The organism is Candidatus Effluviviaceae Genus I sp. (assembly GCA_016867725.1).
GTDB lineage: Bacteria > Joyebacterota > Joyebacteria > Joyebacterales > Joyebacteraceae > VGIX01.
In genome coordinates this window covers 1-57,671 of the sequence record VGIX01000007.1, presented here as the reverse complement: position 1 = coordinate 57,671, position 57,671 = coordinate 1, and the positions used below count along the sequence as shown (strand labels likewise).

Sequence of the window (57,671 nt, the reverse complement as noted above, 5' to 3'; positions counted from 1 at the left end):
AGGCGCTTCGTCCGGATCTCGATCCGGCGGATCTTCCTGAGCACGTCCCTGGGGATCATCGCGGTCGGGCTCTCACGGGACCTCGACGCTGTCGAGGATCCTCTGCACGATGTCCTCGGAGGTCAGTTCCTCCGCCTCCGCCTCGTACGTGATGATCACGCGGTGCCTGAGGACGTCCATCGCGATGGCCTTGACGTCCTCCGGCGTCACGTACGGCCGGCCCCTCAGAAACGCGTGCGCGCGCGCCGCGATCGAGAGGTAGATGGACGCCCGCGGCGAGGCCCCGTACGCGATGAGGCCGGCGATGTCGAGGCCGTACGCTTCGGGCTCGCGGGTGGCGAACACGATGTCGAGGATGTACTTCTTGATCTTCTCGTCGACGTAGATCTCCGCGGCGAGCGACCTGGCCGCGAGGATCGCCTCCGGCGAGACGACGGGCCGCGCCTCCGGCTCCTTCCCGCCGGCCATCCGGTTCATGATCTCGAGCTCCTCCTCGCGCGACGGGTACGTCACGCGGAGCTTGAGCATGAACCGGTCGATCTGCGCCTCGGGGAGCGGATAGGTGCCCTCCTGCTCGATGGGGTTCTGCGTCGCGAGCACGAGGAACGGCCGCTCGAGCGGATAGGTCTGGTCGCCGATCGTCACCTGCCGCTCCTGCATCGCCTCGAGGAGCGCACTCTGCACCTTCGCCGGGGCGCGGTTGATCTCGTCGGCCAGCACGAGGTTGGCGAAGATCGGGCCCTTCTTCGCGGTGAACGCCCCGGTGCCCGGCGAGTACACCATCGTGCCGATGAGGTCCGCAGGCAGGAGGTCCGGCGTGAACTGAATGCGCTGGAACCGCGTGCTGATCGCTCTGGCGAGCGTGCGCACCGCGAGGGTCTTCGCAAGTCCGGGCACGCCCTCGATGAGCACGTGCCCGTCGGCAAGGAGCCCGATGAGGAGCCGCTCGACCATGGAGCGCTGGCCGACGATGACCCTGTCGATCTCGCTCACCAGCGTCCCGACGAACGCGCTCTCGCGCTCGATGCGCTCGCCGATCGCTTTGATGTCCGAGTACAAGGATGCCCTCCCTGTTCGCTGGCCGTCCGGTGTCGGGGCCTTCGACCCCAGCGCGCGGGGTCGGGTTGAAAGGCCCTAGAAGTCCGTCGAACCGGTGAACGTGAAGTCCCTGACGAGCATCGAGGGCGTCGTCACGGACCCGAGCCCGCCCCAGTTCCCGCCCTCGGTCTCTCGCTCGCGCGTCATGCCGTCCACGTTCGAGAAGGCGCGCAGCATGCTCTCGGTGAAGCGGAGGTTCTTCACGGCCTTCGTGACGCGCCCGTTCTCGACGAGATACGTGCCGTCGCGGGTCATGCCCGTGAAGAGCGCCTTGCGCGTGTCGAGGAGCCCGTTGACGTAGTGGAACCGCGTGACCAGGAGGCCGCGCGTGAGGCTCCCGACGAGATCGTCGAGGCTCTTGTCCCCGGCCGCGACGAAGAGGTTCGACGGCATCGGGCCCGAGCGGTACTGCGCCGGCGCGGCGTGGCCGGTGGACTCCGCGCGGTCCTGCACGGCGGTCAGCGTGTCGTACACCGGGCCCTTCGCCACGCCGCGCTCGATGATCGCCACGCGCCGCTTCTGAACGCCCTCCCAGTCGAACGGGATGGGAATGCCCGCGGCCTCGTATCCGTCGTCGTAGATCGTGACGGCGTCGCCCATGACCTTCTCGCCCAGGCGCCCCGCCATGAAGCTCTGCCCCTCCTGCACCTGCTTCGCGCCGAAGGACGTGAAGGTGAGCCACTCGAGCACCTCGGCGATCGCGCGGGGCTCGAGCACGACGTCGAAGTGCCCCGGGTCGAGGTCCGCCGGAGCGGCGGCCGCCCTGCACTTCTCCACGGCCGTGCGCGCGAGCTTCTCCGGATCGATGCCTTCGACGCCGGCGGCGAACGCCGACGCCGACCCGCTCACGCCGTCGTCCGCGATGGCGAAGACCGACAGGAACGCCTCGGTGCCGTCGTGGTGCTGCCGCGTGCCCGCCGTGTTGACGACGACGAGCGACCGGTCGGACGTGCGGTACGCGCCGGAGACCTTGAGACCGGCGGCGGAGGCGATCTTCGCGGCCTTGGCCACGCCCTGCGCCCGGAGCTCGGGCGACGCGTCCGCGGTCGCCTTCGAGACGGCCGCCACGGGCCGCGCGGCCGCCGCCTTCGGGAACCCGGGGAAGTCGTGCATCTCCGGGCTCTCCTTCGCGATCTCGGCCGCCCGGCGCACGAGCGCAGCGACCGACCCCTCGTCGGTCCTGTTCGTCGAGACCACGCCGATCCTCTTCCCCACCGCCACGCGCGCCGTGACCGTCAGGTCCTCCCCGTGAACGTTCTGGTGGATCACGGAGTTCGCGAACCTCGTGAGCGACGTCGAGTCCCGAAGAGCGGTGAGCTCCGTCTCCGTGCCCGGCGACGCGGCGAGCGCCTTCTCGAGCAGCGCAGCGAGCGCCTTGTTGTCGGTCATTTCTGCACCCCCACCTGGACGTTCTGGAATCTCGTCGGCGCCACGCCGTGCCCGACGTGCGCCGACTGGCCCGGCTCGCCCTTCCCGCAGCTCGGGATGCCCCAGATGTGCCACTCCTCAGGCCCCGCGATCGCGTCGCAGGAACCCCAGAACTCAGGCGTGATGCCCGTGTACACCGGGTTCTTGAGCATGCGCCCGAGCCTGCCGCTCCTGATCTCCCACGCGATCTCGCACCCGAACTGGAAGTTCAGCCGGCGTTGGTCGATGCTCCAGCTCTTGTTGAAGTCGATGAAGATCCCGTCCTTCGTGTCGGCGATGAGGTCGGCGAGCGTTCCGGCGCCGGGGAGCAGGTTCACGTTCGTCATGCGGACGAGCGGGATCCTGTCCCAGCCCTCGGCGCGCATCGCCCCGTTGCTGGCAAGCCCGATGAGGGGCGCGGTCTCGCGGCTCATGAGGTAGCCGGCGAAGACGCCCTCGCGCACGACGTCCGTCCGCTGCGCGCGCACGCCCTCGTCGTCGTAGCCGAAGCTCCCGAGCCCGCCTTCCGCCGTCGCGTCCTGGACGATGTTGACGAGCTTCGACCCGTAGCGGAACGAGCCGCGCTTCTCCGTCGTGAGGAAGCTCGTGCCCGCGTACGACGCCTCGGTCCCGAACACTCGGTCCAGCTCGATGGGGTGCCCGCACGACTCGTGCACCTGGAGCGCGAGCTGGCTCCCGCCGATGATGAGCGCCGTCTTCTTCGTCGGGCACTCGTCGGCCTTGAGCAGCTCGACGGCCTCGCGCGCGACGCGGTCGGCGTGGTCCGCCAGCCGGAGCGACCGCGTGAACTCGAAGCCCGCGGTGGAGTAGTCCCCACGGAAGCTCGCGGGGTACGAGCGCGTCTGACGCTCGTCGCCGTCCATCGCCGTGGCGGAGATGCCGCCGCCGGCCTCGGTGATCGTCTGCGCGATCTCGCTCCCGTCGGTGGCGACGAAGAGCTTCTCGGTCCGCCAGCTCTGCATCGAGGCCGTGGCGAATCTGATGCCTTCGACCTTCGACATGCGCTCGCAGCAGTCCGCGAGCATGCCGACCTTCTCAGGCAGCGGCACCGCGAACGGGTCCTCGAGCACCTTGTTCGCGTACGTGTCCTTCGCGGGCGGGCGCCCGTCCAGGACGACCTTCGACGCGCCGACGCTCCCGCTCGCCTTCGCGATCGCGAGCGCGCGTTCGGCGGTCTCTGTGACCTTCTCGGGCGTCATCGTCGAGCTCGAGGAGAACCCCCACGCCCCGTTCAGGAGAACGCGGATGCCGAACCCCTCCGACTCGCTCACGGAGGCCGTCTCGAGCTCCCCGTTCCGCATGACGAGGATCTCGTTTGAGCCCCGGACGTGGCGCGCGTCGGCGTACTCCGCGCCCCTCCGCTTCACGTGCTCCATCGCGCCCCTCAGAAGCTCCTTCATGGACACCTCCTACCACTTCCCATCTTCGACGAACCGCTGCGCCACGAACGCCGCCGTCGCCCCGTCCCCCACGGCGGTCGAGACCTGCCTGAGGATCTTGGCCCGGCAGTCCCCGGCGGCAAGAACGCCCCGCCGGCTCGTGCGCATCTCGCCGTCCGTCACGATGAAACCGCTCTGATCCCTCTCGACCAGCTGCCCCAGGAACGCCGTCTTCGGCTCGAGCCCGACGAAGAAGAACACCCCGGCCACCGGGAGCAGACGCTCCGTGCCGGTGTCGACGTCCCGAAGCGCGACCGACTCCACGGCGTCCCGCCCGTTGACGCTCTCCACCGCGTGCCTGCAGTGACAGGTGATCTTCGGGTGCGACCGCACGCGGTCGGCGAGCACGCGCGCGGCGCGGAACTCGTCGCGCCGGTGGACGAGGTGCACGCGCGCCGCGAACCGCGTGAGGAAGAGCGCCTCCTGCAGCGCGCTGTCGCCGCCTCCGACGACCGCGATCTCGAGGTCGCGATAGAGCGGGCCGTCGCACGTGGCGCAGTACGACACGCCGCGGCCGGCAAGCTCGTCCTCGCCGGGCACGCCGAGCTTCCGATAGCCCGTCCCCACCGCGAGGATGACTGCGCGCGCGCCGAACGCGGCGTCGCCGCACTGGACCTCGAACCCGTCGGGAAGCTGCACGACCGCTGTGGCCTCGGCAGGCACGACGGCGGCGCCGAACGTCCGCGCCTGCTCCTCCATGCGCGCGGTGAGCTCCGCCCCCTGCACGGCGCCGACGCCCGGGTAGTTCTCGATGCGGTCGGTGAGGGCCGCCCACCCGCCGGGCGCCAGGGCCTCGAGCACGCGCGTCGTCAGGCCGGCGCGGCCGGCGTAGATGGCCGCTGTCAGGCCGGCGGGACCGGCCCCGATGATGACGATGTCAGAGCGCTCCACGGCGAGCCTCCGGTAGGCCGCTGGCGAACGCGCCAGTATACCCGAGGCGCGGGCGCCTGCCAACAAGCGAACGGGGGCCCGCAAGGGGCCCCCGCACGCGTGGCAGGGCCGTCAGCGAGACTTCACCGGGACCCGAGCGCTACCGAACGATGGTCGGAGTGATCTTGATGATCAGGTCCGAGTTCTTGACCTCGGTCCTTCTGTGCTGGAACAGGTAGCCCAGGAACGGGATGTCCCCGAGGAAGGGCACCTTGTTGATGCCGACGCTCTCGTCTTCCGCGAGGAGCCCGGCGAGCATGAAGGTCTGACCGTCGAACACGCGCACCTGCGTCGTCGCGCGGCGCTCCTTCGTCCAGGGGATCTCCTGGTTCGGTCCCTTGAACCCGACGATCGTGCTCACGTTGGGCTCGACCATGACCGTGATGTGACCGTCGGGGGCGGCCCGCGGCGTCACGTTGACCTGCACGCCCACCTGCGCCTTCTCGACCCTCACCTCCACCGCGCCGCCGGTCGTCACACCCGTCACCGTGTACGGGATGACGTCGCCGATGTGGATCTCCGCCGGCCGGTTGTTGAGCGTCGCGAGCTTCGCGCGCGTCAGGACGCGCGCCTTCCCCTCGTTCTCGAGGAAGTCGAGCGCGACCTCCAGCGCCTGAGCCTGGTGGTGGACGTTGCCCCAGTCGAAGTTCTGACGGACGAAGTCCATCTCGGACGGGATGGCGTCGGTGGTCGAAGCCTCGTGGGAGCCCTCGGTGAAGATGACCGTCTGCTTCGTGAGCTTCGACCAGTCGATGCCCAACTGCATGAGGTCGCTCGTCGAGACCTCGATCACCTCGGTCTCGAGCATGATCTGCACCGGGGCGACGTCGAGCTCCTGGATGACGCCGCGGATCTGCCCGATGAGCGCCGGCGTCGCGACGACGACGAGCCGGTTGCCGCCCGGGTCGGCCGCGACCTTCTCGACCATCTTCTCGACGACGGGCACGAGCTCGAAGGCGTCCGCGAACTGCAGCGGGATCACGTACGTCGCAAGGCCCGTCTCCTGCTGGAGCGCGGTGCTCTCGGCGACGAGCACCGAGTTCCCGATCTTCTCGTAGCCGAGCCCCGCCGCCCTCACGATGAGGTTCAGCGCCTCCTCGACGGGCGTCTCCCGGAGGTTGATCGACACGAGCTTGTCCTCGACGTCCGCGGCGGCCACGATGTTGAGGCCGCTCTTCTGCGACAGGATGTCGAGCACGTCGGCCAGTCGCGTGTTCGCCGCGTGCATCGTCACCAGCCGCTGCCCGGGATCCACCGCCCGCATGTCCTGCGTCGGCGCGGCGACGAGCAGCGCCACGACCAGTGCAAACAGAAGGGCTCTCACGTTGCTTCCTCCTCGCTATCGGGTTGCGCGATAGGGATAGGTCCGGGTGCCGCCGGCACCCTCGACCGTGACTCCGCTGTCGTTGATCGCCGTGACGCGGACGCCGTCCACCGTGTCGCCGACGTGGACGATCGTCCGGTTCCCGCCCGCGCTCAGGATGGCGGTCGGGTTGTCGTCAAGGAACAGCGCCGTCACCGTGTACGCCGGCAGTGCCTGCTTCGCCTCGGCCCTGCTGGGCGCCGGAGTCCCAGCCGCGGCCTTGGGCGGCGGGCCGGTGTACGGCGACAGCGGGTCGCGCTTGATGTCGACCGCCGTCCGGCCGCCTTCGGCGCCGCCGATGCCGGCGAGAAGCTCCGCGGCCTGGTTCCCCGTGCTCTCGATCTCGCCGGGAGCGACGGCGCGTTCCCCGTCGGGCCCGCGAAGCGACGCGGACGCGCCCACGATGGCCTTCCCGCCGACGTAGGCGGAGACGGCGATCGCAGCGACGATGACCGCGATGAAGAGCCTCGTTCTGTCCTTCATGTCATTCCCCTCGTGCGGGCCGAACTAGCGCCCGATGACGGATACCTCAAGCGTGGCACGATGACGCGAGGCGCCGATGGCCTCCCGCGAGACGCACTCGAGCCCGACGACCGTCACGATGTCCGGTGTGGTCTCCAGAGCTCGCAGAAGCGACGCGAACCCCTGGTAGTTTCCCTCGAACTGCAGCTTGTAGCGACGCATCACGTAGTTTCCGAAGGGCTGCTCGCCGGCGGGCTCCACCTTCGTGAAGGCGAGGTTGAGCCGCTTCGCCTCGGCGCTCACGCCGGACAGGAACCGCTCGTCGCCCCTCGCGTTCTCGTCGAGCGGCTGGGGCAGGAACTGCCCGACCTTCGCGAGTTCGTGAGAGTGGCTCGCGAGGTAGCGCAGCTCCTGCTCGTACTGCTCGACGCGCTGGCGTGCCTCCGCGGCGGCGACGCGGCGCGGCCGTGCCACCTTCGCGTCCGCCACGATGAGCGTCAGCATCACGGCCAGCGCGACGACGATCTCGGGTCTAAAGCGAGCCTTCATGGGCTCCTCCCGTTCCGCCGGCCCCGACGTCGCCCGGCCCGACCCTCTGCACCTCGTCCGGGTGGGGCCCCGTAGGCTCGGCCGCCCCCGCGCCTTCGGAGAGCTGCAGGGCGCCCTCCGCCGGACAGAAGACGTCGAACTCCAGCACGTTGCCCGCCTCGTCCCGCAGCCACGTGGAGTCGATGAGCTTCGGATCGTGGAAGTGGCGCCCGAAGTACTCGTCGTCCCTGAGCGAGCCGAGGAACCTCATGAGCGCCGTGAGGCCGGCCTGCTCGCTTGCCGCCTTGAGTCTGCCCGTGAGCCGGAGCCCGGGCGTCCTCATCTGCGATCCCGGCGTGGCGCCCTCGGCGAGCTTGATCCGCGACAGCGTGATCTCGCTCGGCGTGGCCTCCGAGATGGACTGAAGCACGCGGCTCCACCGCACCTGCGCCGCGCGCATCCTGACGAGCTCGAGGTCCTCGCGCGTCATCGCGCCGCCCTGCTCGCTGAGGATCGCCGTGATCGCGTTCTCGGAGGCGCGCAGCCGCGTCTCGCCGACCGCGGCCGCCTGGTTGGACAGCCGCAGCGAGACAAGGAACAGCACGACCAGGGCCGCGTTCGTCGCGATCACGACGGCCAGGCCGGCGAACCGCCTCACCCTGCGCTCGGCTTCCGCCCTCCGCTCCCTGCCGGCCGGGTACATGTTGATCCTGAACAGCACGGCTACGACCTCCTCCTGGCAAGACCCGCGGCGAGGGCGAACCTCGCGCCCTGCGGCCGCAGCGGTGCGACGTCCTGACCCGCGGAGGCGAGCTTGGCCAGCGGGTCCAGGAGAGCGGTCTCGATGCCGGTCGCCTGCTGAAACGCCCCGGCGACGTCCTTGCAGAGCGAGCGGCCGCCGGAGAGGTAGATCCTGCCGATGGTCTCGCGCCCGGACTCGTTGTGATAGAACGTGAGCGAGCGGCGCGCCTCCTGGACCGCCGTCTCGAGCCACGGCTTGGCCGGTGCCTTGCCGCCCGAGCCGGCGATCAGCGGGACCGTCCTCGCGAAGAGGAGCCCCCCGCGCTTGTAGATACCGAGGTTGAGAGCGGTCTCCCCGAGGTCGCCGACGGCGACGGCCTGCTCGCCAAGGAGCCCCTCCTCGTCGGCCTCGTTGAGGATGGCGAGCGGCACGAGGTCCACGGTGTCCACTTCGAGCCCGACCGACGAGAGGAACGCGACGTGTTCGTCGACGAGCGTGCGCTCCACCGCCGTCAGCAGCACCCTCATCTGCGCTTCGTCGTCGCCGGCCTTCGACGCCCCGTCGAGCACCTGGAAGTCCAGGATGAACTCCGCGGCGCCGAACGGCACGTGCCGCCGGGCCTCCCACCTGATGGACTCCGCGAGCTCCTGCTTGGGCATCGAGGGAAAGCTCACGTGCTTGATGCTCACGCCGGGACCGCTCACGGCGGTCACGACGGGAACGCCCTCAGGGTGCTCCAAACCACACCCGGCGAGGGCCGCCTTCACGGCAGCGAGCTTCGCGGCCGCGGCGCCGTTGCCCGACGTGCCGGCCGGCTTGATCTCCTCGACCGCGGCCCCGAGCAGTCTGGTCCCTCCGCGCCCGTGAGACAGGCGGACGGCCTTCACGCTCGTCGAGCCGACGTCCAGCCCCACGACGGCATTGCCCAACCCACCGAACACGGCCCCCTCCTTCAGCTCAATACAGGGACTGGTTCCGACAGACGGCGGTCGAGGTGACGCGGATGCTCATGTCGTCACCGGTCACGCCGGTCGTTCCTCTGTTGTCGTAGAGGTCGAGCACGATGCCGACCTTCACGCCGTTTCCGGACGAGAACTGCAGCGCCGTCACCTTGTCCACGAGCACGACGCCAGCGGAGTTCCTGAGCTCGCCGTTCACGAGCGAGTACGAGACCATGAGGCTGTCCCCGGCAGCCGTCACGCGGTAGACGGACATGGAGCTTCCGCCTCCGCCGATCACGACGCGGCTGCCTCTCCTGATGTCGCCCAGGATGCGCTCGACCGCGTGGTCGGCGCCGCGCTGGAGGGCCAGCCGCGAGCCCGCCGTGCCCCACGCCTGCATGGAGGACAGGTACATCGCGATGACCGCGAGCGCCACGACCGACGAGGCGACGCCGGCGATCGTGAGCTCGACCAGCGTGAGGCCGGCCTCCCGCCGACCGCCGGGCGCGCGGAATGAGCGGCGCAGGTTCATCGGTTCACTCCCCCACCAGCGTGACGAGCCGGACCCGGTCGCGGGGCGCACCCTGCGGCCACGCCAGCCTGAGGTTCACGATCTTCGCCCGCACCGTCACGCCCATGGACGCCCAGGTGGTCTCGCGCACGGCCCACTGCATCGAGCCGGTGAGATCGTCCACCGTGGTCACCGTGCCCATGTCGTCCAGGACGACCGCGGGGTTCGTCGGGTGCGAGCCCACGCCCATGTGCACGCTCGTCCAGTCGGCGTCGGACCCCGTGGAGGCGTAGCCGGCGTACTTGAGCTCCTCGATCTTGCGCTCCGCCATCTTGAGAGCCACCCGTCGCTCGCCTTCCTGGTACACGCGCGAGCCTCCGCTCCAGAACATCTGGTAGACGAAGACGATGGCTATTGAGAACACGATCACGGCGACCATGACCTCAATCAGGCTCATGCCGGCTTCCCTCTGGATCCTCATCGAGTCCCTCTCGCTGCGCCCCGCAGCGCGGGGCGGCTGACGGGGCCGGGGCCCGAAGGCCCCGGCCCCCACAAGCCTACCAACCGGTCTCCGAGAACGAGCCCGATCCTGCGTTGCCGTTCGCGGCGTTCGCGCCCGCGTGCGTCCAGATGATCCGGCCCGTGGCGGGGCCCCAGCCACCTGTCACCGACGCGGTCACGACGAACCCGGTCGCCGCCTGGCCCGACAGCGCGTACGTGAAGTACCGCGCGTTCGCCATGTCGTCGGCCACCATGAAGTTCGTGGTCGTGCCGCCCACGTACGTGTTGTTGCGCTGGAAGTACGTGAGCGCGCCCGCCACGGTCGCGTCGATCACCGCGTACGCCTCGCTCTTCCTGCTCTCCTGGATGTAGTGCATGTACACAGGCACAGCGATGCCGGCGAGCACGAGGACGATGATCACGACGACCATGAGCTCGATCAGCGTGAAACCCTTGCGGTTTCTGAGAAGCCTCATTTGTTCACCTCCTTTCAGGCTCCGATGCATGCCTCAACCGACGGTCCTCACAGCCACTCGCATCCCGCCCGGTCCCCTGTGCCGGGCGCACATCACATCGACTGGCGGATCGCCCCGCCCAGGTGGAACACCGGCAGGAACATCGCCACCAGCATGAGCGCGATGAGCCCGCCGACCATCACGATGAGAAGCGGCTCGATGAGCGAGGCGAGGCCTTCGACCGACGCCTCGACCTGGTCGTCGTAGTGGTCCGACACCGTCGTGAGCATCTCGCCCAGACGGCCCGTCTCCTCGCCCGTCGTGATCATCTGAACGACGATCTCTGGGAAGATGCCCGCGGCGCGGAACCCGAGCGAGAGCCCGGCGCCGCGCGACACGTGCCGCGCGATGTCCTGCGACGCGCGCTCCACGACCTCGTTGCCCGCGGTCTCCCCCGCGAGCTCGAGCGCGTCGATGATGGGCAGGCCGCTCTCGACGAGCACGCCCAGCGTCCGCAGGTACTTCGCGATGACGACCTTCTGGATGATCGCCCCGAAGATGGGCATCCTCAGCTTGAACGAGTCGAGCGAGAGCCGGCCGGCCGGAGTCCGCCGCAGCGCCCGGTGCGCGATGAGGAGCGCAAGGAGCAGGACGGGCAGCAGCCAGAAGTGCCGGCCGAGCGCGTGGCTCACGGCGATCACCATCTTGGTCGGACCGGGGAGGTTGGCGCCCAGCGAGTCGTAGATGTTCGCCATGAGCGGCACGATGCGCAGCATGAGAACGATCGTCGCGAGGACGGCGAACCCGACCACGAACATCGGGTAGGTCATCGCCGCCTTGACCTTCCGCTTGATCGCCTCGGTCCGGTTCATGTACTTCACGAGGTGCCCGAGGATGACGCCGAGCGTTCCGCTGCGCTCGCCCGAGCGCACCATGCTCACGTACACCTTCGAGAACACGCTCCCGTGCTTCGCCATCGCGTTGGAGAGCGTCTCTCCGCTTTCGATGTCGGTGGCGACGCGCACCAGCGCGTCCGAGAAAGCGCGGTTCCGCTCCTCCCTCGCCAGGCCGTACAGGGCGCGGATGACCGGGAGCCCGGCGTTGAACATGGCCGCGAGCTGCTTGGTGAAGAGCGCGACGACGCCCGTCGAGACCGGCATCCCGAAGAGCACGCGGCTTCCGGAGAGCCGCTCCTTGATGCCTTCCTTCGCCTCGCGGATCGACAGCACGACGTATCCGTCGCGGTGGAGCACGTCGACGGCGGCCTCGGCCGACTCCGCGTAGACGACGTTCGCGGTCCTCGCGCCGTGCGTGCTCTTGGCTTCGTACTCGAATCGTGCCACGTGGTCACCTCACCCAGGGATGGCTCAGATGAGCTCGGTGCAAACGCTCAGGGCCTCTTCCACGGTCGTGATGCCCTGTTTCACCTTCGTGATCGCGTTCTGCCGGAGCGTGACGAACCCGAGCTCGACGGCGCGCCTTCGGACCGCGTCCGCGGACGCGCGCGCGATGACCATGTCGCCCAGCTCGGGCGACAGGTCGAGCAGCTCGAACACGGCCGTGCGGCCCCGAAAGCCGCGCCCGCGGCACTGCTTGCAGCCGGCGCCCTGCAGGAACGTCGTCCCCCGAAGGTCCGCCTCGCCGAGCGCGCGCACAACCGAGGGGTCGGGCTCGTACTTCGTCGCGCAGTCCGGGCAGATCTTCCTGACAAGGCGCTGCGCCATCACGAGATGAACGGCGCTCGCCACGAGGTACGGCTCGATGCCGATGTCCACGAGCCTCGTTGCCGTCGCCGGCGCGTCGTTGGCGTGCACCGTGCTGAGCACGAGGTGGCCGGTGAGCGCCGAGCGGACGGCGAGCTCGGCGGTCTCGAGATCCCGGATCTCGCCGATCATGATGACGTCCGGGTCCTGCCGGAGCAGTGACCGCAGGCCCGTCCCGAACGTGAGTCCGGCCTTCCGGTTGATGGTCACCTGGTTGATGCGCTCGAGGTGGTACTCGACCGGGTCCTCGAGCGTCGTGATGTTCTTGCCGACGCGGTCGAGCTCCTTCATCCCGGAGTAGAGCGTGCTCGTCTTGCCCGACCCGGTCGGGCCGCTCACGAGCACCATCCCGTAGGGCCTTCGGATGCCCCTCAAGTACGTCTCGAGCATCTCGGGCTCGAACCCGAGGTCCTCGAGCCGCACCGTCCCGCCCGACTTGTCGAGAAGGCGCATCGCGACCTTCTCGCCGTACACGGTGGGCAGCGTGGAGACGCGCACGTCCACGGCGCGGCCGTCGAACGAGAGCGTGAAGCGCCCGTCGAGGGGCACGCGCCGCTCGGAGACGTCCATGTCCGAGAGGATCTTGATGCGCACCACGATGGCCTCGTGGAAGTCCTTGGGCGGCGTGGCCGAGTCATACAGCATGCCGTCCACGCGGTAGCGGACCACGGTCCTGTCGGGCAGCGGCTCGATGTGAATGTCGGTCGCCCGCTCCGCGAGCGCCTGGCTCAGGACGAGGTTCACGAGACGGACGATCGGCGCGTCCTCGGCGCGGTTCCGGAGTTCCTCCTCGTTCATCTCCCCCGCGCTCGTCGCGGACTCGGTCTCGAGCTGGAGCTTCGCCCCGGCGATGACCTCCTCCATGTGCCGGCCGGCCGTGGCGCTCCGGTACGCCGTCGCGATGGCCTCTTCGATCTCGCTGCGGGAGCCCACCTCGGGCTTGATGGTCTTCCCGGTGGCCACGCGGATGTCGTCGATGGCGACGAGGTCGAGCGGGTTCGCCATCGCGACCGTGAGAACGCCCCCGTCGAGCTCGACGGCGAGCGCGACGTGATGACGCGCCATGTGCTCGGGGATCGTGAGGATGACCTCGGGCTCGACGGCGGTCACGCGGGCGAGATTGAACGTGGGGATGTCCAGCTGCTCGGAGAGCGCGCGGACGATCTCGGGCTCGGTCGCGAGCCCGAGACCCACGAGCGCCTCGCCCAGCCGCTCACCGGTCGTGCGCTGACGCTCGAGCGCCTTCGCGAGCCCCGCCTCGTCGACGATGCCCGACTCGACGAGGAGCGTGCCGAAGCGCCTGCCGGCGTAGGACAGCCTGTTCTCCGGCACGCGCCCGCCCTCCTGTGCGGTTCCCGACACCCGACCGGCCACGGTCCTTCCCTTCGCTAGCCCTGCTGACCCTGCACTCGCGTCCACGACGCGAGAATGTACCCGCCCGTCACCGGATAGCCGGGCGGCGACTGCCCCGCGAGTCTGGGATCAAAGTGGTAGCGCTTGTTGTATCCGGACACGACGCCGCCGTTGTGCCTGAAGGTGCCGATGGCGCCGAACGACTTCTGTGCGATCCCGCCGTAGACCATGAGGTCGCCGCGCGGACTCCCCCGGTTGTAGTTCTCGGCGGTGAACGAGCTGTCGAGCGCCATGATGTGCGCGTGGATCTCGCAGTTGTTCCGGTTGGCCGCGTTGTCCTGTACGATGACGTTCTTCGCCGAGCAGATCCCGAGGAGGTCATCGCACCCCTGATTCGGGCCGCTGCCCGGCGTCGAGTTCCGGTACCGCACGTCGTCAGTGATGGTGACGTTCCCCGCGCAGCCGAGCGTGAGCTGGCCGTCGAGCGTGCCCTTGAGGTCCACGGGGCTCCCGAACCACGCCACGCCGTTGGTGTTCGCGATGCTCACCGACGTCCAGGAGGTCCAGGAGTACCGGTTGCCGCTGGTCCTCCTGTACGCGCGGTAGCTCAGGTACCCGTGCTGGCCGTTCCTCGCGAGTTCCACCTCGTACTTCGCGTTCGGCCCGTTGAGGGTCCCGCAGTTGATCCCGCCGGCGGCCGCCTTGCTGCTCAGGTCGGCCATGAACGCCGCAGACGTGGGGAGCGGGACCTCCGGGACGCCCAGCTCATAGCCGCCCATGAACGTGGGCGTGCTGCCCTGGTAGACGATCATGTTGTCCCTCGACGAGGTCACCTTCATGCCGAACCAGGGGCTCCCGCTCACCTTCAGGTGGCCGTTGACGTGCACGCGCCCGTCGAGCGTGTCGCCGGTGGCGAACCACACGTCGTCGGAGTGGTGCGCGTAGAACAGGTACTGGGCGAAGGTCTCGTTCCTGATGATGCCGCGGACCGTCGCCGTCGCGCCGCCGACGCTGCCCGTGGACTCGACCGCGTACTCGTGCACCCACGGGTTGAACGCGGACCGGCGCGTGACGCCGACGGTGTAGGTTCCGCCGCCGACCGTGACGGGGTTGAGCGTGAAGTCCGTCGGGTACGTCGCGGGACTCTGCGACGCAAGCCCCTCAAGCACCGACCTCCCATGCACGAGCCCCGACTCGGCGAGGTAGAACGCCCGAGCCGTGTCTACGGCGTTCTGCACCAGGTCGCCCTCACCGACGCCGAGCGTGAAGAGCGCCACGCCGAGCAGCAGGACGGCCGACACGATGGCCATCACCGTGACCAGCGCGACGCCGGTCTGGCTCGAGAGGGCCCGTGCGGCGAGGCCGCCCTCCCGCTGCTTCTTCGTCGTCATGGTCACAACTCCGGCGGGACGACTTCCCGCCACGTCGTCTGGATGTACTTCCCCGTCGGGGGGAACCCCGGCGGCGACATGCTCATGAGGCGCATGTCGTAGTGGTAGTCCTTGCTGTAGCCGTGGATGATCCCGCCGCCGTGCTGGAACTGGCCGATGGCGCCGACCTTCTTCTGGGCGAACCCGCCCCAGATGGTCAGGTCACCTCTCGGCGACCCCTGATCGTAGTTCCGCGCCCCGAACGACTTGTCGAGCGCGATCATGTGCGCGTGGATCTCGCAGTCGGCGAGGTTCGGCGCGCTGTCCCACACCACGACGTTCTTGGCGGACACGAGTCCGAGGATGTCGTCGCAGCCCGGGTTCGGCCCGTGCCCAGGCGTGGAGTCGAGGTACAGGAGGTTGTCCATGATGTTGATGTCGCCGGTGGAACCGATCGTGATCTGCCCGTCGAGCGTCCCCTTGATGTCCACCGGCGCGCTGAGCCACGCGATGCCGTTCGTCGAACCGATGACGACGTTCGTCCACCCGCTCCACTGGTATGAGCCGCTGACGAGACGGTAGGCGCGGTAGCTCACGGTGCCCATGTTGCCGTTCCTGCCGAGCTCGACCTCGTACTTCGCGTTCGAGCCGGAGAGCGGGGCCCCGTAGATCCCGCCGGACTGCGAGTAGGACGACAGCGTCGCGATGAGATTGGCCGGCGCCGGCAGCGGGATGGGGTCAACGCCCAGCTCGTAGCCGCCCGCGAAGGTCGGCGTGCTGCCCTGGTACATCGTGAAGCTGCTCGCGGTCGAGGTCACCTTCATGCCGAACCACGGAGCGCCGCTGATGTACATGGTCCCGTTGACGTGCACCCTTCCGTGAAGGCTGTCGCGGCTCGTGAACCAGATCTGGCTGGGCTCGTCGGCGTAGTAGACGTACTGCGCGAAGGTCTCGTTCTGGAGCCGCGCCCGCACCTGGCGCACGGCGCCGTCCACCGCGGCGGTCGAGACGACGTCGTACGACGTGACCCACGGCCCCCCCGAGGCCACCTTCGTGATCGTGACGTCGTACTCGCCTCCGCCGAGCCACTGGTCGTTGAACGCCCCGCTCGCGGGAAACGACGGCGGGTCCTGCTGAGCGAGGGCCTCGAGCCACGACTTCGCCCGGTCGAGACCGGCCTCCGCCAGGTAGAAGGCTCGCACGGAGTCCACGCGATGCTCGACGATGCCGCTCTCACCACCTCCAAGAACGAAGAGCGCGACCCCGATGAGCAGCACCGCGGCGACGATGGCCAGCACGATGACCAGGACGCCGCCGCGCTCGGGCCTGGGCCCGGCGTTGCGGCGACGGCAATGGCCGAATCGGCCGGCGGCCGATGGAGTCTCGCGCGTACGCATGGACTGCGTGCACCCCCCCTGCCGCGTCCCCCCGCGGCCTGGTCCAGGAAGCCCACTGGCCTTCTGCAACTTCCATGCCATGGAGGGGCTGTCCTGCGGGGCGTGCAGGCGCGTGCGACGGCCGCGTCCGATCCCGCTCAAGAGGCCTTCTTGACCACGTGTGTGTTGGGTGTTCCGGGGTTCAGACCGGGCGAGTGCGGCAAGGCCGGCGGCCGCGCATCAGCAGGGGAAGCGTCGCGAGAAGCGCGGCCAGCGTGAGGGCGCCCCACCCGACGACGTCGCCGAGCAGGGCGTAGGGAGTCCGCGAAGAGACGAGGGGCAGGTCGCCCACGAGGACGCCCCGCTCGAAGATCCCGAGCCGCGAGACGGTGCGCCCGTAGGGATCCACGAGCAGAGAGACGCCGCTGTTGGCGCTGCGCGCGAGGCTCCTCCGGTTCTCGATCGCGCGCATGACGGCCATGGAGGCGTGCTGGAAGGGCATCGAGGTCCTTCCGTACCACACGTCGTTCGTGACGTTCACGAGGAGCGTCGCACCGCGCGCCACGAACCCGGTCACGAGCCGCGGGAAGATGGACTCGAAGCAGATGAGCGCGGCGGCGTCCACAGGCCCGGCGCTCAGAACGACGCGCTCCGTCCCGGGGCTGAAGTCGGCCTCGCCGAAGTCCACGGTGCGAAGCGCCGGGATGACGGTCTCGAACGGGATGAACTCGCCGAACGGCACGAGGTGGATCTTGTCGTAGCGACCCACGGGGTCGCCCAGGGGGCTCACGAGCACGACGGCGTTGTACGCGCGGAACCCGCGGTGCGCCTCCGGGTCGTCCCGCATGTCGGGAAACCCCGTGAGCACCCACGACCCCGTCTCGCGCGCCACGGACGCCACCTTCTCCATGTCCTTGGGCTCTCGGGAGAGGTAGCTCGGCGCGGCCGTCTCCGGCCACACGATGAGGTCGGGCCGCAACCCCGCGGCCTCGAGCGAGAGCTCGCGGAGCACGCGGAAGCTCTCGTCGCGGAACTCGGCGTCCCACTTCTTCTTCGCGTCGATGTTCGGCTGCACGACGGCGATGCGCGCCGTGGGCATGCCGCGCGCCGCCGCGCCGACCGGCGCGCGCGCCAGCACGAGCGAGCCGTGAGCGACGGGGAGCGCGACAAGGACAACGAGCCACGCGACGGCGCGAGCGCGACGCGTGACGCCTGCCGCCGCCTCGAGAACGAGCGCGCTCCCGAGCGCGAACCACAGCGACACGCCGAAGAGCCCGGTGATCGATGCGAACTGGATCGCCCGGGGCCACGCGACGCCCGCGTATCCGAGCGCCCCCCACGTGAAGCCGAGCACGCCGAGCGAGCGGAGCTGCTCGCACGCGACCCACAGAACCGGCAGGCTCACCCAGTCCGGCACGCGCGTCCTCCCGCGCACCCAGTACGCCGCCGCCGAGAAGAGCCCCCAGTACGAGGCCTGCAGGAGAACGAGCAGGACGAGCGGGCCCGACATGAGCACGGGGTTGTCCATGTCGAGCGAGGAGAGGTTGACGAGCCAGTAGAGAAGCGGAGCGAAGAACGCGATGCCCGCGATGAGCCCCGGGCGGAAGGCGCTCCAGAAGCCCGTGGGCCGCGTGCCGCGAAGCACCCAGAGGAGAGGCACGAGGCCGACGAACGCGGCGGGGAGCAGGTCAACGGGCGGGAACGCGAGCACGAGGCACCCGCCGCCGAGTGCCGCGAGCAGAAGCTCGCGCGGACCGGCGGGGCGGGACGCCTCGCTCGAACGGCCGCGGCGCGCCACGTCTCCCCCTACGCCCCGAACTTCAGGAGCCTCCCGGCGTGCGCCATCATGAGCGGCATGAGGTCCACGGCGCGCACGGTGCCGAGGCCGCCGGCGAGGCACTGCGACTCCCCGAACGCGCGCACGGCGTCGCGCCGCGCGGACTTCGCCCGAAGCACCACCGGAACCGGATGCCAGCTGTGCGATGCGAGTGCCGACGGGGTCGAGTGGTCGCCGGTGACGACGAGAACGTCCGGCCCAAGCGCGACGAGCGACGGCACGAGGGCGTCAAGCCGCTCGGTCGCGGCCACCTTGGCATCGAAGCTCCCGTCCTCGCCAGTGGAGTCCGTCTTCTTGAAGTGCACGAAGAAGAAGTCGAAGTCCGCGAACGCCCTGCCCACCGCCGCCGCCACCTCCCCCGGCGGCGCCGCGTCGAGCACCGTCATCCCCACGAGCCCGGCGACGCCGCGATACATCGGGTACTCGGCGACGGCGGCGGCGCGCATCCGGTAGCGCTCCCCGAACGTCGGGATCGGGTCGCGCGCTGCGATGCCGCGGAGCGTGACGGCGTTGGCCTTCGGCTCGGCCTTCAGCATCTCTCGCGCGCGCTCGACGAAGAGCGTCAGAAGCTCCGCGGTCCGCCTCTGGCCGGGGTCCGTCGCCGTCAGCGGAAGCGGCGGCACGCCCGTGCGCTGCGGGTCGGTGTCGTTGAGACCGCCCGCGAGCCCATCGCCCCTCAGCACGGCGACCGCGCGGTGCTCCTTCACGGGGCGCACGAAGAGCCGGACGCCGGGAAGCTCGATCGCATCGAGCCTCGAGCACAGCTCGACGCACTTCTCGTTCGAGATCCTCCCCGCCCGCCTGTCGGTGATGCGCCCGTGGGCGTCCACCGTCGCGAAGTTCAGGCGCGCGGCCACGTCGCCCGCCTTGAGCTCGAACCCGATGCCGAGCGCCTCGAGCACCCCGCGGCCGATCAGATAGCGCACCGGGTCGTACCCGAAGAGCGCCATGTGCGCCGGGCCGCTTCCCGGCGAGATGCCAGGCGCGATCGGCACGTGCAGCCCCGTCACGCCCTCGGCCGCCAGCGCGTCGAGATTCGGCGTCCGCGCCGTCTCGAGCTCGGTGAGCCCCGTCGTGGGGTGCGGCAGTCCGCCGAGCCCGTCGGCGACGACGAGCACGATCTTCCCGCCGGTCGGCGTGGCGACCGCCTCGATCAGCTTCCCGTGGTCCATCGTTCCTCCCGGCGCATCAGGCCTGCTCCGCCCCGCGCTCGTCCGTCTCGACGCCGCTGCCGCCTCCCGCCTCGTACTTCGCGAGGAACGCGGCGCGCCACGCTCCAAACCGGCCCTCGACGATCGCGGCGCGCATGTCGCGCATCATCCCGAGATAGAACGCGAGGCTGTGGAACGTCGCGAGCCGCGCCGCGAGCATCTCCTCTGCGGCGAAGAGGTGCCGCACGTACGCGCGGGTGAACTGCCGGCATACGGCGCAGCCGCAGTCGGGGTCCAGCGGCGTGTGGTCGCGGGCGCACGCCGCGTTCTTCACGACGAGCCTGCCGCTCGACGTGAACACGGACCCCTTGCGCGCGTTCCGCGTCGGCATCACGCAGTCGAACATGTCGACACCCTGCGCGACCGAGCCGACGATGTCCTCGGGGAAGCCCTGCCCCATGAAGTAGCGCGGCCTCTCCCGGGGCAGCTCGGCGATCACCACGTCCACCATCTCGCGCATCGCGCCCTTCGGCTCGCCGACCGCGAGGCCGCCGATCGCGTAGCCCGGGAGCCCCATGTCGGCGAGCGCCCGCGCCGCGTCGCGGCGGAGGTCGGCGTAGGTCGCGCCCTGCACGATGCCGAAGAGCGCCTGCTCCGCGTGGCCGCCCGGCCCCTCTGCGCCCTGCTCCGCGCGCTCCTCCTCTGGCCCGGCGCCCGGCGGCGGCTGGTCGGAGACTCGCGACGCCTCCCAGGCCGCTTTCGCCCGCTCGGCCCACGCGAGGGTCAATCGGTGCGACCGCTCCGCGTAACGGCGCTCCGCAGGATACGCCACGCACTCGTCGAGCGCCATGACGATGTCGGCGCCGAGGTCGCGCTGGAGGCCGACGTTCTCCTCGGGCGTCATGAAGTGCCGCGAGCCGTCGATGTGCGACTGGAACTCGAGCCCGTCGTCCGTGACGCGGTTGAGCCGAGCGATGCTGAAGATCTGAAAGCCCCCGCTGTCGGTGAGGACCGCGCGGTCCCAGCCCATGAACCGGTGGAGCCCGCCGGCCTCCCGCACGATCTCCAGCCCGGGGCGAAGGAACAGGTGGTACGCGTTCGAGAGGACGATCTCGGCGCCCAGCTCGCGCAGGTCCGCGGGCGCGAGCGCCTTGACCGTCGCCTGCGTGCCCACCGGCATGAACACGGGCGTCTTCACGACGCCGTGCGGCGTCACGAGCTCGCCCGCTCGCGCCCTGGTCTCCCGGTCCTCCGCGACGACGCGGAACTCGAACATGCACAACCCTCTCGGGACGCCTGTGGGCGTGGCCACCTGACCGCCCCGCCGTCAGAGGATCAGCATCGCGTCGCCGTAGCTGTAGAAGCGGTAGCGCTCGCGGACGGCCTCGCGGTACGCGGCGAGGACGGCCTCGCGCCCGGCGAACGCCGAGACTAGCATGAGGAGGGTCGACCTCGGGAGATGGAAGTTCGTGATGAGAGCGTCCGTGCAGCGAAAGCGGTGGGGCTCGCGGATGAAGAGGTCGGTCGCGCCCGCGCCCGCGGCCACGCGGCCGTCCGCCCCCGCCACGGTCTCGAGCACCCGCACGGCCGTGGTGCCCACCGCGACAACGCGCCCACCCGCCGCCCGCGCCTCGTTGATCGCGGCAGCGGCCTCGTCCGACACGGCGTAGCGCTCCTCCTCCATCGGGTGCTCGCCCGGGTCCTCGGCGACCACGGGCCGGAACGTCCCGAGCCCGACGTGGAGCACGATGCGCGCGACGCGGACGCCCGCGTCGCATGCCCTGGCGAGGAGCGCCTCAGTGAAGTGGAGCCCCGCCGTCGGCGCCGCCACGGCGCCGGGGACCGTCGCGTAGACGGTCTGGTATCGCTCGCGGTCGCTCTCGTCGGGCTCGCGCTCGATGTACGGAGGCAGGGGCACCGTCCCGATCCGCTCGAGCGTCGCGGCGAGGTCGGGGCCCACGTCGAACTCGACCTCGCGCTTGCCGCCGGGTGCCGCCCGCACCACGCGCGCGGCGAGTTTCCCCGCGCCGAACTCGAGCGTCGCCCCGGGCCTCACGCGCGCGCCGGGCCGCACGAGCGCTTCCCAGCGCCCGGGCCCGAGCTCCCGCAGGAGGAAGACCTCGACGCGCCCGCCCGTCCCTCGCTTCTTGCCGAGGAGCCGCGCGGGGATGACGCGGCTCTCGTTCACGACCAGAAGGTCGCCGCGACGGAGGTAGTCGAGCACGTCGGCGAACGCGCGGTGCTCCAGCGCGCCGCCGTCTCGGCGAAGCACCAGGAGCCGGGAGCCGTCTCGCCGCTCGGCGGGGCGCTGCGCGATGAGCTCCTTCGGAAGCTCGTAGTCGTAGTCGGATGTCCTCATGCGGCCTTGCGGTACCTCTCCCACTCGCTGAAGACGCATCCGCAGTACTGCTGGCGGTACATCTCGCGCGCCTTGGACTCGCGCACGCCGTCCATGACCCGGGGCCGGAAGTCCCGATACAGGAACTCGATCCCTCGGGCGCGCGACGCCTCCTCGCCCGCCCGTCGGATCGCCTCGTGGTCCTGCTGCGTGCTCACGAGCATGGTCGTCGTGAACGCGTCGAACCCGAGCGCTGCCGCAAGCTCGGCCGCGCGGTCAAGCCGCATCCTGTAGCAGATCGGGCAGCGCTCGCCCTCGTGGAAGACGACCGCGCGCAGGAACTCGATCAGGCCGTAGGGGTCCTCGTGGGCGATCCGCACGCCGGCGTCCGCCGCGGCCGCCCGCGCGGCGCCGAGCCTGCGCTCGAACTCCGTGAACGGGTGGATGTTCGGGTTGACGAACGCGGCCTCGACATCGTGCCCTTCCGCGAGAAGCTCGCGCATGGGCACGATCGCGCACGGCCCGCAGCAGATGTGGAGGAGAACTCGCATCGCGCCTGCGGTGGCGGAGGCTTCCATCCGCCCCGGCCACCATCCCAGCAGCCCGCTACAGCAGCGTGCCCTGCTCCCCGCCGCTCTTCGGGCTCCCGAAGTACTCGAACGCCGCCGGCGTGGCCTCGCGCCCGCGCGGCGTGCGCTTGAGCAGCCCCTCCTGGATGAGGAACGGCTCGTAGATCTCCTCGATCGTCTCCGACTCCTCGCCGACGGCCACGGCCAGGCTCTTGACGCCGACCGGGCCCCCGCTGAACCGGAAGATGACGACCTCCATGATGCGCCGATCCATCTCGTCGAGCCCGCGCTCGTCCACCTCGAGCTTGAGGAGCGACTCGTGCGCCACCGTCGCGGTCACGCGCCCGTCCCCCTCGACCTCCGCGAAGTCCCGCACGCGCCGCAGCAGCCGGTTCGCGATGCGCGGCGTCCCGCGCGCGCGCCGCGCGATTTCGAGCGCGCCCCCGTCGTCGACGGGCACGCCGAGGATGCGCGCGGAGCGCAGCACGATCTCGGCCAGCTCCGGGGGCGCGTAGTAGTTGAGACGCTGCGACACGCCGAAGCGCGACCGGAGCGGCGAGGTCAGAAGCCCCGCCCGCGTCGTCGCGCCCACGAGCGTGAAGTGCTCGAGGTTCAGCCTCACGCTCCGCGCCGCCGGCCCCTTGTCGAGCACGATGTCCACGGCGTACTGCTCCATGGCCGGGTAGAGGTACTCCTCCACCACGTGCTGGAGCCTGTGGATCTCGTCGATGAAGAGGACGTCGCCGCGCTTGAGGTTCGTGAGAATGCCCGTGAGATCGTACGCGCGCTCGATGACGGGCCCCGACGTCGCGACGAGCTCGGTGCCCATCTCCGTCGCGATGATGTGGGCGAGCGTGGTCTTCCCGAGTCCGGGCGGCCCGTAGAAGAGGCAGTGGTCGAGCGGCTCGCCGCGCTTCTTCGCCGCCTCGATGAAGACCCTCAGGTTGTCCTTGATGGTCTTCTGCCCGACGAACTCAACGAACGCCGACGGGCGGAGCTCCCTGTCGTACCGGAGGTCCTCCGGCGAGACGCGCGGCGTGGTCACGCGCGGGACGCCCGGGTCGCCCATGCTCCGTTCCCCCCAGCGCTATCCGGACTTCCGGAGGGCGCGCTTGATGACCTCCTCGATCGGGAGGTCGCAGCCTGCCTCGCGCCGCACCCGCAGGACCGCCTCGCGCGCCGACGCGCGCGTGAGCCCGAGTTGCACGAGCGCCGCAACGGCGTCGCCGGCCTCCTCGCGGCCGGCCCCCTCACCGCCCCCGATCGAGCTCACGTCCATCCCGGAGAACTTCTCCTTGAGCTCGACGATCATGCGCTGCGCCGTCTTCTTGCCGATGCCCGAGACGCTCGTGAGAAGCCCCAGGTTCTCGTCGATCACCGCGCGGTGGAAGACGTCGGGCGACAGCCCGGAGAGCGCCGCAAGCCCGAGCTTCGGGCCGATGCCCGTGACGCCGATCAGCGCGCGGAAGATCTCGCGCTCCGCGGACGTGAGAAACCCGTACAGCTCGAGCGCGTCGTCCCGGACGATGAGGTGCGTGAGAAGCCGCGTCCTGGTTCCCGTGTCGGGCAGGCCTCGGTACGTCGAGAGCGGCACGGCCGCGCGGTAGCCCACACCGCCCACGTCGAGGACGACGTCCGACGGCCGCTTCTCGATGAGCGTCCCCTCGAGCACGGAGATCATCCGGCAGACACCCTCGCCGTCTTGTGGATGTGGCACACCGCGACCGCCACCGCGTCCGACTCGTCCTCCGCGATCTCGGGCGCGCCGAGACCGAGGAGTCTCACGACCATCGCGGCCACCTGCTCCTTCGTCGCCGAGCCGATGCCCACGACGGACTTCTTCACCTCTCTCGGGGCGTACTCGAAGATCGGAACGCCCGCGGCGGCCGCGGCGAGCAGCGCGACGCCCCGCGCGTGGCCGAGCTTCAGCGCGGCGCCGACGTTCCTCGCCTGGAAGACGTTCTCGACGGCGACGTGGTCGGGGCGAAAGCGCTCGATGCGCGAGACGATCTCTGCGTGGATCCTCGTGAGGCGTTCCGGAAGGGGCGTCGCCGATGAGCTGCGGACGCTCCCCCACCACAGGGCCCGCATCCCGTCCTCGTCGAGGGCCACGACGCCGAGCCCGGTCACGATGGTCCCGGGGTCGATGCCGAGGACAACGAGCTTCGCCGGCACGGCGCTATCCTTCGTCCTTGATCGCGGCCAGGACCTCGTCGGGGATGTCGAAGTTGGCCGAGACGCTCTGGACGTCGTCGTGGTCCTCGAGCGCCTCCATGAGCTTGAGCACCTTGCGGGCGTCGTTCTCCTCGAGCCGCACCGCCGTGCTCGCGACGCGCGCGAGCTCGGCGTGCTGCACGGTCACGCCCGCCTTCTCGAGCGCCTCGCGAACGGCCGAGAAGCTCTTGGGGTCCGTCGTGATCTCGAAGGTCTCACCCTCGTCGGAGATGTCCTGCGCGCCGGCCTCGAGCGCGATCTCGAGCAGGCTGTCCCCGTCGTTGCCGGCGGACGGCACGGAGATGACGCCCTTCTGCGAGAAGATCCACGCGACGCTTCCGCCCTCGCCCAACCGGCCCGCGTGCCGCATGAGGATGTGCCTGATCTCGCCGACGGTGCGGTTCTTGTTGTCGGTGAGGACGTCCAGCATGAGCGCCACGCCGGCGGGTCCGTACGCCTCGTACACGATCTCCTCGTAGCGCGCGCCTTCCACCTGCCCGGAGCCCTTGGCGATCGCCTTGTCGATCTTGTCCTTGGGCATGCTGATGTCGCGCGCGGCCTGCACGGCCGCCCGGAGGCGGATGTTCGTGCTCAGGTCGGGCCCGCCGCTCCGCGCCGCGACCTCGATGAGGCGCGCCTGCTTGTTGAAGATGCGGCCGCGTTTGGCGTCGATCGCGGCCTTCTTGTGCTTGATGGTGTGCCACTTCGAGTGACCGGACATCCGGGACCCTCCTCTGACGGAACCGCCCGACGAGGCGCGGGCTACTCGTCTTCCTCCTGCACCTTCCCGGCCTCGGCGACGACCTTGGCCTGAACGTCCGGCGGCGCATCCTCGTAGTGGGAGAACTCCTGCTCGCAGAACCCCCTGCCTCCGGTCATCGAGCGGAGGTGCGTCGAGTACTTGTAGAGCTCCGAGAGCGGCACGTTGGCCTTCACGACCTGGTAGCGGCCCTCCTGCCCCGTCTCACGGATGCGGCCGCGGCGCGACGAGATGTCGCTCATCACATCGCCCATGAACTCGTCCGGCACGCGGACCGTGAGCAGGTAGATGGGCTCGAGAAGCACCGGCTTCGCGTTCGCGGCGGCATCTCGGAACCCGAGCGAGCCGGCCATCTTGAACGCCATTTCCGACGAGTCGACCGGGTGCATCTTGCCGTCGTACACGGCGACCCGGACGTCCACCACGGGATACCCGGCGATGACGCCCCTCGACATCCGCTCGAGGACGCCCTTCTCCACGGCCGGGATGAACTTCTGCGAGATCGAGCCGCCGACGATCTCGTCGACGAACTCGAAGCCCGCGCCGCGCTCGCGCGCCTCGACCCTGAGCCACGCCACGCCGAACTGCCCGCGGCCGCCCGTCTGCTTCTTGTACTTCCCCTCAGCCTCGGCCTTGCCCTTCAGCGTCTCGCGGTAGGCGATCTTCGGCTTCTCGGTCTCGACCTCGACCCCGAACTTGTCCTTGAGCTTCTCGATCATCACATCGAGGTGCAGATCCCCCAGCCCCGAGATGATCGTCTGCCGTATGACGGGATCGAAGACCATCGTGAACGTCGGGTCCTCCTCGTGCAGCTTGGAGAGCCCGCTGTTGATCTTCTCCTCGTCGGCCTTCGACTTGGCGCGGACCGCGACGGAGAGCACCGGCTTCGGGAACTCGACGCCGGGGAAGACGATCGGGGCGTTCTTCAGGCAGAGCGTGTCACCCGTCGAGGTGTTCTTGAGCTTCACGACGGCGGCGATGTCGCCGGCCGACAGCGACTCCATCTCCTTGCGCTCGCGGCCGGTCATCGCGTGGATGGGGCCCATGCGCTCGCCCTCGTCCTGCGTCGCGTTCAGGACATCGTTCCCCGCGCTCACCGTCCCGGAGTACACGCGGATGAACGAGAGCTCACCGACGTGCTGCTCGGCGACCGTCTTGAAGACAAACGCCGAGAACGGGCCGTTGGGATCGCAGGCTCGCTCCTCGGGCGAGTCCGACCCCGGCTTCGTGCCCCTGGCGGGACCGACGTTCGCCGGCGACGGCAAGATGCCCACGAGGAGGTTCATGAGGGGCTCGATGCCGACGCGGGACGGCGCGGCCATCGCGACGACGGGCACGACGCTCGCCTGTCGGACTCCGGCGCGCAGGCCGTCCATGATCTCCTCGGCGGAGAGAGGCTCCTCGTTGAAGAACTTCTCCATGAGTTCTTCCTTCGACTCCGCCGCCGCCTCGATGAGGCGGGCCCGCCACTCGGCGACCTCGTCGGCCATGCCCGCGGGCACATCCTGCTTCTTGGTGGCGCCCGACTTGTCGACCACGTACGCCTTCTGCTCGACGAGGTCCACGACGCCTTCGAGCTTGTCGGCGGATCCTATCGGCACGATGACCGGCGCAACGCGGGCCCTGAGCGTCTCGGCGCAGGCTTCGACGCACGCGCGGAAGTCGGCGTGCTCCTTGTCCATCTTGCTCACCGCGACGATCCGGGGAAGGGCGTGCTGCTCGAGATACTGCCAGACGAGCTCGGTCCCCACCTCCACGCCCGACGGCGCCGCGACGACGACCACCGCTCCGTCGGCCACGCGAAGGCCCGCGCGCATGTCGCCGGAGAAGTCCGCATACCCTGGGCAGTCGAGCACGTTGAGCTTCGTGCCGTGCCAGTCGCAGTGGCCCACGCCCAGGTTGATGCTGATCTGCCGGCGCTTCTCGTTCTCCGCGTAGTCCAGCGCCGACGACCCGTCCTGGACGCTTCCCATCCTCTGCAGAGCCCCTCCCGCGAAGAGGATCGCCTCGGAGATGGTGGTCTTGCCGGCGCCCCCGTGGGCCACGACGGCTATGTTCCTGATCTTGTTGGGAGACGGTGACTTCATGTTCGGTCCTTCCGGAGGGTGCCCCGAGGGCCTTCGTCGCTTCCGATTGCACTATGACAAACGTGAGAGGGTAGCAGTCCCTCCCCGGGCCAGTCAACCCGAAAGTCCGACATGCCCCTTGCCACCAGGGCGCGCGCATGGTATCGTCAGGCGTCACGCGCGGGCCGCCTCGGCGCCCGTCGCTCGTCGTTGCCATGTCTCCGGGAATCGCCAGGGGGTTTCGCATGCTTGCCGCCCTCCGCTCGAACACGAAGGCCATCCTGTGGATCGTCGTGGTGGCTTTCCTCGGTTTCACGTTCGCCGTCTGGGGCAAGGGAGTCCAGCGATCTCGCTCCGGCCCGTCCAAGGGCGTCATCGGGCGCGTGGGCGCCGCCTCCGTCCGCTATCAGGACTACGCGGACGCCCTCCGGTCCAACCTGAAGGCCTACGCCGACCAGGCCGGCGCGCAGGTGACCGACGAGATCCGGGCGGCCATCGAGGACCAGACCTGGCAGGCGCTGGTGCAGCAGGCGCTCATCGATCAGGAGATCGAGAGGCTCGGCATCAACGTCTCTGACCAGCACGTCTTCGAGATCCTGTGGAACAACCCGCCCGACGTCGTGCTGAGATCGCCGGCGTTCCAGAAGGAGAACGGCCAGTTCGACTTCGACCTCTACCACCGCGAGATCCAGCTGCATCCGGAGCGGTGGGAGGGCGTGGCCGAGTACTACCGGAGGGTCCTCAAGGAGCAGGTGCTCCAGCAGGAGATCCAGGCGGCCGCGTTCGTCAACGAGAACGAGGTGTGGAGCGAGTACATCACGCGCAACCAGAAGGTCGCCGTGTCGTACGTTGTGGTCGATCCGGCGTCCGTCCCGCTCGACGACGTCATGCCGTCCGACGACGAGGCCCGCGCGTACTTCGCGCAGCACAAGGCCGAGTACGAGCGTCCGCCGATGGCGTCGCTCGTGTTCGTGCGGTTCCCCAGGACTCCGACGAGGGACGACGAGCAGGACGTGATCGCGCGACTCGAGGACATCGCCGACGCGGTCCGCGACGGCGAGGCGTTCGGAGACCTGGCGAAGGTGTACTCCGAGGACCCGACCGCCCAAGCCGGCGGCGACCTCGGCACCATGCGAGGCGACGCGATGCCCCCGGGGTTCGCGGAGGCCACGCAGGCGCTCGCCGTCGGCCAGGTCAGCCAACCGTTCAGGACTGACGCCGGGTACTACATCGTGCAGGTCGAGGACAGGAGGCGGGCGGGCGGCGAGACCGAGGTCAGGCTGCGCGGGATCCTCATGCGCGTCCGAGCCAGCGAGCAGACGCTCGCGGCGATCGAGGACGCGGCGGTGCAGCTGCTCACTCGCGCGAAGAGCGCCGGACTCGCGCAGGCCGCGGACAGCCTCGGGCTGCGGGCCGACAGGACCCCCCGCTTCCCGGAGGGCAGGAACGTCCCGGGCATCGGGAGCGCCCCGACGGCCGTCGCGCTCGCCTTCCAGGAGCGCGCCGGGTTCCTCTTCGGGCCGATGACGACGAACGACGCCGTCTACGCGTTCGAGGTCGCAGAGAAGACGAAGAAGGGCGTTCCGACGTACGACGAGCTTGAGGCGGAGGCGAAGGCCACGGGCGGCGTGAACCCCGTCAAGCTCGCGCTGGCGGCGCGACGGCAGGGCGAACGGGCGCTCGCGATCGCGACCGAGATCGCCGGCGCCGTTCGCTCGGGCAGGACCCTGGAAGAGGCAGCGGCGCAGTACGGCACGACCGTTCGACAGACCGCGCCGTTCTCGCGGCGCGACTTCGTGCCCGGAGTCGGCCGCGGCAACGAGGCCATCGGGGCGAGCTTCAGCCTGCCCGTCGGGACCGTCACGGGGCCCGTGAAGACGGAGAGCCCGGAGCGGTACTTCGTCATCCAGGCCGACGAGCAGATCGCGGCCAGTCAGGACGGCTTCCAGGCGCAGCGCGTCGAGATCGGGAACCAGCTCCTTCAGCGGAGACGGCAGGAGCTTCTGTCGGCCTGGATGGACGGCCTGACGAGGCGGACGAAGATCGAGGACTACCGGGACATCTACTTCGCGTCCGGCGGTCGGGAGCAGCAGCCGCCGAGCGTGGGGTACGGATACTAGGAGCCGCCCGACGAGGTCCCGAGATAGCGGGCGTGGTCGGCCCCGACGATGAGGACGACGTCAACGAGCGGCGTGTCCGGGATCTGCTGGATCACGCCGCCGGTTCCGATCAGGCGGGCGACATGGCGTGCAACGCCGGTGTCGCCCGCTCTGTCTATGACGATGCTCTGCGCGTAGTCCGGCCGGTCGGCGTTCCGGTAATCCACGACGTCGAACCCGTGCGATCGAAGGAGCTTCGCCGCACGGAGGCCGAGACCCTCGACCCCGCAGCCGTTGAGCACGAGCACGGTGGTCGGGACGTCGCGCGACGCGCTGGACTCGAAGAGCCCGTAGTACGTGAGCGCGAAGAACGCGACGGCGCCGATGAGAACCACCGCGCCGATCGTGTAGGTGAACGAAGCCCCGCGCCCGCCGCCCCGGCGCCTGTCTCGCTTCCGGCTCATCCCCCGCCTCCGAGTTCCGCGTCAGCGGCCCGGAACTTCGCCAGGGTGTCCCCGAGCGACTCCGGGATCACGCGCGTCCCGCCCACGACCGGCATGAAGTTGGTGTCCCCTTCCCATCGCGGCACGAGGTGCACGTGCACGTGCCCCGGAACGCCGGCGCCCGCGCAGTGGCCGAGGTTCACGCCGACGTTCATCCCCTGGGGCGCGAGGGCCCGCGCGACGATCCGCTCCGCCCTCGCCACGGCCTCGATGAGGTCGCCGCGCTCGTCGCGCGAGAGCTCTGAGAGCGTCGCGGCGTGCCGGAGCGGCGCGACCATGAGGTGCCCGTTGTTGTACGGGTACGCGTTGAGGAGCGCGAACGACAGGCCGGTCCTGAAGACGATGAGGCTCCGGTCGTCATCGCCGGCGCGCGGCTTGTCGCAGAAGATGCAGCCGCCGGGCTTGTCGGACATGAGGTACTCCATTCTCCACGGAGCCCACAGCGTGTCCACGAAGGCCCCCGGCCCGCTAGGGCAGCACGATGTTGTCGATGAGGCGCGTCCCGCCGAAGTGCGCCGCCACCGCGATCATGGTCCCCGGACGCAGCTCCGCGACGTCCTCGAGGGTCGCGGCGTCCACGGCCGAGACGTACTGCACGGCGGCCCGCGATCCCGACTCGATGAGGCTCCGGACGGCCCCGACCACCGCGCGCGCGTCGCGCTCGCCGCCCTCGTACAGCGCGGCCGCCTCACGGAGCGCGCGGTACAGCGCCGGCGCCTCCCTCCGCTCCTCGGCCGACAGGTACGCGTTCCGCGAGCTCATCGCCAGCCCGTCCGCCTCGCGCACCGTCGGGGCCCGGATGATCTCGACGCCCATGTTGAGGTCGGCGACCATGCGCTCGACGATGGCGAGCTGCTGCCCGTCCTTCTGCCCGAAGACGGCGAGCGACGGCCGCACGACGTTCAGGAGCTTCGCCACGACCGTGGTCACGCCGTCGAAGTGCCCCGGCCTCGCGGCGCCGCAGAGCCGCTCGCCCATCCGCTCGACGTGGACGACGGTCGCGTGGCCGCGAGGGTATACGTCCGCGGGCTCAGGCGCGAAGAGGATGTCGCATCCCGCCGCCTCGGCGAGCGCAGCGTCGCACTCGAGGTCGCGCGGGTACCGGTCGAAGTCCTCGGTCGGTCCGAACTGCGTCGGGTTGACGAACACGCTCACGACGGTGACGTCGGCGAGCGCGGACGCGATGCGGATGAGAGAGAGGTGCCCCTCGTGGAGGGCGCCCATCGTGGGCACGAACCCCACGACGCGGTCCTCCGCGCGCAGCGCCCGCGACCTGGCGGCCATCGCGGAGGAGGTCCTCAGCGTCTCCATGATCGTCCCTACGAGTAGCTCTCGTCGAGGCTGGGGTAGTCGCCGCCCTTCACGTCGCCGACGAACCGGCGCGCGGCCTCCGCGACGACCGACTTCGCGTCGCCGTAGCGCCGCACGAACTTCGGCGTCGGGCCGGCGACGTACCCGACGATGTCGTTCACGACGAGCACCTGCCCGTCGCAGTGCGGGCCGGCCCCGATGCCGATGGTCGGCACCGCGACGGCCGCGGTGATGTCCGCGGCGAGCCGCCACGGCATCGCCTCGAGGACGATCGAGAAACAGCCGGCCTCCTCGAGGGCCGCCGCGTCGTCAAGCAGCCTCGCGTGCGCGTCGTCGCCCTTGCCCTGCACGCGGTATCCGCCGAGCTCGTGGATGGACTGCGGCGTGAGCCCGATGTGCCCCATCACGGGGATGCCCGCGTCGAGCACCGCCCTCACGGTCGGCGCGATCTTCCGCCCGCCCTCGAGCTTCACCGCCTCCGCCCCGCCCTCCTTCACCATCCGCCCCGCGCTCCGCACCGCGTCGGCGACGGACGCCTGGTACGACATGAACGGCATGTCCCCGACGACGAGCGCGCGCGGCTTCGCCCGCGCGACGGCCGCCGTGAGGACGAGCATCGCGTCGAGCGTCACCGGGAGCGTGTTCTCGTAGCCGAGCACGACCATGGCCGCCGAGTCGCCGACGAGCAGGACGTCCACGCCCGCCTCGTCGAGGATCCGCGCCGTCATGGCGTCGTAGGCGGTGAGGGCCGCGATCTTCTCCCCCGCCGCCTTCATCGCCCTGATGGAGGGCGCCGTCCGCTTGCCGCGCGCGTCGCTCACGTCCGCGTCCCGATCGGCACGTAGTACGCCGTGCCCTTGTCGTGCTCCTCGATCTCGCGCGCCAGCTCCTCGAAGTCGGCGGTGTTCTCCACGAAGTCGATGTCGTTCGTGTTCACCACGATGAGCGGCGTGTCCTTGTAGTGGAAGAAGAAGTGGTTGTACGCCTCCGAGAGCGCGAGAATGTAGTCGCGCGACATGTCCCGCTCGAACCGCCGCCCGCGGCGCCGAATGCGGTCCATGAGGACATCCACCGAGGCTTGGAGGTACACGACGATGTCCGGCTTCGGGACGTCGCGCTCGAGGAGGTCGGCCAGCCGCGTGTAGAGGGCCATCTCGTTGTCGTCCAGGGTGATGTTGGCGAAGATCCGGTCCTTCGCGAAGAGGTAGTCCGAGACGACGCGCTCCATGAAGAGGTCGTACTGCTTGAGGTCCGCCTGCTGCCGGTGCCGCGAGAGAAGGAAGAAGAGCTGCGTCTGGAAGGCGTACGCCCGCATGTCGGCGTAGAACTGCGGAAGGAAGGGGTTCTCCTCGACGACCTCGAGCTTGAGGTGCGCCCCCCACTTCTTCGCCAGGAGCGTCGCGAGCGTCGTCTTGCCGACGCCGATCACGCCCTCGACGGCGACGTAGTTCCTCCCCGCCACGGTCCCCCCTCTCTCACGTCCTCGGATCGGGAGCAGGCGGTCCCCCGACACGCCGCACGACCTGCCCGGCCCCGCCGACGCGTTCTGCGAGCTCGGCGACGGTGACCGTGTCGCCCGGGACGACGAGGTCCGGCGCGATCTCGGCGAGCGGAACGAGCACGAACGCGCGCTCACCGAGTCGCGCGTGCGGGATGATGAGCCCGGCCTCGGACTGGATGCGGTCCCCGTACACGAGGATGTCGAGATCGAGCGTCCGGGGCCCCCATCGCTCGAGGCGCTCCCTGCCGCAGTGCCTCTCGATCCTCATGAGCTCGCGCAGCAGGTCGTGGGGTCTAAGGCCCGTGTCGATGCCGGCCGCGGCGTTCAGGAACCACGGCTGGTCCGTCTTCCCGACCGGCTCGCTCTCGTACACCGACGACACGCGAACGAGCGTGGTGTCGGCGAGCCTCGCCAGGCAACCGAGCCCGCGCCGCAGGTGCGCCAGACGGTCCCCGACGTTCGACCCCAACCCGATCCAGACCCTCTCCATCTGCGCCTTACACCCTGTGCACCACCTCGACCCGAACGTGGTCGATCGCCCCCGCGATCGGCACGCTCGGTTTCCTGATGCGCACGAGGACCTCGGTCGCGCCGAACTTCTCAGCGATGTCGCGGGCCAGCCTCGCGGCGAGCGTCTCGAGGAGGTGGTGCCGCTCGCGCACGACCTCCGACTCGACGAGCCTGAACACGTGCTCGTAGTTGATGGTCCGCTTCATGTCGTCGTTGGCCACGGCGTCTGACAGGTCGGCAGTGATCTCGACGTCCACCTCGAAGCGCTGTCCCAGCTCGCGCTCGTTGTTCGTCGCGCCGTGGTAGCCGTAGAGACGGATGTTCTCGAGCGCGATCTTGTAGGTCGTCATGAGCGCCTCTCTCCAGGGCCCAGGCCGCTGTCATCCCCGCGGGCCGCGGGGGCCCCGGCCGTGTCCATCCCCGCGGGGCTCAGACAAGCGCCGAAGACGGCGCAAACTCGCCCGCGGGGATGACAGCGGCCGGGTCCCCGAGGCGCCCACACACTACAGGATTCCGGCGATCCTATCAACGGCCTCGGCGATGCGCTCCTCCGAGGCCATGAGCGCGAAGCGGACGTAGCCCTCGCCCGACGGCCCGAACCCGGCGCCGGGCGTCACGACGACGCGCGCGTCGTTGAGCAGCCGCATCGCGAAGCCCTGCGAACCCTCGCCCCTCGGCACCCGCGCCCACACGTAGAAGGTCGCGTGCGGGCGCGGCACGCGCCAGCCGAGCTTCCAGAGCCCGTCGACGAGAACATCGCGGCGCCGACGATACACCTCGACCTGCTCCCGGACCCGCGTCTCGGGAAGCGCGAGCGCCGCCTCGCACGCCCGCTGAACGGCCGTGAACACGCCCGAGTCCAGGTTCGACTTCACGGCGGCGAGCGCGTCGAGCGCGGGCGCGCTCCCGACGGCGAAGCCCGCGCGCCAGCCGGTCATGTTGAAGGTCTTCGAGAACGAGTGGAACTCGATCGCGACGTCCTTCGCCAGGTCGCACTGGAGCACCGACACTCTCGGCCCTTCGAACAGCACCTCGGCATAGGACGCGTCGTTCACGACCAGGAAGGCGTGCTCGTGCGCGAGATTCACCGCGAGCTGGAAGAGCTCGGGGTCGGCCGACGCGCCGGTCGGGTTGTTCGGGTAGTTCAGGAAGAGAACCTGTGCCGACTCGAGGGTCTTCCTCGGCAGCCGCTCGAGATCGGGCCGGAAGCCCAGCTCCGGCTCGAGCGGCATGTGCACGACGTCGCCGCCCGCGAGCCACGACGCCGCCTGGTAGACAGGGTAGCCGGGGTCGGGCACGAGCGCCGTCCGCCCTTCGTCGAGCACGGCGAACGGCAGATGTCCGATGCCCTCCTTGGTGCCGATGAGCGTGACGACCTCGCGCTCAGGGTCGAGCGCAACGCCGTACCGCTTCTCGTACCACGCCGCGAACGCGCGCCGAAGCGACGGCTCGCCGCGGCCGAGCGGATAGCGGTGCGTCGTGGGGTCCGCGCACGCCGACTGCATTTCCGACACGATCTCCGGGAACGTCGGAAGGTCGGGGTCGCCGATGCCGAGGTCAACGAGGTCCGCGCCGCTCTCGGTGAGCGCGCGCTTCGCCCGGTCCACCTCGACGAAGAGGTAGGGCGGGATCCGGCCGAGTCGTTGTGCGGGCGAGAACGCTCTCATGCCCCCCCCGGGAACGCTGCAGAGCGGCACGAAGCTAGCCCGCCCCCCGCGCGCCCGTCAACACGAAAGGCCCGGCGGCGCGGGCCGACAAGGGCCACCGTCACCGCCGGGCCGTGCTCCTGACATCCGCTCTCGACTCCGGCAGCCGGCCGTCCCGGCGCCGGAGCGCGGCTACCTCGCCGACGAGAGCGCCGGGTCCTCACCGTCCACCGACACCGGACGCTCCGGCCGCCGACTCGGCTCCGTTGCTCTCCGCTGCTCCATCCGCGGGTCGTACCCCACGCCAGCGCTCGCCGGCGCGCCGTACAGCTCGGGATGGCTGTACTTGCCCTGCTCGCCCGCCGGTTTGACCTCCTCGACCTGGATCCTGTGCGCCTCGGCGTACGGGTCCTGCCTGATGCCCGTCACCTGCCACGAGACCCTCATCCCCGGCGAGCCGCCCGCGATGCGGAAGCGGTTCCGCGCGATCTCGTCCGCCACGTACACGGGTGCGAACCCCCCGATGCAGGTCAGCTGGTACCGGAAGTCGCGGTTCAGGGCGCCGAACCACTCGGGCAGCTCGACCCACGCCTCGCCCGCCGCGTCGAGCGTCGTCACGCCGTCGTACACGTTCTTCATGTCGGGGCTCTCGACGAACGAGTGAGAGAGGTACTTGTTCGCCGGGTCCAGCGGATGGTCGATCCTGAACGAACCCGCGGACTTGGTGAGCGTCCCGTTCACGTGCGTGTTGCCGGCGAAGTAGCCCGCGTAGTTCGTGCCGGCGCCGGACGCGGTGCCGTAGACGCCGTAGTTCGTGCCGGAGCCGTCTCCTCCCATCGCCTCGCCGAGGACACCGTAGTACACAAGGGCGCTCGTGCCCGGATGCTCGGCCCAGCCGAGCACGCCGATCCCGGAACCCACGAACTTGCCCCCGATGCCCCAGAAGTCGGAGGTGTTCGACTCGCCGTACACCGCGATGTTGTTGCCGCTCCGGGTGACACCGTCGTACACCGCGTGCACCACGTGGCAGTCTGCATTCGCCGCGATGTCGGCGGCGTCGGAGTAGATCTCGATCCCGTAGGCGCCTTTGGTGTCGCCGAGGAGCACGGCCCCGGCGCCGGGGGTGTTTGCCTCGATCACCGGGCTGTCGTTGTTGGCGCTTGCGATGTCCACGTCCATCACGGGCGCCCCGGACGCCGTGACCGCAGTGCGGTTCTGGAAGCCGCGGAACACGGTGTCTTCGGAGTTGTTCCTGACGTACAGGGCAATTGCACCCGAGGTGCCGCTCTCCCTGCTGATCCACACCCCGTCCCAGGAGTTGGCGCCGGTGTGGGTCATGGAGATCGCATGTGACGTGCCGCCATAGCTCCCGGAGAACGGCAGAAGGTCGCTCGTCGCCGACTGCAGCGCCGACGGCACGCTCGCGAGCTTGAGCCGCGGCGAGAGCGCCTCACCGCCCACATGAAGCTGCAGGTAGTACGGCGGGCTCGCGAACGACGGAAGCGGCGAGACGATCGAGCCCAGCTCGATGTTGAACCAGCCCTCCGTGAGCGTCACGCCCGAGTGCGTCTCGGGTCCCCACAGAAGCGTCCCGCTGGATGCCGCGTTGTAGATTCGCGCCACGACCGTGTACGAGCCGCTGATCGGAAGCCCGGTCGTGGTGTTGGCCAGGAACCCCTGGAACCAGACCGTGCTCGCCGTGCTCCTGTCGCCGTCCGGCGCCGGCGTCTGCGCGAACTCCGCGTCCTCAAGCACGACGGACCGCGCGAGCGCGATCCCCGAGAACACGACCGCCGCGGCCAGCGCAAGCCAGAGCCCGCGACGCACGAAACCCATCCCGCTCATGAGGTGCCTCCTCTTCTGATGAACGCCCGCGATCACCGCCGTCCCCACGCTACCTGAGAACGACCACCCGCTGCAGGTCGCCGACTCCGCCGCACTCGAGCCGGCAGAAATAGACACCCGACGCGACCTTCCCGCCGCGGTCGTTCGTGCCGTCCCACGCCACGGAGTACCTCCCGGGGCGCGGGCAGTCCGGCCACATCTCGCGCACCACGCGACCGGCGACGTCGTAGATGCGCAGACTGACCTCCGCGCCGACCGACGCGACGTCGAACTGGATCAGCGCCTGGTCCGTGAAGGGGTTCGGGGCAAGCGCGTGGAGCCTTGTCTGCAGCGTCCCGCCCGTGGTCACGCTCACCGGGTCCATGGTGAGGCGTTCCTCGGACCCGTCCCACCGGACGGCCCACAGCTCGTACCAGAACTCGCTCCCTGGCCATACGGAGCGGTCGTCGTAGGACGAGGGCGAGGCGAGCGGGAGGACCTCGTCGTTGACCCGCGCGTAGGGGCCGCCGAACTCGGGCGCGCGGTAGACGTTGAAGCCCGCGATGTCGTCGAGCGACGAGACGCTCCAGCGGAGCGTCACGCAGTCCGGCGCCGCCGACACCGCGAAGAACGCCACCTCGACGGGCGTGTACGCGCTGCACCCCCACAGCGAGAACGAGGTGCTCGTCGCGCGGCCGGCGAACGGGCCGCCGAGCCGCGAGCGCATCGTGAACGTCGTCGAGCTGCTCACGGGAGCGCCCGTCGCTGGAGCGGCCGCGGGCGTCGTCCACGTCCGAAGCTCGAGGGCCGCGTCCGCCCACGCCGCGGAGAGCGCCAGAGCGACCAGCACACACCCCACGGTAAGAACTCTCACAGGGCCTCCTCTCTCCGGATCGCACGGGACTCCGGAACCCCCGCCGTCGAGACCGCCACGTCCGGTGGCACCAGTACATCCAAGCCCGCAATCTGCGCAGCGCACAGTACGCCTGCCCGCCCGGGTTGTCAAGACCCAGCCTGCGCCGAAAAGGCCGCTGGCGGCGCCGGGGCTTCCTGCTACAATGCGGCGCACCCATCACGGAGGACACCATGCGCGCGCGCCTTCTCGCCGCCGTCACGGCACTCGAGCGGTCTCCCCTGCACCCGGCGTACTGGGCGCTCGCGTTCGTGGCGCTCGTGACGCTCCGGAACCTCCTCGAGGGCGCGCTCGGGCCGACGGGGTCCGTCGGGTTCGTCTACCACGCTTCGCCCTCGGCCCTCATGGTGCTCGACCACTTCCTGTTCTTCTACGCGAGCGTGTTCCTCGCGGTCGCGCTCGTGCTCGCCGCGCTCGCGCGCGAGCGCGTCGGGTCCGTCATGAAGGTCATGACCCCGGCGTGGGCGCTCGTGCTCCTGCCCCCGTTTCTCGACCATCTGCTCACGGGCGGTCACGGCGCGACCATCACCTACCTCACGGACCTCTCGTCGGTGTTCGTCCGGTTCTTCGACCCGCGCGCGAGCTTCGAGCGCGTCTCGCAGGGTCAGCGCGTCGAGATCGTCGCGGCCTGCGCGCTGGCCTTCGTCTATGTCCGCCTGAAGACGCGGAGCTGGCCGCGGAGCATCTTGGCCTTCGCGGGCGTGTACGTCGTGCTCGCGGCCCACGGCATCCTCCCGATGGCGTACGCGCGCCTGTTCGGCCGCGCGCTCGCCGCCTCGGGCGCGTCGCCGGAGATCGTGTACCGCGCCGCGTTCAAGGCCGGCGGCATCGTGGCCGACGAGAGCCGGAAGCTCGCGCTCCTGTTCCTCATGTCCTCGACGCTCCTCGGCTGCCTCGCGTACGCGCTCCACGCGCCGCGCAAGGCGGCCGCGTTCGTCAGGAACGTGCGCCCGCTCAGGTCCGTCCACTACGTCGGGATGGCCGCGTTCGGGATCGCGTGCGGGTGGGCGCTCGTCTCGCCGACGGGCGTCGGGTTCGGCGTAGGTGGCGATGTGCTCGGGGTCGCGGGGACCCTGCTTGCGGTGTTCCTCGCGTTCCAGGCGTCGGTCGCGCTCAACGACCTCGTTGACGAGGAGAGCGACCGCATCGTCGGCGCGGACCGCCCGCTCGTCACCGGCGCGCTCGGCCGGGGGGACGTTGCGAGGTTCGCCGCGGCCGCCGCGGCCGCGGCGCTCCTCTTCGCGCTCAACGTGAAGTACTCGACGTTCCTGCTCGTCGCGCTCGCGCTCGCGCTCTCGTTCATCTACTCCGCGCCGCCGCTCCACCTCAAGCGGTTCCCGGTGCTCGCGACCCTCGCGCTCGGGTGCATCTCGCTCCTCGCCTGCCTCGCGGGGTTCAGCGCGTTCGCCGAGGAGCGGGCGACCGCGGTGTTCCCGCTCAGGCTGGGATGGACCATCGTGCTCGCGTTCGGGCTCGGGTTCTCGGCGAAGGACCTGAAGGACGTCGAGGGCGACCGCGCGACGGGGGTGTGGACGCTCCCGGTGCTCCTGGGGCCGCGCGGCGGGCGCGCCGCCGTCGCCGCGCTCGTGCTCGCGGGCTACCTCGTCGTGCCGGTCCTGCTGCCCTTTCGCGCGCTGGCCGCCCCCGCCGTCGTGCTGGGCGCGGCGAGCGGCGCGGCGGCGCTCCTCTGGCGCCGCCGGCGGCTCGACGAGTTGCTGCTCGCCGCGTGCCTGGCCTTCACGGCGCTCGTCGGCGCAGTGACGCTCCGGGGCTTCGACCGGCTCGTCGAGCCGCGCGCGCCCGCGGCGCAGGCCGCGGCCCTCGCGCTCCTCGGCCGGAACGCCGAGGCCAGGCACGACTGGGAGACCGCCGCGGCCTACTACGCGCCGGCCGCCGCGATGCTCCCCGGGAACGTCGATCTCCAGCGCCGGGCCGGCGCGGCGCTCTCGGAGAGCGGCCGGAGCGAGGAGGCGCTCCACTATCTGGGGCGGGCGGTGACGCTCGACCCGTCCTCCTCGGTGACGCGCCAGTACCTCGCCATGAGCGCGTCAGACGCCGGCGACGCCGACCGCGCCGAGCTCGGGCTCCGCGAGGCGGTCCGCCGGAACGTCCAGCCGCGCGTCTTCCTCGCGCTCCTCGGCGAGCACGCGCTCGGGCGGGGTGACCCGACGACGGCCGTCACGGCCTTCGTGAGCGCGCTCCGCCTCGGGCAGCCCGACGTTCCCGCCCGCATCCGCCTTGCCGACGCCCTCGACCGGCTCGGCAGGAAGGCCGACGCGCGCGACCAGTACCGGACGACCGTCGCGCGCAAACCCGACTCGGCCCAGGCCCGCGACGCGCTCGCTCGCTTCCACCACCTCGCGGGCGACCTCGACGACGCGGTCCGCGAGTTCCGCGAGGCCGTCCGGCTCGACCCGGGCGAACCGGTCTTCTGGAACAACCTCGGGACCGCCCACCGCTCACGGCGCGAGTTCCCCGCCGCGCTCGAGGCGCTCGAAACCGCCACACGTCTCGCGCCGCGCATGGTGGACCCGTACTACAACCGCGGCCAGGTCTACGAAGCCCTCGGCAGCGAAGAAGAAGCGAGGAGGCAGTACCTCCTCGCCCTCGAGCTCGATCCCTCGTTCTCCCCCGCGCGTCAGGCGCTCGGCCGCATCACGACGACGGCAGCGGGCGCGCCGCCCGAAGCGCCGTGAGCACCCCGTAGGGCACCGGCACGTCCCCGATCTCGATCTCCGGCTTGCTCGCGCCGTGGAAGTCGGTGCCGCCCGTCGCCACGAGACCGTGCCGGCCGGCCTCGGACGCGTAGTGCTCATGGACGGACGCGAGTTCTGCGGCCGTCATGAGGGGCCGCCCGTCTCCGTGCGGGCGGCTGCGGTCGTACGGGTAGTACACCTCGACACCGCGCACGCCGGCGCCCGCGCACACGGCGATGACGGCGTCCACCGCCGGATCGATGAGCGACCCGCCCCCGTCGAACGCGGCGCTGTAGCAGCCGGGGTGCGCGACGACGGGCACGCCGCCCGCCCGCCCGATGAGCGCCACGCACTCCTCGAGCGTGACGCCGAACGACTTCGGCACGTGCCACTCGCCCCCGAACGACGTCCTGTCGAAGAACTCCTGCGCCTCGAGCCCCGCGTGATGCCGGTGGAGCACCTTCCAGATGTGGGGGCGCCGCACCGTGTCGCCGGCCGCCTCCCGCTCCACCTCGGCAGCGTCGATGGGATAGCCGTGCGCCGCGAGGACCTCGACCTGCCGCGCGAGCTTCCCGTTCTTCGCCGCCTGCATGCGCGCGAGGACGTCGCGAAGCTCGGGGTCCGAATGGTCCACGAAGTAGCCCAGGATGTCCACCTCGACGAGCCCGCGCCCGGGCTCGTGCGCGATGCCGATCTCGACGCCGGGGACGACCTCGAGGCCGTGCCGCGCCCCCGCCGCGAGCGCCTCGGGGACGCCCCCGACCGAGTCGTGGTCCGTGACGGCGATGGCGGCAAGCCCGAGGCCGGACGCCCGCGCGACGACCTCCGAGGGCGTGAGGCTCCCGTCGGACGCCGTCGTGTGCACGTGAAGGTCGATCCCGCCCATCGCCTCGCCCATCCGGCCCTCCCCTAGACCTCGATCCCGAAGACGCCCTTGAGCGCGTACCCGACGGCCACCGACACCGCGAAGAAGACGACCAGCCAGTGGACGTTCAGGCCGAGCACGCGGAGATCGCGCGGCGGGTACTCGACGACGATGCGCTCGACGACCGAGTCCCGCGGGATCGGCGTCGCCGACGGATACAGGAACGCGTCCCACGTGCCCTCCCGCGCCGCGACCGCCCTCACCTTGCCGACGCGCTGCAAGGGCCCCACCGCGAGACTTCTCGTCAGACGGCCGCCGGGCGTCTCGAGGGTCAGCCGATGCTCCCCGGGAGTCTCCGCGAGGACGTTCCAGACGACCCGTCTTTCCGAATCCACCCGGAGCGGCCGCGACAGCACGCGCACACCAAGCGGTCCGCTCAGCGTCATCGGCGTCGTGGTGGGCGCGGCCCCCTCGCGGAGGTACGCGGTCACGCGGGTCGTTGCCCCCACGGGCACCGGCCCGTGTGCGTACCTGATGCCGAGCTGCACCATGATGAGAAGGACGGGAACCAGGAGAAACACGATGGGGCGCAGGGAGTGCCGAAGGTACACGAGGTTGTGCCGCGCGACCCCGCCGATGGCGAGGAACATCGCGCGCGGGTCGCTCCGGAAGATCCACATCTCCATGATGTGGGCCTTGAGCCGGTCCTTCGCCCGCGCGATCCTCGCCTGGTCGGACGCGCGGCCGAAGATGAGGAGCATGACCACGCCGGTCAACGCCGACACGACGAGAAGCCCGACGATCGGCGGAAACAGCTCGTACGGCCGCAGGAAGATGTCAAACGCCTTCGTGAGCGCGTTCTGGATCGTCTGCATCGGACCGCCTTACGAGATGTAGCCCAGGCCCTTGAGCTTCTCCTTCACCTCTTCCTCCGAGTCGGCCTCCTCGAGCTTCGCGATCTCCTTCTCGAGGGCGTGCGTGACGAACTCCTCGGGCGAGGAGTAGCCCGCGAGCTTCGCGTACTTCCTGACCTTCTCGAGCAGGTCCCTGTCGAGCCTGATGCCGCCTCCGCCGAACATGGCAGTTCCCTCCGCGGGCCGCGCTAGAACACCGGCCGGCCGACCATCCAGCTCATGGGCGGGACCCCGAACTCCGCGAGGATCGTCGGCGCGAGATCGTAGAGCGCCGGCCCCTCGCGCGCGATGGGCTTGTTCGCGAAGAGAACGCCCACCACGTGGCGGTAGTCCGAGCAGTGGTCGCCACTCCATTTCTTCGTGTTGTCGTCGAAGACGCGGACGCCGATCTTGCCCGTCGCCGACGCGTCCGAGCCGCGGTAGCCCCACGAGTAGCCGACGACGATGTCGGGCGCGTCCGGAGCGCACGGGCCGTGGTACTCGTCGCGCGTCTTGTACGCCGCCGACACGGCGCGCGCGCCGGACTTCGGGTCCACGAGCGCGTCGAGCTTCGCGGCGATCTCGTCCACGAGCGCGTTCGCCTCGACGCCCGGCGTCACGATGCCCCTCCCCTCCCTGCCGCGCAGGTTGAGGTACAGGCTGTTGATGCCGAACCCGTACGCCCGCGTCTGCGTCCAGTCCACGCCCGAGAGCCACTCGACCTCGTCGGGCCGCACGCCCGGTTTGAGCACGAGGTACCCCTCGTTCCACAGCCACGTGTTGAGATGGACCTCGCGGTACCACGGCGCGAACCCGTGGTCGGAGCAGACGAGGAGCGTCGTGTTCTCGTCCACCTTCTCGAGCGCCGTCGCAAGGACCTCGTCGAAGCGCACGTAGAGCTTGTCGAGGTACGTCGCGTACGCGGGATCCTCCGCCGGGTCGTACGCCGGGTGACTCGGGTCGCCGCAGCGCCACATGGAGTGCTGACACTGGTCGAGCGACGAGAAGTACATGTAGAGGCACCCGGTCTCGAACCGATCGAGCTCGTACCGGTACGCCCTCATGCGCTCATCGAAGACGATCTCGGCGAGCGCGACGAACTCGCGATTGCCGAAGACGCCGTTCTCGATCGCCTTCGTGTCCTCGGCCATGCCCTGCGTGTAGAAGGGCCCCAGCGCGTCCACGAGCTCGCGCCCGTACGAGGGCGGGTCGGTGATGGGGAGCGCCTGATCGGCCGGGTCGATCTGGACCGGGCTTGCGTACAGCACGAAGTCCGGCCGCACCGACTTCAGGAAGAACCTCACGATGCCCGGCACCTTCACGAGGCGCGGCACCATCTCGAACGCCACGGGGACGAACGGGCTGAACTCGCCCTCGGAGAGCAGGATCTCGCGACCCTGCAGGGAGATCATGATGACCGGGTTCTCGGGGTCCACGGTGATCCGGAACGGGACCGTCGCCTTCCGCTCCTGGTACGGGACCGCCCGCCCGGTGCGGCGCTCGATCGCATCGAAGTCCTTGAAGTCGTTCGGCGGGCCGTAGAGCTTCGCCTCGGCGACGACGCCGTCGAACGCGACGTGGTAGAAGTAGCCGCCGCCCGCGTCGTCTCCGCCCGTCGGCACGCTCGTCACGTAGTACGACGAGGTGCCGTAGGTGCCCAGGATGTCCGGCGTGCCCATGCCGGAGAGGCTCTTCACGAGCCCCCGCTCGCTCGGGACGGGCGGGAAGTTCGACGGGATGGCGAAGATGACCGAGGGGATGCCGGCCTTCTCGAGCACCTGCCAGAACGCCACCCCGCCCCGCAGATTCTCGACGCCGCCGCTCCTGAGCGGGAACACGTAGTCGGAAAGCGGCAGGCGGATCCGGTTCGGGACCTCGAGGCCGAGGACGCGCGTCTTCTTCGGGGCCGCCCTCGCCTCGGATATGGACAGGTACGGGAAGTACGACTCCCGCGTCCTGTGCACGAAGTCGAAGATGCCGTGCACGCCCGGGTCGGCGCCCGTGATGAAGTTCGACCACGCGACGGGGCTCTGCGGCGGGATGCTCGAGAGGAGCGGCCGATACCCGCCCGCGTCGGCGAGCATCCGGAAGTGCGGGAGCCTCCCCTGCGCCATCAGCCGCTCGGTGATCCGGTGGTCCATCCCGTCGATGCCGAGGATGATGACGCGCTTCGTGCGGGCTTCGTCCGACGCGGGCCGCACGCTCGCGAGCTCCGCGCGCTCCGCCTGCGTGAGCCGACCGTCGGTCGACGCGCCGGGGCCGCACCCGGCGACGAGGGCCGCGAGCGAGCACGCGAGCGCCGCCCCCAGCGCCGCGGCGCGCCTTGCGCGCGGTGCCCTGCCCCGCACACCCATCTCACGCACCCCCTTCGACGCCGCCCGGCTCCGGCTCCGAGAACACCGACCGGCCCTGCATGTGCTCCGGCGTCGGAACGCCGAACGCCTCGAGCACGGACGGACCGATGTCCATGAGCCGCGGCCGCGCCGCGAGCACCTTGCGGTTGCAGAAAAGGACGCCCGGCGCGAGCTTGTAGTCGATGCAGTGGTCGCCGCTCCACGCCTTCGTGTTGTCCTCGAACACCGCGTCCGCCGACTTCCCGACCGCGCCGTCCCACGACGCGCGGTAGCCCACGTTGTAGCCGATGATGAGGTCGGGCGCGTTTTCGGCGTACGGCCCGTTCATCATCGCGGCGACGTCGTAGACCGACGTGATGGCGGTCTCGCCGGTGACGGGGTCCTTGAGTCCCTCGAGCTTCGCCCTGAGCTCCCGCTTCAGCGCGCTCACCTCGTCCCTCGCGACGACGCCCTTCGCCTCGCGGCCCTTCCGGTTGAGGTAGACGCCGGAGAGCCCCAGCTGGTACGCGCGCGTCCGCGACCAGTCCACGCCGGCGAGGTACTCGCCGACCGCGCCGTCGGCCGCGGCCATGTACCCGTTCTCGATGAACCACCGGTTGAGGTTCACGCCTCGGCGGAAGGACTTGAACCCGTGGTCCGAGATGACCATGAGGAGGGTCTTCTCGTCCACGCGCTCCATGACGCGCGCGAGGAGCTTGTCCATGCGGACATAGAGCTCCTCGATCGCGCCCCGGTGCGCCGTCGTGTCCTTCCCGCGGTTGGCGGGGTGTCGGTCGTCGAGGTACCGGAAGAACGCGTGCTGGATGCGGTCCGTCGCGTCGAACACGACGACCGTGAGGCCGCCGCGGTTCTTCGCTAGCGAGTTCAGGAACATCCTCTCGCGCTCGTCGTGGATGAGGTACGTCTGCTCGAGGAACGCCGCCTCGGAAAGGACGCGCTCGTTGAGCGCCCAGGTGTCCTCGGCCAGACCGAGCGTCGCGTAGGGCCCCTGGAGCTTCGCCAGGTACTCCGCGAACATGCCCGGCTCCGAGATGGGCATCGCCGGGCTTGCCGGGTCGATGTTGATGGGCGTGACGTAGAGCTCGAAGTGCGGCGCGACGCTCGTCACGTAGAGGCGCACGATGCCCTTCACCTTCACGGCGAGCCCGGGGCGGAAGGTCACGGTGATCCAGTCGGAGTACTCCCGAACCGCGAGCGAGAGCTCGTTCCCGCCGAAGTCGAGCCACACGCGGTTGCCGCCCTCCTCGACGCGCGCGATGAACGGAACCGTGAGCTCCTCATGCTCCTCGGTGAACGGGTTGGCCGGCCCGGGCAGCTCGCCAACGACGACGTCGCCGTGGCGCTCGACGAGAAGCACCTCGCCGCCCGTGTGCTTCCGGGCCCTCTCGGCGTCCGTCGTGAAGAACGTGAAGCTCCCCTGCGACCCGCGGAGGTCGGGCACGCACATCGCCGAGAGCATGACGCCGTTTCGCAGCCGCTCGGGCGGGAACGTGATGGGGACGCGGAGCACGTGGCACGGGACGAGCGCGTCGTCGAGCGCGCTCCAGAACGTGCGGCTCTTCCGCATGAGGCGGATGGAGGGCTTGCCGAGCGGGACGCGGTAGCGGCCGAGGCGGAGCGTCCGGCTCGGGTTCGTGATGCGCGTGGACGACAGGAGCGGCAGGTAGGTCCGCTCGTCGCGCCCGAGGAAGTCGAAGATGTTGTGGCGCGACGCGTCCACGCCCGTCGCGAACGTGGACCACGCGACCGGCGACATCGAGGGGCACGAGGTCTCAAGCGGGAGGAACGAACCCTCCGCGGCGAGGGCGCTGAAGTGCGGGAGCTTCCCCTCGTTCATGAAGCGCGTGACGAGCACGGGGTCGAGGCCGTCGAGGCCGAGCACGATCGCGCGCCGGACCGACGCCTTGCCGCGGAGCCGGCGCCCGCGCGCCGCGCGCCCGAGGGCGCGGAACGGCCACGAGACGAGCGACGCCAGCGCGAGGAAGAACGCGATGAGCACGACGCCGAGCGAGCCCACGACGGCGAACCCGGCGCCCGGACCTACGTAGGCGTGCGCCGCGGCCGGGTGCAGAACGGCCGCGGTGACCGCGGCCGCGATGAGAGCTGGTTTCCGGACTCGGCGCATCGCCTCTCTGCCTAGACCGCGCCCCCGACCTGGGCCGTGTCTCCACTATAACCCCGCCGCCAGCGGGCCTCAAGAGGTGGTCTCGACGTCCCCTTCCACCCCCAGATGCGCCTTCCGCTCCTCGGCGAGCAGGAACTCGCGGTACACCGCCGACCGCGCCACGAGCTCGTCGTGCGTCCCGTGGTCCACGAGCCGCCCGTTGTCGAGCACGAGGACCGTGTCCGCCAGGCGGATGGTCGAGAGCCGGTGCGACACCACGAAGCAGATGACGTCCCCGAACTCCTCGTCCAGCCGCGACCAGAACCGCGCCTCGTTGTGCGCATCGAGCGCCGCCGTGCAGTCGTCGAGCAGGAGCACGCGCGGCTTCCCCGCGAGCGCCCTCGCGATCGCGATGCGCTGCTTCTGCCCGCCCGAGACGAGCGCGCCCTTCTGCCCCACGACGGTCGAGACGCCGCCCGGGAGCGCCGCCAGGTCGGCGTCCATCTGCGCGACCGACAGGCAGTGCCTCGCCCACACCCCCGGGTCGCCATCCGGCCTGCGGTCGAAGAGCACGTTGTCCTCGATGCTCTGCGAGAAGAGGAGCGCCTCCTGCGGAACGTACCCGAGCGACCTGCGGTACGAGTCCCAGTCGCACTCCCCGAGGGGTCTGCCGTCCACGAGGATCCGCCCCTCGGTCGGGCCCATGATGCCCGCGAGGAGCTTGAGGACGGTGGACTTCCCGCACGCGACCGGGCCGACGACGGCCACGCGCGTGCCCGCCTTCGCCCGGAACGACACGCCGTCGAGGTTCTTCCGCGACCCATCGTACGAGAACGACACGCCGTCGAACGCGATCTCGCCGACGCCCTCGAGCGGCGCGCCGGCCGGCCGCTTCTCGACGACCGGGAACGTCCGCACCTCCTCCACGCGGTCGATGGACACGAACGCCTGCTGTCCGGTCATGAACACGAACGGCACGTCCATCATGGGGCCGGTCAGCATGTCGAGATACACGTAGAACGCGTAGATGGTCCCGATGGTGAGCTCGCCGCGGATGACGAGGAACCCGCCGTACGCGATGACGACCATCTGGCACACGCGTGCCGCGAAGTTGTCGAGCGAGAACATGACGATCTGGAGCTTCACGAGCCCCAGGAGGGTCTCGAGCCGCTCCCTCAGGATGTCGGACAGCCGCCCCGACTGCGCGCGCTCCGCGCTGAACGCCTTGACGATCCGGATGCCCGTGAAGACGGACTCGAGCAGGTTGTTCGTCTTCGAGACCGACTGCTGCGCCGCCTCCATGTAGTGGCGCATCCGGTGCCGGAGCCCGTAGAAGATCCACATCATGATGGGGAGCGGGATCACCGAGAGCGCCGTGAGCTTCGGACTCATGACGACCATGGCGACCACGCAGAAGATGAGGCGCGAGCCGGACTCGACCGCGCGGAAGATGCCCGAGCAGCCGAACCACGCGACCTTCGGGAACTCGTTGAGGTCGTCCGTGAGGCGCGTGACGACGTCGCCGGTCAGGAACCGGTGGTGGAATCGGTAGTCCTTGTTCATGATCTCGGCGAAGACGTCGTCGCGGATGTCGCGCTCGAGGCGCGCGTTCATCATGGCGCGCGCCGCCGGGTAGAGGCGCGCGACGAAGTTGCCGACGAGGATGACCAGGAGCGCGAGCATGACGCGGCCGACGTCGGCCGCCGCGCCCGCCTCGAACACGCCCGCCACCCGGTCGAGCACCCAGCGGAACACGAGCGGATACGCGACCGCGACGGTCGTCGAGACGAGCGTGAAGAACGCGAGCGCGACGAGGATGTGCCGGTGCGGCCGCCAGTAGCGCCACAGCCACCGGACGTGCTCCCGGAACGAGAGCCTCGGGGCCTCGCGGTCGATCCTGCCTCCCGCTGTCGCGTCAGCGTTCATCGTGCTCCGCTCGCGGCGGCCGGCGCCGCCGCGCCTCCTACCTGAACATCGCCTTCACCGATCCCCACGTCGTCGGCTCGACGGGCGAAGGGGCGCCCTCGAGGAGGAACGGGAAGCCCTGCTGAGTGTGTGTCACCCCGTCGGCCGCCTGTGCCCAGACGCTGCCGTTGAACTGCAGGGCGTTGCCGGTCGTCGTCTCGCCCGTGATCGAGATGGGCGGCGCGAACGGGCCCGAGGCGAGCGAGCCCCCGGACTTCCAGGCGATCCAGTAGACGCCCGGCCCGAGCGTGACGGGAGTCGGCAGGTCGCACCGGTTCAGCATGATGGGCCGCGCGTTGTTCCCGCTCGTCGTCTCGTACACCCGATAGCACTGGAGCCACTCGCTCGACGTGAGACGGTTCGTGGTGAGGTCCCCGTACACGACGTCCGCTCCGGGCGATCCCGGAACGTCATCGAAGATCTCGAAGCGGACCTCGGTGATCGTGGACGGGCTCGTGGGCGCGTTGGTCTGGTACGCGAAGAAGAGGACGGCGCTCACCGTCCACCCGCACGTCGGGACCTCGAAGTCGTCGGCGATCACGAAGACGCCGGTGGTCTGGTGGTTGAAGCCGAGTGTGTTCATCCCGAGGGACGTGTCCTGGCAGCGCGACTCGTCCGCCCCCCCGTAGCCGGTCGCAGGGCTGTTTACCACCGGGCCGTTGTCGTGCAGCACGCTCGCGGGGAGCATGGCCGCCACGAGAACCATCACATGGAGGAGCATCGCACGCTCCTTCCTGTGTTCTCCCGTTCCGCCGGCGCGGCCGGGACTACGTCGTCCCCGCCTGCGCCGCAAACTGCAGGTCGAAGAGGTCGCGGTAGATCCCGTCCTTCGCGTACAGCTCGTCGTGCGTGCCCTCCTCGACGAGCCTGCCCTCGTGGAGCACGAGGATGCGGTCCACCGTCGTGATGGTCGCGAGGCGGTGCGCCACGATGAGCGAGGTCCGCCCCGCGAGCACGTGCTCAAGCGAGTCCTGCAGCCTTCGCTCGGTCGCCGGGTCCACCGACGAGGTCGCCTCGTCGAGCACGAGGATGTCGGGGTCGTTCACGATGGCGCGCGCGAAGCACAGGAGCTGGCGCTCGCCCATCGAGAGGTTCGCGCCGCCCTCGGAGAGCTCGGTCTCGTACCCTTGCGGCAGCCGCCTCACCATCCCGTCCGCCTGCGCGACCCGCATCGCGCGCTCGAGCGCCTCGTCCGAGATGTCGTCCCGGAGAACCTTGAGGTTCTCGCGGAGGCTCCCCGGGAACAGGTGGATGTCCTGGAGCACGAGCCCCGTCTTCTGCCGCCACGCCCGCTGCCGGTACTCCCGGATGTCCACGCCGTCGAGCGTCACCCGGCCGCTCGACGCCTCGTAGAACCTGAGCAGGAGGTTCGTGACCGTCGTCTTCCCGCCACCCGACAGCCCGACCAGCGCGACCTTCTGCCCGCGCGGGATGCGGAAACTCACGCCCTTGAGCGCCTGCGCGCCCCCGTCGTACGAGAAGGCGACGTCCTCGAACGCGATCTCCCGCCAGTCCGCGGGCACCGTCTCGATGGCGTCCGGCAAATCGGGCGTCCGCGACGGCGTGTCGAGCACGCCGAACACGCGGTCGGCCGACGCGAACGCCTGCTGGATGAAGTCGAGCTGCTCGGAGAACTGCACGAGCGGGAAGAAGAGCCGCCTCGCGTACTCGATGAAGAGCACGAGCGTGCCGACGGTCATCACGACGCCGAAGTGGTGCCGCGCGCCGATCCAGATGATGAGCATGATCGCCGCGATCTCGATCGACGAGAACGCGCCCCAGAACGCGTACTCGCGGAGATACACGCGCGTCTCGCGCGAGTACTTGTCGCGGTTGAGGCGCACGAGGTCCATCTTCGCCTTCTCGGTGTACCCGTAGATCTGGAGGATCGGGATCCCCTGGATGTACTCGACGAGGAACGCCGAGATCCGCGCGAAGAGCTTCCGGATGGTCCGAAACGCCCGCCGGATGTACCGCAGGAAGAAGTACGTCGCGAACACGATCGGCGCCATGAACACGAGGATCGCAACCGTCACGGCGGGGTTCGCGAGGAGCATCACGGTGAGCGTGCCGCCCAGAAGCACGGCGTTCCGCACGAGCGTCATCGCGACGTCGGAGAAGAGCTGCCTGAGGCGCTCGACGTCGCTCTCGACGCGCGCCATGAGACGGCCAGGCGGGTTCTTGTCGAAGTACCCGAGCGACAGGCCCATGAGGTGCGAGAACGCGCGCTCGCGCAGGCCCATCACGACCGCGAGGCCGACCTTCGAGACGAGGACGATCTGGAAGTACGCGGCGACCATCCCCACCGCGTAGAGGCCCGCGTAGAGGAGCCCCATGGCGAGCACGCCGCGCGCGTTGCTCGCGGGGATGTCCGTGTCGAGCACGCGCCGGATGATGAGCGGGCCGCCGAGCTCGGCGGCGACCGTCACCAGAAGGAGGAGCGCGGACCAGACGAGCGTCCGGACGTGCGGACGCAGGAGCGGAAGGAGCCGCCCGAGCATCGCCCGGAGCGGGATCCGCTTGACCTCCGTCTCGTCCTCTTCGATGAGGATGTCGTCCCAGTGCATCGTCGCACGCCTCGGCGCGGCCCGTCCGCCGTCCCGCGGGCCGCGGCATGGCCCTCGCGGGCCCGCCCCATCGGGGCGGACCTTACCATCGTCGTCCCTGTGCGGGAATCGCGAAGAAGAAGCCGGGCGGCGCGGCTGGTGGGGATTCTACGGGAGCGCCGGGGCGGGACGCAAGCGGTATTCCGGCCGACGATCCCGGCCGGATGCCGACGGTCCGGCCGCTACGCGAGGCTCCCCTCGACGATCCCGGCGAGCTTCGTGATGTCGAGGTCGGGCGGCGCGGCCCTGAGCGACCAGAAGAACGCGTCGTCCCAGGTGTGCGCGCCGGTGAGGTTGGTCCGCCCGAAGAGCTGGGGCTCTCTGATGGTCCCCTTCATGTCGAAGCCGTGGTGCCCGACCACCACGAGGTCGGCCGCGTTCGGCGTCTCGGGCCCGGAGTAGATCTCGTCGCGCTCGAACACGCGCTCGACGACGGGCCTTCCCTCCCAGCGAAGCTTGGAGAGACCGGCCTTGATCTCGGCGGCGACGGCGCGGGCGTCGGCGTCGTCCACGCTCCCCTTCGGGAAGCGGCCCTTCCGATGCACGAAGACGCGCCCGGGGTCGAGCACGAACGCCTTCGACGACGGCGCGATGTCGTCGAGCGAACCGGGCGGGTCCTTCTCGAACGCGAGATACCCGTTCTCGACGAGCCACCGCGCGACGCGCACCTCCTGCACGATGCCGGTGAACCCGTGGTCGGAGAGCAGGAAGAGCCCCTCGCCCTCCTCGTCGCGCCCCGAGTCCCTCGCGAACCTCGCGGCGAGCTCGCCGACGAACGCGTCCACCTTGCGGTAGTAGTCGAGGAACGCGCCGTGGTGCGGATGCGACGCGTCGTCAAGCGCGTTCCACAGGTAGTGGTGGAGCCTGTCGGTGCCCGTCACGACCACCTCGAAGAGGTCCCACGGCTCCTTCCAGAAGTGGTCCACGGCGCTCCGTCGCCGCTCGAGCGTCGAGTCGAGCGCGCCGATGAGGTACGCGTGGTCGCCGCGCGCCCGCGCGGTGTCGATGTCGATCTCGTAGCCCATCTTCTCGAGCGGCGCGAGCGCCGTCGGGGGCCAGACGGCCTTCCGGAGCGAGATGGCGACGAACCCCGAGACCAGCACCCCGGGGATCTCGCGCGCCGGGTACGTCGAGGGCTGGTTGATGACGACGGAGCGCTTGCCCCGTTCCCCCAGACGGTCCCACAGCGTGGGGACCCTGAGGTCGCGGAAACCCGGGAACCGAAGCTCGTACGACCCGGGCTTGAGGTCCACGAACCCGAAGATGCCGTGCGTGCCGGGATTCGCGCCCGTCATGAACGAGGGCCACGAGACCGCGGAGATCTCGGGGAGCGTCACCTTCATCTTCGAGAGGTGGCCGAGCAGGAGCAGCCGCGCGGTGTTGGGCATCACGCCCTCGGCCGCGAGCCGCACGAGGAGCGCGTGCGGCACGCCGTCGAGTCCGATGACGAGCGTCCGCTTCGACTTCCGGCTGAAGAGCCCCACGAGCGCCTCCGGTCGAACCCCCATCCAGCGGTCCGCAGCTCACTTCACGAGCGTGACCTGCCCCCGCGCCTCGCGCCCGCATGCCGAGAGACGCACGAAGTACACGCCGCTTGCGACCTCGGCGCCCGCGTCGTCGCGCCCGCGCCAGACGACCGAGTGCGCGCCCGCGACCCTCGGCCCGTCCACGAGCGTGGCGACGCGCCGCCCGTCCACGGAGCGGACGTCGAGCGTCACGCGGCAGGCCCGCGGGAGCTCGAACGAGATGTGCGTCTCCGGGTTGAACGGGTTCGGGCTCGCGTGCCGGAGCCGGACCGCGAACTCGCCATCCGCGACGCCTGTCTCGCGCGGGGTGAGCACGACCGTCGAGACCGAAAGCGGCGCGACCGACTCGACCGCGACCACCGCGCTGCCGTCGGGCAGCCGCCGCACGAGCGTTCCGCCCTCGACGTCGTAGTCCGCCTCCGGGTCCGCCGGAACGTAGTGCCGGACGCCGTGCCAGGTCTCGCGGTGCTGGTTGGTCACGCTCGACGTGATGACGCCGCCTCCGTCCGTCTGCACCGAGAACGTGAGATTCCCGAGGTCCCACGGCGTCTCGGTGCTCCGGTAGCCGTCGCCGTCGGTGTCGGCCGTGAAGAAGGCGACGTCGGTGCCGTCCACCTGCACCCACCGCCAGCAGACGCGGCTTCCGTACGGACCGCGCGACGCGGGCGGCTCAACGGCGTCCGCCGGATCAGCGGGACCGGCCTTGTCCTCGCCCTCGGCCTTCCCGAGCGCGGACGTCTGCACGTGCAGCGGGAAGCCGGGGAACGCCACGTCCCGGCCCCAGTCGCTGCCGCTTGCGTAGTCGTCGCGGCCGAACGAGTTGGAGCCGGTGTTCCTGTAGGTCTCGAACCGGTGCGTGTGGCCGGCAAGCGCGAGAGCGAAGCCGCCGCTCGTCATGAGGTCGCGTACGGCGGCGGTGTTCGTCGTGTTCCACACCCACCGGTCGTAGTTCGGCCCGTGCATGAGAAGGAACCGCGGGTGGCCCGAAGACCCAGGGCCCGCGAGGTCGGACTGGATCCAGGTGAGCCCCTCGGTGGACGGCCCGTGGCAGCGGTAGAGCTGAAGGAGCCCGTGGTCGTACTGCGTCGTGACCCCGTAGAACCGCGCGCCGCCCAGCGTCACGACCGAGTTCTCGAACCGGTTGATCTCCTGGAAGTACCGCATCGGCCCGCCCGAGTTGTAGCTCTCCCCGTTGTTGTAGTAGTCGTGATTGCCGGGAACCACGTACACGGGCACGCGGAGTCCCGCCACCGCGCCGAGGAACTGCGACGGCCAGTCGTGTCCCGCGTTCTGGTCGTCGCAGAGGTCGCCGGTGATGACGACGAGCTCAGGGTTCAGGAAGTTGGCCTCCCTCACGAACGCCTGCAGCCGCGCAAGCGACGAGTACGCGCTCCCCACGTACCCCACGTGCGCGTCGGTGGCGTGGAGGAAGCCCCAGCTCCCCGGGTACGCGTCGTACACACGGACGGCCGACACGGACGCGTAGGATGTTCCCGAAAGGCCGATCGAGATGCCGTAGAAGCCCGCGGGCGTGCCGGCGGGAAGTTGGAGCACGATCTCCTGGACGGTCGAGAGCCCCGTCGCGTAGAGCATCACGTCGAGGTCGTTGCCGGGGACGATCGAGCGCGCGGTGATCGAGACCGTGGTGACGGCGTGCTGCGCGCCGTCGTCGGCAGCGAGCGAGGCCGTCACGTCGCCGACGGCGAAGGTCCCGCCGAGGGCAACGTACGCGGTGAAGGACTCGCCGGGCGTGCGCAGCGCCGGCTGCCCCAGCCTCGGCGCGAGAAGCTCATCGGAGAACCAGGGGCCGGCCGCGGCGGACGCCGCGCTGAGAGCGAGCGCGGCGACGACCGCCGCGAAGACCGCCGACCCCGCCACGAACGGACGACGCGTGCGCATGATGCTCCTCCTCTGGCGCGAGGCACAGCACCCGGGCGCCGCATCGATTGTACCACGAGAACGGGCCTACCCCTCCACCCCCGAATCCCGCAGGGCGCGGGCGAGCGTCTCGGGGTTCATCTCGTAGTCCTCGAGCGTGCCGGCCAGGTACGCGTCGTACGCGGCCATGTCGAAGTGCCCGTGCCCCGAGAACCCGACGACGATGGTCTTCGCCTCGCGCGCCTCACGGCACCGCACGGCCTCGTCCACGGCGGCCTTGAGGGCGTGCGACGTCTCCGGCGCGGGCACGATGCCCTCGGTCCGCGCGAACAGGAGCGCGGCCTCGAACACCTCGTTCTGCGAGTAGGCGACGGGCTCGACGATCCCCTCCTTCACGAGGAGGCTCAGGATGGGCGAGTCGCCGTGGTACCGCAGCCCGCCGGCGTGGATGCGCGGCGGCACGAACGCGTGACCCAGGGTGTACATCTTCACGAGCGGCGCCATCTTCGCGGTGTCGCCGTAGTCGTACGCGAAGACGCCCTTCGTGAGCGTCGGGCACGCCTTCGGCTCGACGGCGACAAGCCGCACCTTCGATCCTGCGGCCTTGTCGCGCACGAACGGGAGCGCGAGGCCGCTGAAGTTGCTGCCGCCGCCCACGCAGCCGATGACGACGTCCGCCTTCTCGCCGGCAAGCGCGAGCTGCTTCTTCGTCTCGAGCCCGATGACGGTCTGGTGCAGGAGGACGTGATTGAGCACGCTCCCGAGCGCGTACTTCGCGTCGTCGTGCGTCGCCGCGTCGAAGACCGCCTCGCTGATCGCGATGCCGAGCGAGCCGGGGCAGTCGGGGTCGGCCTCGAGGATTCTCCGCCCGATGTCGGTCTGCGGGCTCGGGCTGGGGAACACGTCCGCGCCCCAAATGCGCATGAGCGACCGGCGATACGGCTTCTGCTCGTAGCTCACCTTCACCATGTAGACCGTGCAGTCCAGCCCGAAGCAGTTGCACGCGAACGAGAGCGCGCTCCCCCACTGCCCCGCGCCCGTCTCGGTCGTGAGGCGCTTCACGCCGGCCTTCTTGTTGTAGTAGGCCTGCGGAACGGAGGTGTTGGGCTTGTGGCTGCCCGCGGCGCTCACCCCCTCGTTCTTGTAGTAGATCCGCGCCGGCGTCCTGAGCTCCGCCTCGAGACGCCGCGCGCGCACGAGCGGGCTCGGCCGCCACAGCGAGTAGATCTCGAGCACCTCCTCGGGGATCGCGATCTCGGGCTCCCGCGAGACCTCCTGCATGATGAGGTCCATCGGGAAGAGCGGTTCGAGGTCGCCGGGGCCGAGCGGCTGCCGCGTCTGCGGATGAAGCGGCGGATCGAGCGGCCGCGGCAGGTCGGGGGCCACGTTGTACCAGGCCCTCGGGATGTCCTTCTCGCTCAGGATGATCTTCCGTGCGTCCATGTGTCCCTCCCTGGAAACCTCGCCAGTTTGACCTCGCAGAGCTCCTCGACGCCCTCCAGCGAGGCGAGCGTCTCGGGCGCCGCCGCGTCGCCGAGCGAGATGACCATGATGGCCCGCTCGCCCACGACCTCGCGCCCGACTTCCATCCGAGAGATGTTGAGACCCGCGCGACCGAGCAACGTGCCGACGCGCCCGACGACGCCCGGCTCGCAGACGGCCCGCGCGTCGAACCAGCACACGACGACGTCGCCGCTCGGCGGCAGGTCCACCTCGAACCCGTCCACCTCGGTGATCCGCGCGCCCGCGCGGCCGAGCAGCGTGCCCGAGAGCGTCCGCGCCCGACCGTCCCCGCCGCACGCGGTGACCAGGCTCGTGTACGCGCCGCACTCGGTGGTCCGCGACTCCGTCACGCGGATGCCGCGCCTCTTCGCGACAGCGCGCCCGTTGACCAGGTTCACCTGGTCGCCCTCGACGGACGCGAGAAGCCCTTTGAGGAACGCCGACGTCGCGATCTCGGTGCGGTAGCGGCCGAGCTCGCCGCCGAACCGCACCTCGACCCCGCCGAGCGGAAGCCCGAAGAGCTGGGTGAACGCGCTTCCCATCGCCTCGGCAAGCGGCAGGAAGGGCCGCACGAACGCCATGGTCTCGCTGTCCGGAAGCGGCATGTTGAGCGCGTGCTTCGGGAGCCGCCCGCCGAGCGCCTCGACGACCTGCTCGGCGACCGTGACGCCGACGCGCGCCTGCGCCTCCTCCGTCGAGCCGCCGAGGTGCGGCGTCACGATGACCTGCGGGAACGAGAAGAGCGGGTGCGTCGTGAGCGGTTCGTGGTCGAACACGTCCACGCCGGCCGCGGCGACGCGGCCCGAGCGCAGCGCGTCCACGAGCGCGTCCTCGCTCACGATGCCGCCGCGCGCGCAGTTGACGACGCGGAGCCCAGGTCGCGCGAGCGCAAGCTCACGCGCGCCGACCATCCCGTAGGTCTCGTCTGTCTTCGGCGTGTGCACGCTCAGGTAGTCGGCCCGGCGCACCAGCTCGTCGAGCGTCTCGGCGCGCTCGGCGCCGAACGCCTCGAATCGCTCGAGCGCGATGTACGGATCGTACGCGACCACCTTCATCCCGAACGCCGCGGCCCGCACCGCGACCATCGAGCCCACGCGCCCCAGACCGACGATGCCGAGCGTCTTCCCGAAGAGCTCGACCCCGTGCCGGCCCGGCTTCGGCCACTCGCCGCCCTTGAGCGCGGCGTCCGAGGCCGGGAGGTCGCGCGCGAGCGCGAGCATGAGGGCGAGCGTGTGCTCCGCGGCGGAGACGATGTTGCTCTCCGGCGCGTTCACGACCATCACGCCGCGTTCCGTGGCGTACGCGACGTCGATGTTGTCCACGCCGACGCCCGCCCGCCCCACGACGCGCAGGCGCGGCGCGCGGTCGAGGAGCTCGCGGTCCACGAGCGTGTGGCTCCGCACGACGAGGCCGTCGCAGCGGGCGACGCGGTCGAGAAGCTCGGCGCGGGAGGCGCACGGAGCGGCGTCCGCCTCGAGCGAGGCGGAGAGCACGGCCATCCCCTCGTCGGAGATGCGCTCGGTCACGAGAACGCGCACGGCTGCTCTTCCTTCGTGAGCGCGGGCGCCGCGGACGCGACTGCGACGACGGCCGGCGCGAGCGTGACGAGCCAACGGGCATGCGAGCGTGTCATCCTCGTCCCCTCCTCGTGGGCGGCCGCCCGGGGTGGGCGGCCATGTCGGGGCGAAGATGAGCAAGTTCCGTACCGACGAAACACGAGGCCGCAGGCCCCGAAGATTGACACGCTTCAGAGCCTGCGGCCTATGGCGGCACGGGGGC

51 protein-coding genes (1 of these 51 running past the window's edge) are annotated in these 57,671 nt (G+C 70.2%); 2 read left to right on the top strand and 49 right to left on the bottom strand.

Annotated elements, in window-relative coordinates:
• The 27 genes from FJY74_03470 to fusA form a co-directional block, all read right to left on the bottom strand.
• Positions 1 to 59: the 5' end (the start) of a DUF58 domain-containing protein gene (locus FJY74_03470; protein ID MBM3307363.1), read on the bottom strand. 844 nt of this gene lie to the left of the window's left edge; 59 of the gene's 903 nt are visible here — the first part of the coding sequence; the start codon lies at positions 57 to 59; its stop codon lies off the left edge, out of view.
• A gap of 13 nt (positions 60 to 72) precedes the next feature.
• A complete protein-coding gene (locus tag FJY74_03465) occupies positions 73 to 1,059 on the bottom strand; it encodes a MoxR family ATPase (GenBank protein MBM3307362.1) in 987 nt (328 codons plus the stop codon).
• A 75-nt stretch (positions 1,060 to 1,134) separates the two neighbouring features.
• Positions 1,135 to 2,487, bottom strand: a complete 1,353-nt coding sequence (locus FJY74_03460) for a TldD/PmbA family protein (GenBank protein MBM3307361.1) — start codon at positions 2,485 to 2,487, stop codon at positions 1,135 to 1,137.
• Positions 2,484 to 3,926, bottom strand: a complete 1,443-nt coding sequence (locus tag FJY74_03455; GenBank protein ID MBM3307360.1) for a TldD/PmbA family protein — start codon at positions 3,924 to 3,926, stop codon at positions 2,484 to 2,486. The genes FJY74_03460 and FJY74_03455 overlap by 4 nt, the downstream gene beginning before the upstream one ends.
• A gap of 9 nt (positions 3,927 to 3,935) precedes the next feature.
• Positions 3,936 to 4,856: a thioredoxin-disulfide reductase gene (gene trxB, locus FJY74_03450; protein MBM3307359.1), complete on the bottom strand. Its 921-nt coding sequence runs from the start codon at positions 4,854 to 4,856 to the stop codon at positions 3,936 to 3,938.
• Positions 4,857 to 4,995: 139 nt separating this feature from the next.
• Complete coding sequence (locus tag FJY74_03445; protein MBM3307358.1) at positions 4,996 to 6,219, bottom strand: hypothetical protein; 1,224 nt, start codon at positions 6,217 to 6,219, stop codon at positions 4,996 to 4,998.
• A 15-nt stretch (positions 6,220 to 6,234) separates the two neighbouring features.
• Positions 6,235 to 6,741 carry a hypothetical protein gene (locus FJY74_03440; GenBank protein MBM3307357.1) on the bottom strand — a complete coding sequence of 169 codons (507 nt, stop codon included), beginning with the start codon at positions 6,739 to 6,741 and terminating at the stop codon, positions 6,235 to 6,237.
• 24 nt (positions 6,742 to 6,765) lie between these two features.
• Positions 6,766 to 7,269, bottom strand: a complete 504-nt coding sequence (pilO, locus tag FJY74_03435; protein MBM3307356.1) for a type 4a pilus biogenesis protein PilO — start codon at positions 7,267 to 7,269, stop codon at positions 6,766 to 6,768.
• Complete coding sequence (locus tag FJY74_03430) at positions 7,253 to 7,969, bottom strand: hypothetical protein (protein MBM3307355.1); 717 nt, start codon at positions 7,967 to 7,969, stop codon at positions 7,253 to 7,255. The genes pilO and FJY74_03430 overlap by 17 nt, the downstream gene beginning before the upstream one ends.
• Before the next feature lie 2 nt (positions 7,970 to 7,971).
• Positions 7,972 to 8,931 carry a pilus assembly protein PilM gene (pilM, locus tag FJY74_03425; GenBank protein MBM3307354.1) on the bottom strand — a complete coding sequence of 320 codons (960 nt, stop codon included), beginning with the start codon at positions 8,929 to 8,931 and terminating at the stop codon, positions 7,972 to 7,974.
• A 16-nt stretch (positions 8,932 to 8,947) separates the two neighbouring features.
• Entirely contained in the window at positions 8,948 to 9,463 is a 516-nt protein-coding gene (locus tag FJY74_03420) for a hypothetical protein (GenBank protein ID MBM3307353.1), read from the bottom strand.
• A 4-nt stretch (positions 9,464 to 9,467) separates the two neighbouring features.
• On the bottom strand, positions 9,468 to 9,923 hold the full coding sequence (locus FJY74_03415; GenBank protein MBM3307352.1) for a type II secretion system protein: 456 nt from the start codon (positions 9,921 to 9,923) through the stop codon (positions 9,468 to 9,470).
• 76 nt (positions 9,924 to 9,999) lie between these two features.
• Positions 10,000 to 10,419, bottom strand: a complete 420-nt coding sequence (locus tag FJY74_03410) for a prepilin-type N-terminal cleavage/methylation domain-containing protein (protein ID MBM3307351.1) — start codon at positions 10,417 to 10,419, stop codon at positions 10,000 to 10,002.
• 92 nt (positions 10,420 to 10,511) lie between these two features.
• Complete coding sequence (locus tag FJY74_03405; protein MBM3307350.1) at positions 10,512 to 11,741, bottom strand: type II secretion system F family protein; 1,230 nt, start codon at positions 11,739 to 11,741, stop codon at positions 10,512 to 10,514.
• 24 nt (positions 11,742 to 11,765) lie between these two features.
• Positions 11,766 to 13,493: a Flp pilus assembly complex ATPase component TadA gene (gene tadA / locus FJY74_03400; GenBank protein ID MBM3307349.1), complete on the bottom strand. Its 1,728-nt coding sequence runs from the start codon at positions 13,491 to 13,493 to the stop codon at positions 11,766 to 11,768.
• Between the two features lie 56 nt (positions 13,494 to 13,549).
• Positions 13,550 to 14,905 carry a DUF4900 domain-containing protein gene (locus FJY74_03395; protein ID MBM3307348.1) on the bottom strand — a complete coding sequence of 452 codons (1,356 nt, stop codon included), beginning with the start codon at positions 14,903 to 14,905 and terminating at the stop codon, positions 13,550 to 13,552.
• 2 nt (positions 14,906 to 14,907) lie between these two features.
• On the bottom strand, positions 14,908 to 16,281 hold the full coding sequence (locus tag FJY74_03390) for a DUF4900 domain-containing protein (protein ID MBM3307347.1): 1,374 nt from the start codon (positions 16,279 to 16,281) through the stop codon (positions 14,908 to 14,910).
• 181 nt (positions 16,282 to 16,462) lie between these two features.
• On the bottom strand, positions 16,463 to 18,058 hold the full coding sequence (lnt, locus tag FJY74_03385; protein ID MBM3307346.1) for an apolipoprotein N-acyltransferase: 1,596 nt from the start codon (positions 18,056 to 18,058) through the stop codon (positions 16,463 to 16,465).
• Between the two features lie 8 nt (positions 18,059 to 18,066).
• Complete coding sequence (locus tag FJY74_03380; protein ID MBM3307345.1) at positions 18,067 to 19,269, bottom strand: 2,3-bisphosphoglycerate-independent phosphoglycerate mutase; 1,203 nt, start codon at positions 19,267 to 19,269, stop codon at positions 18,067 to 18,069.
• Positions 19,270 to 19,285: 16 nt separating this feature from the next.
• The gene (tgt, locus tag FJY74_03375; protein ID MBM3307344.1) at positions 19,286 to 20,530 is read right to left on the bottom strand and encodes a tRNA guanosine(34) transglycosylase Tgt; all 1,245 of its coding nucleotides are present in this window, start codon (positions 20,528 to 20,530) and stop codon (positions 19,286 to 19,288) included.
• Between the two features lie 45 nt (positions 20,531 to 20,575).
• Complete coding sequence (queA, locus tag FJY74_03370; GenBank protein ID MBM3307343.1) at positions 20,576 to 21,607, bottom strand: tRNA preQ1(34) S-adenosylmethionine ribosyltransferase-isomerase QueA; 1,032 nt, start codon at positions 21,605 to 21,607, stop codon at positions 20,576 to 20,578.
• Positions 21,604 to 22,137: an epoxyqueuosine reductase QueH gene (locus FJY74_03365; protein ID MBM3307342.1), complete on the bottom strand. Its 534-nt coding sequence runs from the start codon at positions 22,135 to 22,137 to the stop codon at positions 21,604 to 21,606. The genes queA and FJY74_03365 overlap by 4 nt, the downstream gene beginning before the upstream one ends.
• A 55-nt stretch (positions 22,138 to 22,192) precedes the next feature.
• Positions 22,193 to 23,224 (bottom strand): Holliday junction branch migration DNA helicase RuvB, encoded by a 1,032-nt coding sequence (gene ruvB / locus FJY74_03360; GenBank protein MBM3307341.1) that lies wholly within the window; start codon positions 23,222 to 23,224, stop codon positions 22,193 to 22,195.
• An 18-nt stretch (positions 23,225 to 23,242) separates the two neighbouring features.
• On the bottom strand, positions 23,243 to 23,836 hold the full coding sequence (gene ruvA, locus FJY74_03355) for a Holliday junction branch migration protein RuvA (GenBank protein MBM3307340.1): 594 nt from the start codon (positions 23,834 to 23,836) through the stop codon (positions 23,243 to 23,245).
• Positions 23,833 to 24,330, bottom strand: coding sequence for a crossover junction endodeoxyribonuclease RuvC (gene ruvC, locus FJY74_03350; GenBank protein MBM3307339.1), 498 nt, complete (start codon positions 24,328 to 24,330; stop codon positions 23,833 to 23,835). Before ruvC ends, ruvA begins: the two co-directional genes overlap by 4 nt.
• 4 nt (positions 24,331 to 24,334) lie before the next feature.
• The gene (locus FJY74_03345) at positions 24,335 to 25,090 is read right to left on the bottom strand and encodes a YebC/PmpR family DNA-binding transcriptional regulator (protein MBM3307338.1); all 756 of its coding nucleotides are present in this window, start codon (positions 25,088 to 25,090) and stop codon (positions 24,335 to 24,337) included.
• 41 nt (positions 25,091 to 25,131) lie between these two features.
• Positions 25,132 to 27,216: an elongation factor G gene (gene fusA, locus FJY74_03340; protein MBM3307337.1), complete on the bottom strand. Its 2,085-nt coding sequence runs from the start codon at positions 27,214 to 27,216 to the stop codon at positions 25,132 to 25,134.
• A gap of 224 nt (positions 27,217 to 27,440) precedes the next feature.
• On the opposite strand from fusA, the gene FJY74_03335 reads away from it, so the two are divergent.
• Positions 27,441 to 29,315, top strand: a complete 1,875-nt coding sequence (locus FJY74_03335) for a SurA N-terminal domain-containing protein (protein ID MBM3307336.1) — start codon at positions 27,441 to 27,443, stop codon at positions 29,313 to 29,315.
• On the opposite strand, the gene FJY74_03330 is transcribed toward FJY74_03335, so the two are convergent.
• From FJY74_03330 to FJY74_03285, 10 genes are all read right to left on the bottom strand, one after another.
• Positions 29,312 to 29,758 carry a LytR C-terminal domain-containing protein gene (locus FJY74_03330; protein ID MBM3307335.1) on the bottom strand — a complete coding sequence of 149 codons (447 nt, stop codon included), beginning with the start codon at positions 29,756 to 29,758 and terminating at the stop codon, positions 29,312 to 29,314. The genes FJY74_03335 and FJY74_03330 overlap by 4 nt on opposite strands.
• Positions 29,755 to 30,249 carry an HIT domain-containing protein gene (locus FJY74_03325; protein MBM3307334.1) on the bottom strand — a complete coding sequence of 165 codons (495 nt, stop codon included), beginning with the start codon at positions 30,247 to 30,249 and terminating at the stop codon, positions 29,755 to 29,757. The genes FJY74_03330 and FJY74_03325 overlap by 4 nt, the downstream gene beginning before the upstream one ends.
• 16 nt (positions 30,250 to 30,265) lie before the next feature.
• Positions 30,266 to 31,108 carry a pantoate--beta-alanine ligase gene (locus tag FJY74_03320; GenBank protein MBM3307333.1) on the bottom strand — a complete coding sequence of 281 codons (843 nt, stop codon included), beginning with the start codon at positions 31,106 to 31,108 and terminating at the stop codon, positions 30,266 to 30,268.
• 8 nt (positions 31,109 to 31,116) lie between these two features.
• Positions 31,117 to 31,929, bottom strand: coding sequence for a 3-methyl-2-oxobutanoate hydroxymethyltransferase (gene panB, locus FJY74_03315; protein MBM3307332.1), 813 nt, complete (start codon positions 31,927 to 31,929; stop codon positions 31,117 to 31,119).
• The gene (locus tag FJY74_03310; protein MBM3307331.1) at positions 31,926 to 32,570 is read right to left on the bottom strand and encodes a deoxynucleoside kinase; all 645 of its coding nucleotides are present in this window, start codon (positions 32,568 to 32,570) and stop codon (positions 31,926 to 31,928) included. The genes panB and FJY74_03310 overlap by 4 nt, the downstream gene beginning before the upstream one ends.
• Positions 32,571 to 32,583: 13 nt before the next feature.
• A complete protein-coding gene (gene folK, locus FJY74_03305; GenBank protein ID MBM3307330.1) occupies positions 32,584 to 33,099 on the bottom strand; it encodes a 2-amino-4-hydroxy-6-hydroxymethyldihydropteridine diphosphokinase in 516 nt (171 codons plus the stop codon).
• Positions 33,100 to 33,106: 7 nt separating this feature from the next.
• On the bottom strand, positions 33,107 to 33,469 hold the full coding sequence (gene folB / locus FJY74_03300) for a dihydroneopterin aldolase (protein ID MBM3307329.1): 363 nt from the start codon (positions 33,467 to 33,469) through the stop codon (positions 33,107 to 33,109).
• A 153-nt stretch (positions 33,470 to 33,622) separates the two neighbouring features.
• Positions 33,623 to 34,786 (bottom strand): aminotransferase class I/II-fold pyridoxal phosphate-dependent enzyme, encoded by a 1,164-nt coding sequence (locus tag FJY74_03295; protein MBM3307328.1) that lies wholly within the window; start codon positions 34,784 to 34,786, stop codon positions 33,623 to 33,625.
• Between the two features lie 171 nt (positions 34,787 to 34,957).
• A complete protein-coding gene (locus FJY74_03290) occupies positions 34,958 to 36,610 on the bottom strand; it encodes a hypothetical protein (protein MBM3307327.1) in 1,653 nt (550 codons plus the stop codon).
• Between the two features lie 49 nt (positions 36,611 to 36,659).
• Complete coding sequence (locus FJY74_03285; GenBank protein ID MBM3307326.1) at positions 36,660 to 37,463, bottom strand: hypothetical protein; 804 nt, start codon at positions 37,461 to 37,463, stop codon at positions 36,660 to 36,662.
• 212 nt (positions 37,464 to 37,675) lie between these two features.
• On the opposite strand from FJY74_03285, the gene FJY74_03280 reads away from it, so the two are divergent.
• Positions 37,676 to 40,198, top strand: a complete 2,523-nt coding sequence (locus FJY74_03280) for a UbiA family prenyltransferase (protein ID MBM3307325.1) — start codon at positions 37,676 to 37,678, stop codon at positions 40,196 to 40,198.
• Here FJY74_03280 and FJY74_03275 read toward each other — a convergent pair.
• From FJY74_03275 to FJY74_03220, 12 genes are all read right to left on the bottom strand, one after another.
• Positions 40,158 to 41,096, bottom strand: coding sequence for a PHP domain-containing protein (locus FJY74_03275; GenBank protein MBM3307324.1), 939 nt, complete (start codon positions 41,094 to 41,096; stop codon positions 40,158 to 40,160). The genes FJY74_03280 and FJY74_03275 overlap by 41 nt on opposite strands.
• 11 nt (positions 41,097 to 41,107) lie before the next feature.
• Positions 41,108 to 41,938 carry a hypothetical protein gene (locus FJY74_03270; GenBank protein ID MBM3307323.1) on the bottom strand — a complete coding sequence of 277 codons (831 nt, stop codon included), beginning with the start codon at positions 41,936 to 41,938 and terminating at the stop codon, positions 41,108 to 41,110.
• Between the two features lie 9 nt (positions 41,939 to 41,947).
• A complete protein-coding gene (locus FJY74_03265; GenBank protein ID MBM3307322.1) occupies positions 41,948 to 42,142 on the bottom strand; it encodes a hypothetical protein in 195 nt (64 codons plus the stop codon).
• A gap of 23 nt (positions 42,143 to 42,165) precedes the next feature.
• The gene (locus tag FJY74_03260) at positions 42,166 to 44,304 is read right to left on the bottom strand and encodes an alkaline phosphatase family protein (protein ID MBM3307321.1); all 2,139 of its coding nucleotides are present in this window, start codon (positions 44,302 to 44,304) and stop codon (positions 42,166 to 42,168) included.
• Positions 44,305 to 44,311: 7 nt separating this feature from the next.
• The gene (locus FJY74_03255; GenBank protein MBM3307320.1) at positions 44,312 to 46,435 is read right to left on the bottom strand and encodes an alkaline phosphatase family protein; all 2,124 of its coding nucleotides are present in this window, start codon (positions 46,433 to 46,435) and stop codon (positions 44,312 to 44,314) included.
• A gap of 69 nt (positions 46,436 to 46,504) precedes the next feature.
• Positions 46,505 to 48,340, bottom strand: a complete 1,836-nt coding sequence (locus tag FJY74_03250) for an ABC transporter ATP-binding protein (protein MBM3307319.1) — start codon at positions 48,338 to 48,340, stop codon at positions 46,505 to 46,507.
• A gap of 37 nt (positions 48,341 to 48,377) precedes the next feature.
• Complete coding sequence (locus tag FJY74_03245; GenBank protein ID MBM3307318.1) at positions 48,378 to 49,100, bottom strand: hypothetical protein; 723 nt, start codon at positions 49,098 to 49,100, stop codon at positions 48,378 to 48,380.
• Between the two features lie 46 nt (positions 49,101 to 49,146).
• A complete protein-coding gene (locus FJY74_03240; GenBank protein MBM3307317.1) occupies positions 49,147 to 50,946 on the bottom strand; it encodes an ABC transporter ATP-binding protein in 1,800 nt (599 codons plus the stop codon).
• A 221-nt stretch (positions 50,947 to 51,167) separates the two neighbouring features.
• Complete coding sequence (locus FJY74_03235; GenBank protein MBM3307316.1) at positions 51,168 to 52,469, bottom strand: alkaline phosphatase family protein; 1,302 nt, start codon at positions 52,467 to 52,469, stop codon at positions 51,168 to 51,170.
• Between the two features lie 39 nt (positions 52,470 to 52,508).
• The gene (locus tag FJY74_03230) at positions 52,509 to 54,410 is read right to left on the bottom strand and encodes a metallophosphoesterase (GenBank protein ID MBM3307315.1); all 1,902 of its coding nucleotides are present in this window, start codon (positions 54,408 to 54,410) and stop codon (positions 52,509 to 52,511) included.
• Positions 54,411 to 54,476: 66 nt separating this feature from the next.
• Positions 54,477 to 55,832, bottom strand: coding sequence for a TrpB-like pyridoxal phosphate-dependent enzyme (locus FJY74_03225; protein ID MBM3307314.1), 1,356 nt, complete (start codon positions 55,830 to 55,832; stop codon positions 54,477 to 54,479).
• Entirely contained in the window at positions 55,808 to 57,391 is a 1,584-nt protein-coding gene (locus tag FJY74_03220; GenBank protein MBM3307313.1) for a phosphoglycerate dehydrogenase, read from the bottom strand. The genes FJY74_03225 and FJY74_03220 overlap by 25 nt, the downstream gene beginning before the upstream one ends.
• Positions 57,392 to 57,671 lie beyond the last annotated feature (280 nt).

Coding starts and splice junctions, on each gene's coding strand:
- FJY74_03345 (MBM3307338.1), bottom strand. CDS start 25,090: ATGTCCGGTCACTCGAAGTGGCACACCATCAAGCACAAGAAGGCCGCG.
- ruvB (MBM3307341.1), bottom strand. CDS start 23,224: ATGGGCGACCCGGGCGTCCCGCGCGTGACCACGCCGCGCGTCTCGCCG.
- FJY74_03365 (MBM3307342.1), bottom strand. CDS start 22,137: ATGCGAGTTCTCCTCCACATCTGCTGCGGGCCGTGCGCGATCGTGCCC.
- FJY74_03265 (MBM3307322.1), bottom strand. CDS start 42,142: ATGTTCGGCGGAGGCGGCATCAGGCTCGACAGGGACCTGCTCGAGAAG.
- FJY74_03250 (MBM3307319.1), bottom strand. CDS start 48,340: ATGAACGCTGACGCGACAGCGGGAGGCAGGATCGACCGCGAGGCCCCG.
- FJY74_03335 (MBM3307336.1), top strand. CDS start 27,441: ATGCTTGCCGCCCTCCGCTCGAACACGAAGGCCATCCTGTGGATCGTC.
- FJY74_03295 (MBM3307328.1), bottom strand. CDS start 34,786: ATGAGAGCGTTCTCGCCCGCACAACGACTCGGCCGGATCCCGCCCTAC.
- FJY74_03395 (MBM3307348.1), bottom strand. CDS start 14,905: ATGACGACGAAGAAGCAGCGGGAGGGCGGCCTCGCCGCACGGGCCCTC.
- FJY74_03275 (MBM3307324.1), bottom strand. CDS start 41,096: ATGGGCGAGGCGATGGGCGGGATCGACCTTCACGTGCACACGACGGCG.
- folB (MBM3307329.1), bottom strand. CDS start 33,469: ATGACGACCTACAAGATCGCGCTCGAGAACATCCGTCTCTACGGCTAC.
- FJY74_03460 (MBM3307361.1), bottom strand. CDS start 2,487: ATGACCGACAACAAGGCGCTCGCTGCGCTGCTCGAGAAGGCGCTCGCC.
- FJY74_03280 (MBM3307325.1), top strand. CDS start 37,676: ATGCGCGCGCGCCTTCTCGCCGCCGTCACGGCACTCGAGCGGTCTCCC.
- FJY74_03225 (MBM3307314.1), bottom strand. CDS start 55,832: ATGGACGCACGGAAGATCATCCTGAGCGAGAAGGACATCCCGAGGGCC.
- FJY74_03390 (MBM3307347.1), bottom strand. CDS start 16,281: ATGCGTACGCGCGAGACTCCATCGGCCGCCGGCCGATTCGGCCATTGC.
- FJY74_03415 (MBM3307352.1), bottom strand. CDS start 9,923: ATGAGGATCCAGAGGGAAGCCGGCATGAGCCTGATTGAGGTCATGGTC.
- pilO (MBM3307356.1), bottom strand. CDS start 7,269: ATGAAGGCTCGCTTTAGACCCGAGATCGTCGTCGCGCTGGCCGTGATG.
- queA (MBM3307343.1), bottom strand. CDS start 21,607: ATGAGGACATCCGACTACGACTACGAGCTTCCGAAGGAGCTCATCGCG.
- FJY74_03380 (MBM3307345.1), bottom strand. CDS start 19,269: ATGGACCACGGGAAGCTGATCGAGGCGGTCGCCACGCCGACCGGCGGG.
- FJY74_03255 (MBM3307320.1), bottom strand. CDS start 46,435: ATGCGCCGAGTCCGGAAACCAGCTCTCATCGCGGCCGCGGTCACCGCG.
- FJY74_03455 (MBM3307360.1), bottom strand. CDS start 3,926: ATGAAGGAGCTTCTGAGGGGCGCGATGGAGCACGTGAAGCGGAGGGGC.
- FJY74_03440 (MBM3307357.1), bottom strand. CDS start 6,741: ATGAAGGACAGAACGAGGCTCTTCATCGCGGTCATCGTCGCTGCGATC.
- FJY74_03245 (MBM3307318.1), bottom strand. CDS start 49,100: ATGCTCCTCCATGTGATGGTTCTCGTGGCGGCCATGCTCCCCGCGAGC.
- FJY74_03420 (MBM3307353.1), bottom strand. CDS start 9,463: ATGAACCTGCGCCGCTCATTCCGCGCGCCCGGCGGTCGGCGGGAGGCC.
- folK (MBM3307330.1), bottom strand. CDS start 33,099: ATGGAGAGGGTCTGGATCGGGTTGGGGTCGAACGTCGGGGACCGTCTG.
- FJY74_03330 (MBM3307335.1), bottom strand. CDS start 29,758: ATGAGCCGGAAGCGAGACAGGCGCCGGGGCGGCGGGCGCGGGGCTTCG.
- FJY74_03410 (MBM3307351.1), bottom strand. CDS start 10,419: ATGAGGCTTCTCAGAAACCGCAAGGGTTTCACGCTGATCGAGCTCATG.
- FJY74_03270 (MBM3307323.1), bottom strand. CDS start 41,938: ATGCAGACGATCCAGAACGCGCTCACGAAGGCGTTTGACATCTTCCTG.
- fusA (MBM3307337.1), bottom strand. CDS start 27,216: ATGAAGTCACCGTCTCCCAACAAGATCAGGAACATAGCCGTCGTGGCC.
- ruvA (MBM3307340.1), bottom strand. CDS start 23,836: ATGATCTCCGTGCTCGAGGGGACGCTCATCGAGAAGCGGCCGTCGGAC.
- FJY74_03320 (MBM3307333.1), bottom strand. CDS start 31,108: ATGGAGACGCTGAGGACCTCCTCCGCGATGGCCGCCAGGTCGCGGGCG.
- FJY74_03230 (MBM3307315.1), bottom strand. CDS start 54,410: ATGCGCACGCGTCGTCCGTTCGTGGCGGGGTCGGCGGTCTTCGCGGCG.
- FJY74_03220 (MBM3307313.1), bottom strand. CDS start 57,391: ATGGCCGTGCTCTCCGCCTCGCTCGAGGCGGACGCCGCTCCGTGCGCC.
- FJY74_03240 (MBM3307317.1), bottom strand. CDS start 50,946: ATGCACTGGGACGACATCCTCATCGAAGAGGACGAGACGGAGGTCAAG.
- FJY74_03290 (MBM3307327.1), bottom strand. CDS start 36,610: ATGAGCGGGATGGGTTTCGTGCGTCGCGGGCTCTGGCTTGCGCTGGCC.